This window comes from Arachnia sp. (assembly GCF_057238465.1).
In genome coordinates, this window is sequence record NZ_DBHHFZ010000005.1 from 56,738 (window position 1) to 114,408 (window position 57,671).

46 protein-coding genes, 1 tRNA gene, 1 pseudogene and 1 riboswitch (2 of these 49 running past the window's edge) are annotated in these 57,671 nt (G+C 67.8%); of the genes and pseudogenes, 30 read left to right on the forward strand and 18 right to left on the reverse strand.

Features of this window, described 5'->3' with window-relative positions; all coding sequences use genetic code 11:
- Positions 1-2,896 carry the 5' portion of a UvrD-helicase domain-containing protein gene (locus ACO6D6_RS07150; RefSeq protein ID WP_484784475.1) on the reverse strand. The gene continues 260 nt to the left of window position 1, outside the view, so the window shows 2,896 of its 3,156 coding nt (coding positions 1-2,896); its start codon is at positions 2,894-2,896; the stop codon falls past the left edge of the window.
- Positions 2,893-5,784, reverse strand: a complete 2,892-nt coding sequence (locus ACO6D6_RS07155) for an exodeoxyribonuclease V subunit gamma (protein ID WP_484784476.1) — start codon at positions 5,782-5,784, stop codon at positions 2,893-2,895. Before ACO6D6_RS07155 ends, ACO6D6_RS07150 begins: the two co-directional genes overlap by 4 nt.
- Positions 5,785-5,898: 114 nt before the next feature.
- On the opposite strand from ACO6D6_RS07155, the gene ACO6D6_RS07160 reads away from it, so the two are divergent.
- Positions 5,899-7,953, forward strand: coding sequence for an ATP-dependent DNA helicase UvrD2 (locus tag ACO6D6_RS07160; RefSeq protein ID WP_484784477.1), 2,055 nt, complete (start codon positions 5,899-5,901; stop codon positions 7,951-7,953).
- A 95-nt stretch (positions 7,954-8,048) separates the two neighbouring features.
- On the opposite strand, the gene ACO6D6_RS07165 is transcribed toward ACO6D6_RS07160, so the two are convergent.
- Positions 8,049-9,356: a zinc-dependent metalloprotease gene (locus tag ACO6D6_RS07165; protein ID WP_484784479.1), complete on the reverse strand. Its 1,308-nt coding sequence runs from the start codon at positions 9,354-9,356 to the stop codon at positions 8,049-8,051.
- Positions 9,357-9,512: 156 nt separating this feature from the next.
- On the opposite strand from ACO6D6_RS07165, the gene ACO6D6_RS07170 reads away from it, so the two are divergent.
- The 3 genes from ACO6D6_RS07170 to ACO6D6_RS07180 are packed head-to-tail and all read left to right on the forward strand — an operon-like array spanning position 9,513 to position 13,931.
- Positions 9,513-10,541 carry a YlbL family protein gene (locus ACO6D6_RS07170; RefSeq protein WP_484784481.1) on the forward strand — a complete coding sequence of 343 codons (1,029 nt, stop codon included), beginning with the start codon at positions 9,513-9,515 and terminating at the stop codon, positions 10,539-10,541.
- A complete protein-coding gene (locus ACO6D6_RS07175) occupies positions 10,534-11,058 on the forward strand; it encodes a PPA1309 family protein (RefSeq protein WP_484784483.1) in 525 nt (174 codons plus the stop codon). Before ACO6D6_RS07170 ends, ACO6D6_RS07175 begins: the two co-directional genes overlap by 8 nt.
- Positions 11,055-13,931 carry a UPF0182 family membrane protein gene (locus tag ACO6D6_RS07180; protein ID WP_484784484.1) on the forward strand — a complete coding sequence of 959 codons (2,877 nt, stop codon included), beginning with the start codon at positions 11,055-11,057 and terminating at the stop codon, positions 13,929-13,931. Before ACO6D6_RS07175 ends, ACO6D6_RS07180 begins: the two co-directional genes overlap by 4 nt.
- On the opposite strand, the gene ACO6D6_RS07185 is transcribed toward ACO6D6_RS07180, so the two are convergent.
- The 6 genes from ACO6D6_RS07185 to ACO6D6_RS07210 all read right to left on the reverse strand — a co-directional run bounded on the left by ACO6D6_RS07185 (position 13,921) and on the right by ACO6D6_RS07210 (position 21,369).
- Entirely contained in the window at positions 13,921-15,234 is a 1,314-nt protein-coding gene (locus tag ACO6D6_RS07185) for a M16 family metallopeptidase (protein ID WP_484784486.1), read from the reverse strand. The genes ACO6D6_RS07180 and ACO6D6_RS07185 overlap by 11 nt on opposite strands.
- Entirely contained in the window at positions 15,231-16,499 is a 1,269-nt protein-coding gene (locus ACO6D6_RS07190; protein WP_484784488.1) for a M16 family metallopeptidase, read from the reverse strand. Before ACO6D6_RS07190 ends, ACO6D6_RS07185 begins: the two co-directional genes overlap by 4 nt.
- 3 nt (positions 16,500-16,502) lie before the next feature.
- On the reverse strand, positions 16,503-16,886 hold the full coding sequence (locus ACO6D6_RS07195) for a DUF3040 domain-containing protein (protein ID WP_484784490.1): 384 nt from the start codon (positions 16,884-16,886) through the stop codon (positions 16,503-16,505).
- 79 nt (positions 16,887-16,965) lie between these two features.
- Positions 16,966-19,149: a transglutaminase TgpA family protein gene (locus ACO6D6_RS07200; protein ID WP_484784491.1), complete on the reverse strand. Its 2,184-nt coding sequence runs from the start codon at positions 19,147-19,149 to the stop codon at positions 16,966-16,968.
- Positions 19,146-20,396 (reverse strand): DUF58 domain-containing protein, encoded by a 1,251-nt coding sequence (locus ACO6D6_RS07205; protein WP_484784493.1) that lies wholly within the window; start codon positions 20,394-20,396, stop codon positions 19,146-19,148. The genes ACO6D6_RS07200 and ACO6D6_RS07205 overlap by 4 nt, the downstream gene beginning before the upstream one ends.
- A gap of 1 nt (position 20,397) precedes the next feature.
- Complete coding sequence (locus tag ACO6D6_RS07210) at positions 20,398-21,369, reverse strand: AAA family ATPase (RefSeq protein ID WP_484784494.1); 972 nt, start codon at positions 21,367-21,369, stop codon at positions 20,398-20,400.
- 183 nt (positions 21,370-21,552) lie between these two features.
- On the opposite strand from ACO6D6_RS07210, the gene mraZ reads away from it, so the two are divergent.
- The 20 genes and pseudogenes from mraZ to pyk all read left to right on the forward strand — a co-directional run bounded on the left by mraZ (position 21,553) and on the right by pyk (position 42,192).
- Positions 21,553-21,987 carry a division/cell wall cluster transcriptional repressor MraZ gene (mraZ, locus tag ACO6D6_RS07215; protein WP_484784495.1) on the forward strand — a complete coding sequence of 145 codons (435 nt, stop codon included), beginning with the start codon at positions 21,553-21,555 and terminating at the stop codon, positions 21,985-21,987.
- A gap of 149 nt (positions 21,988-22,136) precedes the next feature.
- A complete protein-coding gene (rsmH, locus tag ACO6D6_RS07220) occupies positions 22,137-23,087 on the forward strand; it encodes a 16S rRNA (cytosine(1402)-N(4))-methyltransferase RsmH (protein WP_484784647.1) in 951 nt (316 codons plus the stop codon).
- On the forward strand, positions 23,088-23,675 hold the full coding sequence (gene ftsL / locus ACO6D6_RS07225) for a cell division protein FtsL (protein WP_484784496.1): 588 nt from the start codon (positions 23,088-23,090) through the stop codon (positions 23,673-23,675).
- Positions 23,676-23,785: 110 nt separating this feature from the next.
- Entirely contained in the window at positions 23,786-25,564 is a 1,779-nt protein-coding gene (locus tag ACO6D6_RS07230; protein ID WP_484784497.1) for a peptidoglycan D,D-transpeptidase FtsI family protein, read from the forward strand.
- Positions 25,561-27,078 (forward strand): UDP-N-acetylmuramoyl-L-alanyl-D-glutamate--2,6-diaminopimelate ligase, encoded by a 1,518-nt coding sequence (locus tag ACO6D6_RS07235; RefSeq protein WP_484784499.1) that lies wholly within the window; start codon positions 25,561-25,563, stop codon positions 27,076-27,078. Before ACO6D6_RS07230 ends, ACO6D6_RS07235 begins: the two co-directional genes overlap by 4 nt.
- The gene (locus ACO6D6_RS07240) at positions 27,075-28,508 is read left to right on the forward strand and encodes a UDP-N-acetylmuramoyl-tripeptide--D-alanyl-D-alanine ligase (RefSeq protein ID WP_484784500.1); all 1,434 of its coding nucleotides are present in this window, start codon (positions 27,075-27,077) and stop codon (positions 28,506-28,508) included. Before ACO6D6_RS07235 ends, ACO6D6_RS07240 begins: the two co-directional genes overlap by 4 nt.
- Positions 28,505-29,575 (forward strand): phospho-N-acetylmuramoyl-pentapeptide-transferase, encoded by a 1,071-nt coding sequence (gene mraY / locus ACO6D6_RS07245; protein ID WP_484784501.1) that lies wholly within the window; start codon positions 28,505-28,507, stop codon positions 29,573-29,575. Before ACO6D6_RS07240 ends, mraY begins: the two co-directional genes overlap by 4 nt.
- Complete coding sequence (murD, locus tag ACO6D6_RS07250; RefSeq protein ID WP_484784503.1) at positions 29,557-31,026, forward strand: UDP-N-acetylmuramoyl-L-alanine--D-glutamate ligase; 1,470 nt, start codon at positions 29,557-29,559, stop codon at positions 31,024-31,026. The genes mraY and murD overlap by 19 nt, the downstream gene beginning before the upstream one ends.
- A gap of 8 nt (positions 31,027-31,034) precedes the next feature.
- Complete coding sequence (ftsW, locus tag ACO6D6_RS07255; protein WP_484784504.1) at positions 31,035-32,264, forward strand: putative lipid II flippase FtsW; 1,230 nt, start codon at positions 31,035-31,037, stop codon at positions 32,262-32,264.
- Positions 32,261-33,358, forward strand: a complete 1,098-nt coding sequence (gene murG / locus ACO6D6_RS07260) for an undecaprenyldiphospho-muramoylpentapeptide beta-N-acetylglucosaminyltransferase (protein WP_484784506.1) — start codon at positions 32,261-32,263, stop codon at positions 33,356-33,358. The genes ftsW and murG overlap by 4 nt, the downstream gene beginning before the upstream one ends.
- Positions 33,355-34,806: a UDP-N-acetylmuramate--L-alanine ligase gene (gene murC, locus ACO6D6_RS07265; RefSeq protein ID WP_484784507.1), complete on the forward strand. Its 1,452-nt coding sequence runs from the start codon at positions 33,355-33,357 to the stop codon at positions 34,804-34,806. Before murG ends, murC begins: the two co-directional genes overlap by 4 nt.
- Positions 34,803-35,522: a cell division protein FtsQ/DivIB gene (locus ACO6D6_RS07270; RefSeq protein WP_484784508.1), complete on the forward strand. Its 720-nt coding sequence runs from the start codon at positions 34,803-34,805 to the stop codon at positions 35,520-35,522. Before murC ends, ACO6D6_RS07270 begins: the two co-directional genes overlap by 4 nt.
- Positions 35,523-35,643: 121 nt before the next feature.
- Positions 35,644-36,592: pseudogene (gene ftsZ / locus ACO6D6_RS07275) on the forward strand (cell division protein FtsZ); the annotation flags it as partial.
- A gap of 355 nt (positions 36,593-36,947) precedes the next feature.
- Positions 36,948-37,469 carry a cell division protein SepF gene (locus tag ACO6D6_RS07280; RefSeq protein WP_484784649.1) on the forward strand — a complete coding sequence of 174 codons (522 nt, stop codon included), beginning with the start codon at positions 36,948-36,950 and terminating at the stop codon, positions 37,467-37,469.
- A 3-nt stretch (positions 37,470-37,472) separates the two neighbouring features.
- On the forward strand, positions 37,473-37,757 hold the full coding sequence (locus ACO6D6_RS07285; RefSeq protein WP_484784510.1) for a YggT family protein: 285 nt from the start codon (positions 37,473-37,475) through the stop codon (positions 37,755-37,757).
- 120 nt (positions 37,758-37,877) lie between these two features.
- Entirely contained in the window at positions 37,878-38,828 is a 951-nt protein-coding gene (locus ACO6D6_RS07290; protein WP_484784511.1) for a DivIVA domain-containing protein, read from the forward strand.
- Positions 38,829-38,908: 80 nt separating this feature from the next.
- On the forward strand, positions 38,909-39,328 hold the full coding sequence (locus ACO6D6_RS07295) for a TraR/DksA family transcriptional regulator (RefSeq protein ID WP_484784513.1): 420 nt from the start codon (positions 38,909-38,911) through the stop codon (positions 39,326-39,328).
- Complete coding sequence (locus tag ACO6D6_RS07300) at positions 39,292-39,816, forward strand: signal peptidase II (protein WP_484784514.1); 525 nt, start codon at positions 39,292-39,294, stop codon at positions 39,814-39,816. Before ACO6D6_RS07295 ends, ACO6D6_RS07300 begins: the two co-directional genes overlap by 37 nt.
- Positions 39,817-39,818: 2 nt before the next feature.
- Positions 39,819-40,739, forward strand: a complete 921-nt coding sequence (locus ACO6D6_RS07305) for an RluA family pseudouridine synthase (protein WP_484784516.1) — start codon at positions 39,819-39,821, stop codon at positions 40,737-40,739.
- A gap of 22 nt (positions 40,740-40,761) precedes the next feature.
- Complete coding sequence (pyk, locus tag ACO6D6_RS07310; RefSeq protein WP_484784518.1) at positions 40,762-42,192, forward strand: pyruvate kinase; 1,431 nt, start codon at positions 40,762-40,764, stop codon at positions 42,190-42,192.
- Positions 42,193-42,387: 195 nt separating this feature from the next.
- Here the strand turns inward: pyk and ACO6D6_RS07315 are convergent.
- Positions 42,388-42,474, reverse strand: a tRNA-Leu gene (locus ACO6D6_RS07315).
- Positions 42,475-42,599: 125 nt separating this feature from the next.
- Between ACO6D6_RS07315 and ACO6D6_RS07320 the strand changes: the two genes are divergently transcribed.
- Positions 42,600-43,187 (forward strand): ANTAR domain-containing response regulator, encoded by a 588-nt coding sequence (locus ACO6D6_RS07320; RefSeq protein WP_484784520.1) that lies wholly within the window; start codon positions 42,600-42,602, stop codon positions 43,185-43,187.
- On the opposite strand, the gene ACO6D6_RS07325 is transcribed toward ACO6D6_RS07320, so the two are convergent.
- Positions 43,188-43,583, reverse strand: a complete 396-nt coding sequence (locus ACO6D6_RS07325; protein ID WP_484784521.1) for a PaaI family thioesterase — start codon at positions 43,581-43,583, stop codon at positions 43,188-43,190.
- 32 nt (positions 43,584-43,615) lie between these two features.
- Here ACO6D6_RS07325 and polA point away from each other — a divergent pair, with 32 nt between their 5' ends.
- Positions 43,616-46,285: a DNA polymerase I gene (gene polA, locus ACO6D6_RS07330; protein ID WP_484784523.1), complete on the forward strand. Its 2,670-nt coding sequence runs from the start codon at positions 43,616-43,618 to the stop codon at positions 46,283-46,285.
- Between the two features lie 19 nt (positions 46,286-46,304).
- On the opposite strand, the gene ACO6D6_RS07335 is transcribed toward polA, so the two are convergent.
- Positions 46,305-47,015, reverse strand: a complete 711-nt coding sequence (locus ACO6D6_RS07335) for a class F sortase (protein ID WP_484784524.1) — start codon at positions 47,013-47,015, stop codon at positions 46,305-46,307.
- Between the two features lie 240 nt (positions 47,016-47,255).
- Here ACO6D6_RS07335 and rpsA point away from each other — a divergent pair, with 240 nt between their 5' ends.
- Together rpsA and ACO6D6_RS07345 are read left to right on the forward strand one after the other, a co-directional pair.
- Positions 47,256-48,701: a 30S ribosomal protein S1 gene (gene rpsA / locus ACO6D6_RS07340; RefSeq protein ID WP_484784525.1), complete on the forward strand. Its 1,446-nt coding sequence runs from the start codon at positions 47,256-47,258 to the stop codon at positions 48,699-48,701.
- Between the two features lie 356 nt (positions 48,702-49,057).
- Positions 49,058-49,321, forward strand: coding sequence for a hypothetical protein (locus tag ACO6D6_RS07345; protein WP_484784526.1), 264 nt, complete (start codon positions 49,058-49,060; stop codon positions 49,319-49,321).
- Between the two features lie 67 nt (positions 49,322-49,388).
- On the opposite strand, the gene gcvP is transcribed toward ACO6D6_RS07345, so the two are convergent.
- The 3 genes from gcvP to gcvT are packed head-to-tail and all read right to left on the reverse strand — an operon-like array spanning position 49,389 to position 53,704.
- Positions 49,389-52,217 carry an aminomethyl-transferring glycine dehydrogenase gene (gene gcvP, locus ACO6D6_RS07350; protein WP_484784528.1) on the reverse strand — a complete coding sequence of 943 codons (2,829 nt, stop codon included), beginning with the start codon at positions 52,215-52,217 and terminating at the stop codon, positions 49,389-49,391.
- Positions 52,217-52,576, reverse strand: a complete 360-nt coding sequence (gene gcvH / locus ACO6D6_RS07355; RefSeq protein WP_484784530.1) for a glycine cleavage system protein GcvH — start codon at positions 52,574-52,576, stop codon at positions 52,217-52,219. The genes gcvP and gcvH overlap by 1 nt, the downstream gene beginning before the upstream one ends.
- Positions 52,577-52,588: 12 nt before the next feature.
- Positions 52,589-53,704, reverse strand: coding sequence for a glycine cleavage system aminomethyltransferase GcvT (gcvT, locus tag ACO6D6_RS07360; RefSeq protein WP_484784531.1), 1,116 nt, complete (start codon positions 53,702-53,704; stop codon positions 52,589-52,591).
- 127 nt (positions 53,705-53,831) lie between these two features.
- A riboswitch (glycine riboswitch) is annotated at positions 53,832-53,917 on the reverse strand.
- A gap of 80 nt (positions 53,918-53,997) precedes the next feature.
- On the opposite strand from gcvT, the gene ACO6D6_RS07365 reads away from it, so the two are divergent.
- Entirely contained in the window at positions 53,998-54,288 is a 291-nt protein-coding gene (locus ACO6D6_RS07365; protein ID WP_484784533.1) for a putative quinol monooxygenase, read from the forward strand.
- A 14-nt stretch (positions 54,289-54,302) separates the two neighbouring features.
- Positions 54,303-54,887 carry a dephospho-CoA kinase gene (gene coaE / locus ACO6D6_RS07370; protein ID WP_484784535.1) on the forward strand — a complete coding sequence of 195 codons (585 nt, stop codon included), beginning with the start codon at positions 54,303-54,305 and terminating at the stop codon, positions 54,885-54,887.
- Positions 54,888-54,974: 87 nt separating this feature from the next.
- Here the strand turns inward: coaE and uvrB are convergent, their stop codons facing one another.
- From uvrB to ACO6D6_RS07385, 3 genes are all read right to left on the reverse strand, one after another.
- Positions 54,975-57,020: an excinuclease ABC subunit UvrB gene (gene uvrB, locus ACO6D6_RS07375; RefSeq protein ID WP_484784537.1), complete on the reverse strand. Its 2,046-nt coding sequence runs from the start codon at positions 57,018-57,020 to the stop codon at positions 54,975-54,977.
- A 23-nt stretch (positions 57,021-57,043) separates the two neighbouring features.
- Entirely contained in the window at positions 57,044-57,193 is a 150-nt protein-coding gene (locus ACO6D6_RS07380; RefSeq protein ID WP_484784539.1) for a hypothetical protein, read from the reverse strand.
- 251 nt (positions 57,194-57,444) lie between these two features.
- Positions 57,445-57,671: the end of an LppU/SCO3897 family protein gene (locus ACO6D6_RS07385; RefSeq protein ID WP_484784540.1), read on the reverse strand. Its footprint extends 535 nt past the window's final position; the window shows 227 of its 762 coding nt (coding positions 536-762); its start codon lies off the right edge, out of view; its stop codon occupies positions 57,445-57,447.

Here is a 57,671-nt window from a genome sequence, read left to right on the forward strand (position 1 = left end):
CGGATGGGCCGTAGTGTTCGACGGACAGTTCCTGCTCCGGTGGGACCGGGAGCCGGTTCGTCTTGTAGTCCACCACCACGAACCTCCCGGAGGGTAATTTCAACACCACGTCGATCGAACCGGTCAGGAAACCCCTCAGCGGAGCGCTGGCGGTGTCGGTGGCGAGCAGCCGGGCCGGATAGGGGGCGAGCGGGTCGGAGGCGGGCAGGTGCCCGGACATCGCCTCCGCCAGGTCCGCGACCAGACTGGCCGGGCCGCGATCCCCCAGGGGCAGGTCGAAGTTCAGTTCCGCCAGCCGCTCGGCGACGGGCAGGTCCGCCAGGGCGCCGTCCCACAACCCCCCCAGCGGGGTTGTGACCACCAGCTGGAGGGCGTCGGCCAGCCGCTGCGCCTGGTCCCGGTCCAGCCCGAAGGCGGGGGCCTCGGCGGCCACCGCCTGCTGCACGTGCCCCGGATCGCTCCAATCCGCCTGTTCCAGGACCTCGTGGACGAGAGTTCCGAAACGCGCCCCGGCGGGCAGGTCGTTCATGGGGGAGGGGGTGGTGGGGCCGTCGGTTTCCCCGGGGAGCAGGTCGAGCTCCTCCGGTTCGTCCGGTGCGTTCTCGTGGAGGTTCGCGGTCAGCCCGGAATAGGAGGTGCGACGCCAGTCCTGGTCGATGTCGCGGGTGAAACGGGCAACCCGGAGCTCCCCGGAACCCGGTTCGGGGGCGGGGACCGGGAGCCCGGACCCCCAGGGGGGTGAGGTGACCGGGGACAGGTGCACCAGCCCCGGGTCGAAACCGAAAGCGGGGGGCAGCCCGGGATATTCGGGGCGAAGCCGCGGGACCGAGCGGTCGCGGCACAGCAGCGCCGTCAAGGGCCCCGAGGATGCCCGGCGGTCCATCACGTGCCAGGCGATCGCCAGGTGCTTGGCGCGGGTGAGGCCCACGTAGAGCAGGCGGAGTTCCTCGTCGCGCGCCTGCCGCCTGGCGACGGCGGCAAGTTCGTCACGGCTGCCGGGGCGGGCACCGACGTGCAGCACCCGCCGGCCGTCCGCGTCCAGGTAGGGGAAGGCGCCGCGCAGGTTCACCTCGGTGACACTCACCTGCGGCAGCAGCACGATCGGGAACTCCAGGCCCTTCGCCGAGTGCATAGTGCACACCCGCACCGCCGCCTCGTCGGAGGCCAGGCGGGTGGCCGGTTCGTCCCCGGGGGTGGTGGCCCGGGAAACCAGCCAGGCGTGGAGCCCGTCGAGGTCGGTGGCGTCCGAGCCGAGCAGCAGTTCACCGACCCGGGTCAGGTCGGCCAGGTGGCGTTCCCCGTCCCCGAGCCGGGCCAAGTGGGGGCCGAGACCCGCCAGCAGCTCACCGACCAGCGAGGCCACCCCGCCGGCCGCGAAACACCGCGCCAGTTCGTGGACCCGCTGCGACGCGGGGGTTTCGTCGCGCCCGGCCAGCAGATCGGTGGCGGGCAGGCCGAGCAGCTCACCCAAGGCGGCCTGGAGGATGCGGGCGCGGGTCGGCTGGGCGACGGCGGCGAGCACCGCCAGCCAGTCGGCCACGGCCGGGGAGTCGAGGGCGGAACCGGGACCGTGCCAGGTGGCGGGCAGGCCCGCAGCGCGCAGCTCGGAGACCAGGGCCAGGCCCCGGCCGCGGGTTCGGGTGAGGATCGCGATGTCGTGGGGTCCGACGGGCCGCTCCCCTTCGCCGCTGCGGAATCGCGCCCCGGCCAGCAGCGCCCTCACGTGCGCCACCACGTCTTGTGTCACGGCGCGTTCCGGGTTTTCGGTGGCCCCGGGGCCGTGTCCGCGCAGCCAGATGCGGGCCTCGGGGGCGGCGTCGAGAACCAGGACCTCCTCATCCGGGGAGCGGGCGGGGCGCACAGGGGTGACCCGGATGTCCGAATCACCCAGGTAGAGATCCCCGAACAGGTTCGTCACCCCGGCGACCACCCCGGGTTCGCTGCGGTGGTTGGTCTCCAGGGTGGCGCGGTGCCGGACCACCCGTGTGGCCTCCAGGTAGGAGCCGAGATCCGCGCTGCGGAAACCGTAGATCGACTGTTTGGGATCGCCGATCAGCGTGATCATCGCGTCTGCGTCCACGAAGGTGCGCCGCAGGATGGCCCACTGGTCCGGGTCGGTGTCCTGGAACTCATCGACCAGCACGACGGGGAAGCGACGCCGGAGCTCCGCGCACACCTGCTCGGCAACCGGGGAGCTGGTGACCAGGGACCGCAACCTGCCCGGCAGGTCGTCGAAACTGACCAGCCCCAGGGCGCGCCGCCGTGCCGTGAAACGGGCCCGCACCCGCTCCTGGAAGTCCAGCAGCTCTTGGTTGGCCGAGGCGAAGGGCAGCCGCGACGGGGCCGCGGTGGCGGCGACGAGAAGCGCACGGCGCGCGTCCAGCGGCGGGGCCGGATGGTGGAGGTAGCTGGCCAGGTACTCGTCGGTGGCGCACTCACGCACCAGGGTGGAGACGTCGGCGGTCACCTCGTCGGCGCCGTCCCAGTCACCCAGCACACCCAGGCTCTCCAGCTGTCCCTGGCAGAACGAGTGGATGGTGGTGATCGTCGCGGTCCCGAAGTGGTCCAGGGCCGCCTGGAGCCGTTCCCGGTGACGTGGGGCGTGGCGACCCGTCCCGAGCAGCCGCGAGACCGGATCCGCGGGTTCGGGCCCGCCCGCCAGCAGATCCCCCAGGTCTTTCGCCACGGATGCGATCCGGGAGTGGACGCGGCCCCGCAGTTCCGTGGCGGCCGCGTTGCTGAAGGTGATCAGCAACAGCTCCCCGATTCCCACCCCCGTCTCGGCGATGTGGCGTGCCGCGAGTCCCGCGATGGTCCAGGTCTTGCCCGTCCCGGCGCTGGCCTCCAGCAGCATCGGGCCATCGGGCAGGGGATCGGTGATATCGAACGGAATCATCGCGAGGCCTCCAGGAGGGGGGAGTGCAGGGCCAGCGCCCAGCCCCCGAAAGCGCCGAAACGTTCGGGACCCGCCGGGTCGCCTTCCAGGGGAGGATCGGTGAACAGCTCCGAGGCGGGGCCGGTGTAGAAATGCTCCCAGTGCGCCGGACGCCAGGCCCAGGGGGAGCTCCAGTTGGTGGTGGGCAGGTCCCAGTCGGCGGCGTTGAATCTTCGTTCCCGGGCCGACTCCGCCAGCGCCCGGGCCGGTTCCGCCGGAACCGGGACGAGCCTGGAACGACTCAGGCGGGCCCCGCGCACCAGAACCTCCAGGTGTGCGGCGGCCTCCTGCGGTGGGGTGAGCGTCACCGACCCCGGGAAGAGTTCGCCGTAATGGCGTCGCAGGTGATGGATGCGGGCCCGCGCGCTGAACCCGGAGGCCGCCAGGGCCAGCAGCTGCACCCACGGCTCGAACAGGGGACGGGGCAGGTCGCTGGGGGAGAGCACCACCAGTTCGTCGCCGCGCAGCCGCACCGTGCCCGTCAGCCGCAGACCGGAGCATTCCAGGTCGACGGGGATGTCGCGGACCGGGCGGTCCCAGTCCGGGCGGGCCTGCTGCCAGAGCCGCCGGACCAGTTCCACGTCCGCTTCGAGAACCGCACCTCCCAAGGGGCCGGTGGGCAGCAGCTCCCTGCGCGCCTCGGCGAGGACCGCCTCGTCGGGGGATTGCCCGCCGCGGGCCGCCGCCAGCAGCCGGGAACGAATCCCCCAGGCGTCCAACCCGGCCGCGCTGAGCGGCAGGTCGTTGCTGATCTCCGGGGCGAAGTTCCCCCGGATCCCCGCCCGTTCACGCAGGAAAGCGGCCGCGGGGTCGCGCAGGAAACGGGTCACCTCGTCCAGGGACATGGGGCCGGTGTCGTCACCGACGGGCAGTTGGAGGGCGGCCCTGCGACGCACCGCGCTGGCCGGCGCGGCCCCGGCGGGTTCGATTCGCAGGCTGCGGGCCATCTCCAGGGCGGCGGTGTCGAAACTCGGGTCGGGGCCCGTGAAGTTCTTCTCCGAATGCGCCGTCAGGGGCGGTTCCCGCATCTCGGGTGTGACGCCCAGCCGGCGCCACAGCCAGGTGAGGGTGGTCGGGTGTTCCCGGACGGCATCGGTGGTCTCGGAGCGGTGCTGGTGCACCACCACCAGGTGCCGGGCGGCCCGGGCATGATCCAGCAGGTCCTCCAGGCGTTCCTGCCCGGGATCCGGCAGGATGCCGGGGATTGCGTCGGGAATGGGATCGAGCATGCCGTCCTCGAAACCGAGCAGCGCGACCACGGGGAAGTCCACGCCCTTGAGCTCCCCCGGGCCGACGACGGCGAGATTGCCATTGCCGACCACCGTGCGCGATGCGGGCTCGGTGGCGAGCTGCTCCAGCAGCCGGGTGAAATCGGAGGCCGTCACCCTGACGGGGCTGGTGGCCCCCTCCTCCGCCAGCCGTTCCAGGCGGGAGGTCGCCTCCTGGAGCAGCGGATCGTCCGCGGGCGGCAGGCCGACGAGCTCGTCGAGCAGCCCCCGGGCCCGGGTGATCCACTCAGGAATGGTGGCGGGTTCGGCGGCGGCCGCGTAACGCCGCAGCCGGGTGAAGATCTCCGTGAGCGACCCGATCAGTTCCAGCTCCGACGTGCCGACGGCATCCACGCCGGAGATGGGCAGGGCCGTGCTTCCGGGGGTCAGGGCGAGCCCTGCCAGCAGCCGGTCGAGGCCCCGGGCCCAGGTGTTCTGAGCGATCCCGGGAAGCCCCTGCTCCGCGCGGTGCCGGGCGTCGAGGCCCCAACGGATCCCGGCGGCGTCGACCAGCCGGGCCAGTTCGTCGCGTTCCGGCAACCGCCAACGGTACGAGATCGGTGCCAGGTCCAGCAGATCCAGCAGGGAACTGGCGGTGACGCGGGAATCCCGCAGCCCGGTGGCCTCGGCCAGGGTACGCAGCACGGGATTGGGGGCGCGGACCTCGGGTGGGGCCTGGAGTCGCAGGCGCCGGCCCGGGTGGGAGCTGCCCTCGAGCGGCGCGAATGCCAGGCAGAGGGCGGGCCACCAGGCCGCGGGGTCGGGAACAACCACCAGGATGTCCCGCGGTTCCAGGCCGGGATCCTCCTGCAGGATGCGGCACAGTTCATCGCGCAGCACCTCGGCCTGTCGCAGCGGGTCGTGGGAGCCCAGCCAGGTGATTCTCTGCGGCCTCGCCGTGCCGTCCAGTTCCAGGAAGGGGACCTCCCGGCGCCGACCGATGGCCTCCAGCAGCAGCTTCGTCGCCGCCGGCAGGTCCGGGCAGTGCAGCACGGCCGTGGCAGGTCCGGGTGTCTCCGCCAGGGCGGCGCTCAGCCGTGTCAGCTCCTCGACCGGATCCCATTCGAGGATCTCGGTGACGCGCACCGTGAGCTCCGGTTGCCAGCTCAGATGCCCGGGTAGTTCCTCGGCGGCCTCCTCCGGGTCCGCCAGCCAGCGGGCGAGCAGCTCCGGGTGATGCTCCGAGTAGCGACGCAGCAGGACGGCAAGGCGCTGCGAGGTGCCGCGCAGCCTGCCCGGGCCCGCCCCGAGATGCTCCGCCACCACGGGATGCGATCCCTGGAAATCCGGGTCCTGGAGGACCTCCCGGATCGCCAGTTCCAGTGCCAGACCCCGCCACGGGGAGGGTTCCCCGTCGCTCAGTTCCGCCTGCAGCTGCGCCGCCCAGCGGTCGGCCGGTATCAGATCCACCCCCGCGAGGATGCCGATCCGGGCGGCCAGCGCCTGTCCCGCCAGGCGCGCGGTGGCGGCCGACGAAGTGACGATCCGAACGCGTTCCAGCACCCCGGGACGCAATTCATCCAGCCACGCCGCCAGGGCGTCGATCAGATCCTCCCAACGCCCCGCCACTCTCCTGTCCAAAGCGATGATCCTCTCCTTCCCTGCGATCGATCACATTAGTGCGCGCCACCGACAAAACCGCGGGGCGGGGCACCGGTCGGGGTTTTGTCGGCTTGGCCTGTTTGAATGGTCCTCGTGACTGACCCGATCCTCGACGCCCTTGACCCCGAACAGCGGCAGGTGGCGACGCTGCTGGACCGGCCGCTGGTGGTGTTGGCGGGGGCGGGGACGGGCAAGACGCGGGCGATCACTCACCGGGTTGCCCACGCCGTCCGGGAGGGGCGTTACGCCCCGGCCGCGACCCTCGCGGTCACCTTCACAACGCGGGCGGCGGGCGAACTGAAGTCGCGGCTGGCCGGGCTCGGAGTGCGCAGGGTATCGGCCCGGACCATCCATGCCGCCGCGCTCAGCCAGTGCCGTTACTTCTGGCCGACGGCCTACGGCTCCGAATTCCCCGCGTTGCTGGACAACCCATTCCCACTCGTGGGGCGGGCCGCGAACCGGGTGCTCGGCAACGCCGACACGAACCTGGTCCGGGACCTGATCGGCGAGATCGGCTGGGCCAAGTCCAGCAACGTTCCCCCAAGCCGCTACTCCCGGCTCGCCCGCGGCCGCGAGGTCGCGGGGGTGGAACCCGAACGCGTGGCCCAGGTGATGGAAGCCTACGAAAAACACAAGACCAGCGCAGGGGTGGTGGATTTCAACGACATCCTCCTGTGCGCGGCCGCGCTGCTGGTGGAGCATCCCGCCGTCGCCGAGCAGATCCGGGGCGCCTACCGGCACTTCGTGGTGGACGAGTACCAGGACGTCTCCGCGATCCAGCACCGCCTGGTGTCACTGTGGGTGGACGGCCGCCCCGACATCTGCGTGGTCGGTGATCCCCAGCAGGCCATCCACGGTTTCGCCGGCGCCAGGGCCGACTGCCTGACCGGTTTCGCCTCCGAACATCCCGGGGCCCGGCAGGTGAGGCTGGTCCGCAACTATCGTTCCAGCCCGTCAATCGTCCAGCTCGCGAACCGTATCGTGCGCCGCCGTCCCGGGGCGGGGGACCTGCGCCCCACACGCCCCGAGGGGCCGCCCCCCGAGTTCCACGACGACGGCACGGAGGAGGACGAGGCCCGGGCCGTGGTCGCCTGGCTGCGGGAACGACACACCGAGGGCATCCCGTGGGGCGAGTGCGCGGTGCTCCACCGCATCAATGCTCAGTCACCCATCCTCGAATCCGCCCTGGACGCCGCCCGCATCCCCTACCAGGTCAAGGGCACCGACCGGTTCTGGGAGCGCCCCGAGGTTCGGGACGCGGTGAACCGGCTGGGCCGCGCTGCGCAGCAGAATTCCGGGAGCCGCCCGGGGGAGCTGCTGGACGAGGTGCTGTCCGAGCTGCGATGGAGCCCGGAGGCCCCGTCGGGGATGGGTGCGCAGCGGGAACGCTGGGAGTCCATCAATTCCCTGGTGCAGATGATCCGTGACGTCCAGGAGACCACCCCGGAGTGGACGGCCCCCGAGTTCACCGCCTGGCTGAACGACCACGCCAGCCTCGAGACCCCGCCCGCCACCAGCGCCGTCACGCTGGCGACCATGCACGCCGCCAAGGGGCTCGAATGGGATGCGGTGGCCGTGGTCGGGGTGCGCGAGGGCATGGTGCCCTTCGCGCTGAGCCAGGAGGAACCAGCGCTGTCGGAGGAGCGGAGACTCCTGCACGTCGCGGTCACCCGGGCCCGCCAGCGGCTGCGGGTTTCGTGGCCCGGCAGGCCTTCCCGTGGCCGTGGCGCGCGTTCCCGTTTCCTGACGGGTCTCGTGCCCGAGCAACAGGTTCCCGCCACCCGCTCCGGCAGGGCCGGGCGGGGCAGCGTGCGTTCCCGGACATGTTTCGTCTGCCGGGAGCAGTTGACCGCCGCCTCCGAACGCAAACTGGGGCGTCACATCGGCTGCGAGGCGCCTTTCGACGAGGAACTCCTGGCCGCCCTGAAGACCTGGCGGTTGGAGACCGCCAACGCCGCATCCCAACCGGCCTTCGTGATCTTCACCGACACCACCCTGCAGGCCATCGCCGAGGCCGAACCGGCTGATCGCGCCCAGCTGCTGCGGATCAGCGGCATAGGTGCGGTGAAGGCTGACCGGTTCGGTTCTGACGTGCTGCGGATCGTCGCGGAACACAGCGAGCGGGGTGCCGCACCGGAAGGGGAATGAAAAAGCCCCGCCCGGGGGTTCGCCTTCCCCTGCGAACTTTCCCGGGCGGGTGCTGTGATGCAAGTCAATCGCGTGGAGGGTGCTTTAGTCAAGTGCTACTCACCAAGCAGTTTGCGAAGCTCCACGTCGAAGTCCCCGTCGTCCTCGTCCCGGTGGGCCGGGTGCACGTAGGAGAGGGGATCCTCCAGGTGCCGGGCGGTCGGCAACATGTCGGGATGCCGCCACACATCGTCGCGTTCGGTGGGCCCGTGGCGGTGCTCCATGGCCGCCCACAGGTTCTCCGCGTCGCGCACCAGACGGGGACGCCGCTCCAGGCCGAGCAGGTCCCGGAACACCTCGCGGGTGGGGCCCGCGGAGGCGCGGCGCCGACGCACCACCTCGTCGAGCTGCGCGGAGTTGGTCATCCAGTTCGAGGCGGCCCGGTTCGTGACGTGATCAACCCAGCCCTCGATCAGGGCCAGCAGCACCTCGAGGCGACCCAGGATCTCCAGCTGCAGTTCGGTGCTGGCGGGTTTGAAGAACGAACCCCGCACCTTCTCGCCGACGGCGACGATGTCCTCCAGCGAAACCTCCTCACCGCCGATGTCCAGCTGCGAGGACAACGCCTCGAAGTCGATCCGGATCTCGCGGGCGTAGTGGGCCAGGAGCGCCTCCAGCTGCGGGGACAGCCACCCGACTCCGTGGAACAGCCGTTGTCTCGCGGCCTCGCGCAGCAGCAGGTAGAGCATGACGTCGCTGTCCGGCAGGTCGAGATCGCGGGTGAACTCGGCGACGTTCGCGGGCAGCACCGTCACCGCCGACCCCTGGGCGAGGGAGATCCCGACCTCCGATCCGGTCAGCGTGGAGCCGGCCACCGAGGCCAGCACCTTGCCCAACCGGTCGCGGTAGATCAGCGATGCCGAGGTCCGCATCAGGGGGGCGAGCATCGAGGAGAGGTCGGCGAACTGCGGATCCTCGGGGGCTGCGGTGCCGCGCTGCAGCGCATCGGCGAGCCCGTCGATGATCGGTTCGACCAGGCGCCGCCACCCCGCGGAGGTGGATTCGATCCAGTCCCCGCGGCGCTGCGTGACCGGGGGTGTCCCGGACGAGGCGAATCGTGTCACCGGGTCCAGCCAGGACTGGGCCAGCCGCTCCGCGTCGACGATGGCGAGCCGTTCCCCGGGCGAGAGGGACGGGTCGGGGCCAAGCTCCGAGGCGAGACGACGTGCCGCGGTGATCGTGGTTCGCCAGGCGGCTTCCGGGTCCTGGTCGGCCGGGGTGATGCCGAACCTGATCCCACCGGATGCATGCAGCCGCTGCATCTGTTTCATCAACTCGTCGAGATCCAGGTCCTCGGCGCTGAGGCCGAGCTGCTCCATCATGCGTCTGAGCTGTTCGAAATCGAACCCTCCAGGAGTTGACATTGGGCATCAAGCCTTTCACACGGGAGAACCGGTTTTCGGAAACCATTCAACCCTACGGGATCAAGGAAATCCGGGTTGACGACCCGGTGAACTCCTCTTGGTAGGCTTGTCGCCACCCGCGTGGCAGGCAAGGAGGGGCGAGAGTTGTCTCGAAACATGGTGGCCGTCGTTTCCTCGGCGTTGTTCGTGGTGCTCGCTGCCGGTCTCATCCTGATTCCGGTGCCGTTCGTGACCTGGCATCCCGGGCAGACCGTCGACGTGATGGGAAGCACCGATGAGGGGCCGCTCATCGAGATCTCCGGCATTCCCACGAGCAACAGCGGCGGCAAACTGCTGATGACCACGGTCTCCACCACGCGGGTCGATTCCGGCATCAGCCTTCCCGAGGCGCTGCTGGCGCACATCGCCGTCGACTCGGACGCCCTGCCGCGTGATGTCGTGTACCCGGCCGGCAAAACGAACGCCGAGGTGCAGAACGAGGCGGTCGCCATGATGGACTCCTCCCGCGTCAACGCCACCGTCGCCGCCCTCAGGGCCGCGGGACAGACGGTCACCGAGATGCCGATGGTGTCCTCGGTCAGCCTGTCGGGACCCGCGAACGGACAGCTGCGTCCCGGCGACCTCATCGAGGCCGTGGACGGCAGTGAGGTGACCACCAACGAAGAGGTGAAAACCGCCATCCAGACCAGAGCCGTCGGGGACCCCATCGTTTTCAGGGTGATACGCGGCGGCAGCAGCGAGAACGTCACGGTGACGACGGTCACGGAACGGGACGGGGCCCCCTACCTCGGGATCTCGCTCTCGATCGGTTACCGCTACGCGCCCTCGGTCTCCTACCGGATCGACTCCGGCATCGTCGGTCCCTCCGCGGGCCTGGTGTTCGCCCTTGCCATCTACGACCGCATCACCGACGGGGTGCTGCGCGAGGGACGGGTGGTGGCGGGCACCGGTCAGGTGGATGCCGCGGGGAAGGTGTACGGCATTGGTGGGATCCGGGAGAAGATCAAGGGCGCGGAGGCCGCCGGGGCGAAGCTGTTCCTCATGCCGGCCAGCAACTGCGCCGACCTGGGGGACCTGCACACCAACCTCAGGCTGGTGCCCGTGGGTACTCTCAAGGACGCGATCGCTGCGTTGCAGCTGGTCAACGAAGGACAATCCACACAGGAGGTGCCCAGCTGTGGCTGAGGTGGATCCGAGCCGCCTGATCGCGGCCCTGGCCGACATCGAACGTCACGTCTCGGAACTCGGGTGGGATCAGCCCGCGCGGCTCTTCGCGTTGGTTGAGACCGCCACGCTGCTTGAGCTGGAACCGCAGCTGCGGGAACGGGTCACCTGCACCGCGGCGGACGCATTGACCGCCGTTGAGCAGGAGGACTTCCAGCTCGGGGGCGACATCGCCGCGCGGCTGGCGCGCCTGACCTGGCCGGCGACCGTGACCGGATGCGCGATCGCGATGGAGCGCACCTTCCTGCCGTCCCGCTTCGAGTCCCAGATACCCGCCGACCCCGACGAGGCCGTCGAGTTCGTGAACAACCACGAGGCCCGCATCGACGTCCGGGTGGTGGTCGGTGCGCTGCGCGACGGGTCGCGGCACGGCCTGGCCCGTGTGCTCAGCAACCCGGAAGACCTGCTCGGAGCCGAGGAACTGGTCCCCGGCCTGGCCGATGCCCTGCTGGCCACGTTTAAGGAGGAGAACGCATGAGCGCGGAAGCCGAAGCCGGCACGGAGAAGCGCCAGAGCCCACTGCTGATCTCTGTTCTGATCTTCGGGGTTTTCGCCCTGCTGGTGGTGCTGGCATCCCGGTTCTACACGGACTACCTGTGGTTCAGCAGCGTGTCCGCCTCGACGGTGTTCACCACCCAGCTGGCCGCCCGGGTGGGGCTGTTCCTGGGATTCGGGTTGCTGATGGGTGGCGGGCTGTTCGGTTCCCTGGCGCTGGCCTACCGGCTGCGTCCCCCGGTTCGGCGCGCGAACCTGGATTCCGAGTTGCTGATCCAGCTTCGCGACAACCTGGACCGGCGTTCCCGGCCCCTCATGTTGCTGCCCGCCATCGGGGCCGGAGTGCTGGGCGGCGGGGTCGCTGCCAGCCAGTCCCAGGTCTTCCTGGCATGGACCCGCGCCACCGATTTCGGCACCGCCGATGCCGTCTTCGGGCTGGACGCGTCCTTCTACGTGTTCCAGCTGCCCTGGTGGCGGTTCGTGCTGAGCTACGTGAGTTTCATGGTGGCGGTCTGCCTCGTCGGGTCGCTGCTGGTTCATTTCCTGACCGGGGCCATGAACTCCACGGCCTTCCGGAAGTCGGGGAATCTCAAGGCCGCGGGCAGGGCGGCCCAGCGGCAGGTCTCCATTCTGCTCGGGGTGGTGCTGCTGCTCTACGGGGTGGCCTCCTTCCTGGACCGTTACGGCTACCTGACCACCCAGAACAGCCTGTTCACGGGGGTCAACTACACGGATGCGACCTCCCGGATCCCGGCCAGCCTGATCGTCGCCGCGATCGCGGGGATCTGTGCCCTGCTGTGTTTCTACAACGCGTGGCGGGTGCGGTGGAGCGTGCCCGGTATCGCAGTGGGGCTGCTGGTGATCTCCGCGATGATCCTCACCGCCGTCTATCCGTGGGGGGTCCGCAGTTTCGTGGTCAAACCCAACGAACCCGACCTGGAACGGCCGTGGATAGCCAACAACATCGAGGCGACGCGCGGGGCCTTCGGTATCAACGCGGTGCAGATCACCGACTACGAGGCCGTGGACAGCGTGAGCGCCGGCCAGTTGCGTGCCGACGCGGCCGCGTTGCCCGCGATCCGGCTGATGGACCCGGCCATCATCGCCCCGACCTTCGAACAGCTCCAACAGGTGCGCGGCTACTACCGCTTCCCCCAAACCCTCGACGTCGACCGTTACAACGTGGACGGCAAGGAGACGGACTCCGTCGTGGCCGCCCGCGAACTCGACCTGAACGCCGTCGAGGCGGGCAACACCTGGAACAACATGCGCACGGTCTACACCCACGGCTACGGCCTGGTGGCGGCCTACGGCAACCGGCGCGAGTCGAACGGGGAACCCACATACTTCTCGGGAGGCATCCCGACCGAGGGCCTGATCAAGCAGGAACAACCCCGCATCTACTTCGGCGAGGAATCCAAGCACTGGGTCATCGCCGGGGCCCCCGAGGGAGCGGAACCGGTTGAGCTCGACACCCCCGGTGGCGGGCAGGAACACACCGAGACCAAGTACACCTATCAGGGAAGCGGTGGCGTTCCCGTCGGCAACTTCCTGAACAAGGTCGCGTTCGCCGTGCGTTTCGGGGACATCAACCTGCTGCTCTCCGAACGGGTCAACTCCAACTCGCGGTTGCTGTTCAACCGGGTTCCCGTGGACCGGGTCAAGGAGGTGGCGCCGTTCCTGACGGTCGACTCCGACTCCTACCCGACGGTGGTGAACGGGCGAATCGTCTGGATCATCGACGCCTACACCACCACCGCCGACTACCCGAACTCGACCCGGGTCGACTGGACCCAGGCCACCAAGGACACCCGCACCAGCGGTGATCGCACGTCCTCCGGCACGCAGGTCAACTACGTCCGCAACTCGGTCAAGGCCACGGTGGACGCCTACGACGGCACCGTCACCCTCTACGGCTGGGACGAGTCGGATCCCATCCTCCAGACCTGGTCGAAGGTCTATCCGGGGCTCATCACCCCGAAGTCCGAGATCAACCCCGAACTGATGGCCCACCTGCGTTACCCGCAGGACCTGTTCAAGGTGCAGCGCCAGATGCTGGGGCTCTACCACACCACCAACCCGTACACCTTCTTCCAGCAGTCGGACATCTGGGAGGTGCCAACCGATCCCGTCAAGGGCGGCGAGAGCGGAACCAAGGAACCCCCCTACTTCCTGACCATCAAGTGGCCGGGTGAGGAGCAGGCGCACTACTCCAACACGACGGTCTTCGTCCCACGGGGACGGGAGAACCTCTCGGTCTACATGGCCGTCAACGCGGATGCGACCAGCCCGAACTACGGGCAGCTGCGGGCGCTGAAGTTGTCCGACGCCAAGCAGATCCCGGGGCCGGGCCAGACCTTCAACGCGATCTCGACCAACGAGGCCGTGGCGGAGCGACTGCTCCCGTTCAACCGGCAGGGCAACACGAGCGCCATCTACGGGAACCTGCTCACCATCCCGGTGGGCGGCGGCCTGATGTACGTCCAGCCGATCTACACCCAGACCAGCACCACCAGCGGCGGCTACCCGGCGCTGCGTTTCGTCGTGGCGCGTTTCGGCGAGCACGTCGGGATCGGCGACACCCTGAAGGCCGCCCTGGATCAGGTGTTCCAGGGCGATGCCGGGGCCGAGACGGGGGAGAAACCCGTGGAGACCCCACCACCAAGTGGGGAACAGACCCCGCCGGCCTCCGAGGCGGACAGCAAGGAGCAGGCGAAAGCGCTGCTGAAGGAGAGCACGGACCTGTTCGTGGCGGCCGATCAGGCCCTGAAATCAGGTGACCTGGCCACCTACCAGCAGAAGACCAACGAGGCCAAGGCCAAGACGGAAAAGGCCCTCGAACTGCTCAACCGGTGATCTCGACAGCGATTCCGGCGGCCCTCAGACCGGGTTCCAACAACCGGGCGGGGCCGCCGATCGCGACGGTGATGCCCTCGGGGTGGATGTTCTCCCGCCAGGCCGCGTTGACCTGCTCGGCCGTCGCGCCCGACAGCGCCGCGCGGTGCCGGTTCACGAAATCCGGATCGAAACCCGCGGCGATCAGCGCCGCGGTCTGGACCGTGATGTCGGCGGCCGTTTCGTACTGGAGCGGGGAGGCCTGCACCAGGTAGCGGGCGGCGGCCAGGACCTCGTCATCGGTGAAGGGGATCTTCAACGTGAGCGCGTCCAGGAGCCGGGCGACGGCTTCGGCGGCCGAGTTGCTGTTCAGGGCCGTCTCCACGACGAGGGAACCGCCGGTGCGGCGTGCCGACACCCCTCCCGAAACGCCGTAGGTGTAGCCGAGGCGTTCGCGGAGCTCGAGGTTGAGCCGGCTGGCGAAGGCCCCGCACATGATGTGCCCGCCCAGTTTCAACGCCGCCCATTCCGGGGCGTCACGCCCGGGGGTCGGGACGAACGCCTGCACCACGGTCTGGGCGGCCTGCGGGAGATCGACCAGCACGATCCTGGGTCTGCCGGGGACTCCCTGGGGGGCCGGAGCCGGGGCGCGGACGCCACGCCAGGCCTCCAGAGGGGCCGTGAGTTCGTCGGTGTCCGACCCTTTCAGGTCGCCGGCGAGAATCAGGGTCGCGCCCTGGGGCACCCAGGTGCGTTCGTGCCAGTTCCGGGCCGCATCCCGGTCGATCGCCCCCAGGGTTTCGGGGGAACCTGCGACGGGGCGTCCCTCCCGCTGATCCGGGCCGAACAACGAGGTCCGCAGGGCCTCGCGGGTGACGGCGGTGGGGGAGGCCATTCTCGTTTTCCAGGCGGCCACCTGGGTTTCGACGTGATGGGCCAGGTCGGGTTCGTCGAAGGCCGGTTCCCTGACCACGGAGGCGAACAGCTCCAGCACCTTCGGCAGGCGACGGGCCGGGGCGCTCACGCCCAGCCGGGTGTATCCCCAGGTGGAGTGTCCGAGAAGCGCGGCCCCCTGAAGCTCCAGTCTCTCCACGATGTCGGGCAGGGTTACGGTGGCCTCGTCGCAGGCGTGCAGGACCACGGTGGCCACCCCCTCCAGTTCCCGTGGTTCGGCTTCCAGCGGGGTGGGCAACACCAGTTCAACGGAGGCCAGGGCCTGATCCGGCAGGTCGATGAAGGCCAGCCCCAGCCCCGAGTCGAGGGAGGAACGGGCAGGGTTCGGGAAACGCCAGGGGCGGGGTTCTGCGATGGCGGGACGGATCACGATGCAGCCTTCGGGAGGTAGTGCAATTGGCTGGGTGCCGGTCGACTGGAAAGCACCCGGAACACCTCGCCGGGGGTCACGGCCGCGAGGTCCGCCAACCGGTGGTTGATCAGCGCCGGGTCACCCAGGGTCGTCCATGTGTCGGCGGCGGCCTCCGCACGGTCCTCGACGGCGGCGAGCGCCAGGAGCCAGCCGCGTTCGTACTGGGCCTTCGCCCGGTCCAGTTCCTTTTCGGAGGGGGCATCCAGGTCGGCGAGTTCCTCCAGCATCGCATCGGCGAGTTCCCGGGTGTCCACCCCGTCGGCGGGTCTCGCGCTCAGGGAGGCGATGGAGGGCGAACGGAGATGCCCCAGCAGCGCGCCGTGCACCTCGTGGGCGAGGCCGCGTTCCCTCACGAGCCGGCGGTGGAGGCGAGAGGCGTGCCCGTCGGAGAGCACGGACAACCCCAGTTCAAGGGGCAGCAGGTCGGGGTCGTCGGCGGCCGGGGCCTGCCAGGAGCAGTGCAGCAGGGGATGGGGGACGTCGCTGGTCAGGGTGATGACCCCACCCGGCAGGGGGGATTCGGTGATGGTTTCCCGGGGCGGTGGGGAAAGGTCCTCGAGATCACCGAAATACCGTTCGACCAGGTCGATGGTCTCGTCCGGGTCGAGCGCGCCACAGATCACCAGTTTCGCCCGCGAGGGGCGGTACCACCTCGAGTGGAAAGCCGTCACGTCGGCCAGGCTCGCGGCCGCCAGGTCCTCCATGGAACCTATGGGCAGGTGCCCGTAGGGATGCCCGGGACCGAAGTGCTGCCCCACCAGCCCGGCCAGCAGATCCCCGTACGGCCGGTTGTCGTAGCGCTGGCGTTTCTCCTGGGTCACCACGTCACGCTGGGCGTCCAGGTTCTCCTGGGTCACCGCGAGGCTGCGAAGACGGTCCGCCTCCAGCCACAGCACCATCTCCAACGCCCCCGACGGCACGCACTCGTGGTAGACCGTGCGGTCGGTGGAGGTGAAGGCGTTGACGTTTCCCCCTGCCGCCTCGATCACGGACATGTGCTCTCCCGGCGCCACCCGGGCCGAGCCCTGGAACATCAGGTGTTCGAACAGGTGGGCGAAGCCGGTGCGTCCCGGCATCTCATCAACGGAACCCACCTGGAAACTGAGGTTGACCGCCACGGCCGGGGCACTCGGGTCGGGTAGCAGGGCGAGTTCTAGACCGTTTCCCAGCCGATATCTGATGACGGTGAATCCCGAAGATGTGGGGAATCGGGTGTCGGCCACGATTCAGAGATCGCCGCCCTGTTGGCGCTTGCGCCAGCGTTCCTCCAATTTGTTCATGAAATCCGTTCCGGAGGAGGGATGGTTGGACTTGCTGGAGGAACGCGTCGGTTCCTCCTGGCCCTCGACCCTTGACCAGGCGCTGATTCCGGTGATCGCCGCGACGAGCATCATCACGAAACCGATTATGGAGATCAAGGGCTGGAACTGGACCCCGAGCACCAGGGCGGCCAGCCCGGCCACGAAAACCACGCCCGCCAAGGCTGCGCGACGACGCTGAACACGGAACTGGGGTGTTCCCCTCAAGGCATCCGCGAACTTCGGGTCATCGGCGAGCAGCGAGGCCTCAAGCTGGTCCAGGCGTTTCTGCTCCTGCTCAGACAAAGCCATCGTGGTCTCCCGTCCTAGTTCCTCGGGGGCAGCTCGCCCAATTCCATTGTAGGTGCCCCGCCTCTTGGGTGGGAAAAAGCTATCGCGATTTCCTCCTGCGTTTCCCGCCGCCTGCGCGTCTCGGCCGCCACAAGGAAGCGGGGAGCAGGAAGGCCAGCAGACGCCTGGGTGCGGGGGTGTCGCCGCGGAGTTCTCGGACCAGGAGCTTCACCCGCCCGGGAAGCTGATCCACCGGTGGGATTTCGCGAGCGAACTGGCTGCGTTGCGCGGCCTCGGCCACCTCGAACAGGTGTGCCGCAGTGGTGGCGGGGAGGCCGTGCTCCATGGCCTTGACGACCTCGACGGGGGAACCCGGCGGGAACTCCCGGCCCAGATCCCTGTGAACGGCCGCCAGCTCACGCCACGCCGCGGCGGCGGCGGTGGCCGGAGGTTGTCCGCCGCGCAGACGCCACCCCCTGATCAACAACCGCGCCACGGCGGGTGAGACCAGCAGCAGGAGCACGGGCAACCCCCAGAGCAGCCAGCCCCAGCTCTCGGAGCTTCCCGCGCTGGTGCCCTGGGTCCCCTCGCCGGGGGAGGGAGCCGGGGACGGCGCGAGGGACGGCGTCGGCTCGGTGGGTTGGGGTTCGGGGGACTCGACCGCGGTGCTCGGAGGGGTGCCGGGATCGGAGCTCGGTGGGTTTGGCGGAGGATTCTCGCCCGTGCCGGAGGAGCCGATGGACTTGGTTGGTTCGAAGGGCACCCACCCCAGGCCCTCGAAGTAGAGCTCGGGCCAGGCGTGCATGTTGTCCGTGGTCACCTTGTAGCCATCCCCGTCGGGGACACCACCCGTGAACCCGACCGCGATGCGCGATGGAATGCCCTCGATCCGGGCCAGCACCGCCATGGAGGTGGCGAAGTGGATGCAGTAGCCGGAGTGGTCGTTCAGCAGGAAGGCGCTGATGGCATCCACCCCCGTCGAGGTGGGGGCCTGGAGGGTGTAGGTGAACCGGTCGGAGGTCAGGTACTCCTCGATGGCCTTCGCCTTGGCGCCGTCGGTAGCCGCGTTACCGGTGATCCTGGCCGCCAGGTTTCGAATCTCCTCGGAGATGCCCTCCGGCACCTTGAGGGTTTCCCCGCCCGCCGGATCCGATCCCGCGCGGGCGGTCGGCAGGGACGAACCCCCGTCCGGGATCACCGAGGTGACGCGGTAGTCGAGATTCGTGGTCTGGTCGGCACCCTGGTCGCCCGTGGCGACCACCGAGAGGGTGTTCTGGTCGAACCCCCAGTTCCCGGAGGCGTCGAAACCGTCGATGGCGAACGGGGCCGGCAGGTACTGGGAGGGGAAACGCATCGAGATGTTGACGTCCACCTTGTTCCCGGGGGCGTCATAGGCCTCGCCGATGCCCGAGCTGCGCAGCCGCATGGATTCCAGCTGCGCCCCCTCCGTGGTCAGGTGGGTCAGGGCGGTGGTGCGCAGGTAGTGGGGTTTCCGGTCGCTGGCGCGATAGGTGAGCACGTCCACGGGGCTCGGGCGCTGCAGGTTGCGGCTCAGTTCGATGGTCGGGTCGCTGAGCTGGATGGGTTTTTCGGCGCCGTTGTTCAACCAGGGCTGTTTGCGGCCCATGGGCAGGACGGAGGTGACCCCCAGGGCCAGGGCCGTGGCCACCGTGGCGGCGATCAGGCCGACGACCCAGCGCGCCAGCTGGAATCCCGCTCCGCCGCCGGTGAGTCCCGGCCCACCGGCAGTGAGCAGGATCGCCACGTAGCCGCCCGCGACCAGCAGGAACCCGGTGACGCCCATTTCCACCGGGTGTACCAGCGCCGTGAGGCCGTACGGCAGTGCCAGGGGGGCGATCACCCAGGCCGGTTGTTCCAGGGGCTCTGCCAGCACGTAGGAGACCAGCCACAGCACGAAGGCCAGGAACAGGAGCAACCAACCCAGCGCGGGATGGTCGGGCATCGGTGGTTGCGAATCCCGCAAAACCTGGAAACCACTGGCGAACAGGCCCGGTATCCCGGTCAGGGGTGTGCTTCCCGGTGCGGCGCCCATCCCCAGCCAGATCAGCAGCCCCGTCCCGGACAGGGCCGCCAGCACCGCCGACCAGGAGCGCCCGATTCGCAGCAACGCGGCCGTCGCGGCGACCAGGCCGGGGGTCCCGGTCACCAGGAACAGGGCAGGGGAGAGCACGGGGGAGGTGAACAGGGGGCCCAGGGAGAACATGGACAGGGCCACCGCCACCGACATCACCAGGGGCAGGGCCACGGAGGAGCGGCTGCTCATCGGGCCTCCCGCTGGGTGACGAGCCTGTCCCAGCCCTGGGGAACGGTGGTCCCGGGACCGAAGGTCGCCACGTTCCACCCGGAGGCGGTCAGCAGCCGGCAGGCCTCCTCGTGGGCGACAACCACATCCACGGGGAGACGGAAGGCGCGGGCATCGGGGACCAGCGCGTCGATGTCCGCCACCCGGGTGGTGGCGGCCACCAGCGCGGCGGCGTCGCGGGAGTGGAGCAAACCGAGCCCGGCCACCACGGTTCGTGTGGTGCCGAGGGCGTCCGGGTCGGCGAGGCAGTCCTCCAGGAAGGCGCGTCCGGATGGTTCGACGTCGGTCACGGTGGCCAGCAACCGCGAGGTCGCCCCCGTGGATTCTCCTTTTATGGGGCTGAAGATCACCCCGTCGGCACCCAGGAGGCTGACCCGGAGGCGGTCGCGAAGCAGCTCGGTGGCCAGGGAAGCGCCCAGTGACAGCACCCATTCGAGGGTGGATGCCGGGCCGTGGCCGATGTGCGCCGCCGCCCGGGTGTCGACGATGATCGTCATGGCCGGATCCCAGGGTTGTTCCTCCAGCCGGACCATCAGTTCCCCGCGTTTCGCGCTCATCCTCCAGTGCACGCGGCGCATTCCGTCACCGTGACGGTGCTCGCGCACCAGGACGTCGTCGGTGCCGGCGTTCCCGATGCGCTGGGGGGTGGCGTCCCCGCTCGCCCCCGATGCCCGGCCGCCCTTGGGAAGGGCCAGGGGCCACAGCCTCGGGGTCACACGCAGCGACGTGGTGTCCCCGGTCGCCTGCCAGCTGCGCCAGGCCACCCCGAAGGCGTCGAGGTTGCGAACCCTGAGGGGGCCGATCTGGAAATGACCGCGTTGCCGGGTGACCACGTCATAGCCCGCGGCCTGGCGCCAGCGGCCAAGGCCGCGGATCAGTTCGAACGTCGCGTCCTGGCCCAGTGCCTCCGGGAGTCGGTCGCGGAAACCGAGCGCGGAGAAGGAGGCCGTCCTGCTGCTCGTGACCGACAGCCGCACCCGGGCGGCCTCCCCGACGGGCAGGGAATCGGGCACGACGAGACGTTCGCAGGCCAGGCGGGGTGGCAGGGCCAGCACTACCGCCAGCCCCACCACGGGCAGGCAGGCCACGAAGACCCCCACCCAGGCCAGGTCGGGTTCCCCGATCAGGGCTGCTCCCGTCGCGATGAAACCGCCGAACACCAACATCGCCAGGCCGCGTCCCGTGAGGCCGAAACGGAACCCCCGCATATCAGCTCCGGTGCGGCGGCTGGGTGGTGGCGACCACGTGTTCGATGACGGCTTCGTTCGACTGGCGGGCGACCTGCGCGTCCACGGTCAGCAGCACCCGGTGGGCCAGCACGGGGACGGCCAGGGTGGCGACATCCTCCGGGATCACGTAGTCGCGTCCCTGAAGGGCGGCCTCGACCCGGGCGGCCCGCATCAGGTGGACGCAGGCGCGGGGGCTGGCGCCGAGCCGAAGCTCCGGATTGTTTCGGGTGGAACCCACCAACCGCACGATGTAGTCGTTGATCACGGGGGCGACGTAGATTCCCCGCATGGCCGAGATGGCCCTTTCCACGTGGGCGACATCGGTCACGGGCCGCACGGTGGCGAGCTGGTCACCACCGGCCTGGGCGGTGAGCATGGCCATCTCCGCCTGATGCCCGGGATAACCCATCTCGATTCTCGCCATGAAACGGTCACGCTGGGCCTCGGGGAGGGGATAGGTGCCCTCCATCTCGATCGGGTTCTGGGTGGCCACCACCATGAAGGGCCGCTTGAGCCTGTAGGTCTGCCCGTCCGCGGAGACCTGCCCCTCGGCCATGGCCTCCAGCAGGGCGGACTGGGTTTTCGGCGAGGCCCGGTTGATCTCGTCCCCCAGCACGATGTTGGCGAAGATGCCGCCGGGTTTGAACTCGAACTCGCGGGTCTGCTGGTTGAAAACCGACACGCCGGTGACGTCGCTCGGAAGCAGATCGGGCGTGAACTGGATGCGGCTGACCGCCCCCGAGATGGAACGCCCGAGGGCCTTGGCGAGGACGGTCTTGCCGACCCCGGGAACGTCCTCGAGAAGAAGATGCCCCTGCGCGAGCAGCACCAGGACCGCCATGTGTATCTGGTGTGGTTTGCCCTCTATGACGCTGCCGATCGACTGTTTCACCTGGTTGGCCAGCGCACTCACCTCGGCCAACGCCAAGGGAGTTGCAGCGGTCTGGGTCATGGGGCTCCTCGGGACTCGCGACGCTTTCCTGACGTGGAAGAAGCCTAGGGCATCGTTCAAACACTCCCAATGGATTGGCTGACACACCCGGTGGAGAGGACACGCCTCGAGTGGGGGAAAGTGGGGTAGTGTGGTGGCAAGTGGAGCGAAGTGGGGGCTTTGTGGAGGAGAGGGGGTTTCCAGTTGTTCCTTGGCACGTACACGCCGAAATTGGACGAGAAGGGGCGTTTGATCCTTCCCGCGAAGTTTCGGGAGGCCCTCGATGGGGGGCTCGTCGTGACGCGCACACAGGAACGGGCGCTCGCCGTCTACCCCAAGGACACCTTCGAGGCGCTGATGGCGCCCGTGAGTGCCGCACCCTCCACGCTGAAGCAGGTTCGTGACTATCAGCGCATGCTGACCGCAGGTGCCAGCTTCGAGGTTCCGGACCGGCAGGGGCGGATCACGATCCCCCAGATCCTCCGCTCCTATGCGGGTCTGGAACGCGACGTCGTGGTGATCGGCGCCATGAACCGGGCCGAGATCTGGGACGCCGAACACTGGGCCGAGTACCAGGCGGAGCAGGAATCCGGTTTCGCCGAACTCGACGCGGAACTGCTGTCCCAGCTGGGGCAGTGAACTTCCCCGAGGCGGTGGTCCATCACCGGGGCTGACCCTGGCCTTCCTTCCCCGAGGCCAGGTGCGACCCCGGTGAAGGAACCTCCGTCCCGGGGAGGAGGAAAACCTGGAGGATCCGACGAGGCAGCTGGAGGGAGGCGACCTTGAAGATGCGTGAAGACGTTCACGAACCGGTCATGCTCGGCCGTGTCGTCGAGTTGCTGTCCCCGGCCCTGGCCGCACCCGGCGCCATCTACGTCGACTGCACCCTCGGGCTCGGCGGTCACGCCCGGGCGATCCTGGAGGCCGCGCCCTCGGCGAGGCTCATCGGCATCGACCGCGACCCGGATGCCCTGGCCGTGGCCCGGGAACGGCTCGGTCCCCTCGCGGAACGGGCCACCCTCGTCAAGGCCATCCACGACGAACTACCCGAGGTGCTCGCCGACCTCGGCGTCGACGGGGTCCATGCGGTGCTCGCCGACCTCGGACTCAGCTCCCTGCAGATCGACCGCGAGGAACGGGGATTCGCCTACCGGGTGGATGCCCCCCTGGACATGCGCATGAGCAGGGGAGAGGGACGAAGTGCCGCGGACCTGCTCAACTCCGCACCCCCGGCGCAGCTCGTGTGGATCCTGCGTCACTACGGCGAGGAGAGGTTCGCGGAGCGGATCGTCGCCGCGGTCGTGGAGGAACGGGAGACCCGGCCCTTCACGTCTTCGGGTCGGCTCGTGGAGGTCATCTCGAATGCCATCCCGGTCGCTGCCAGGCGCTCCCCGGGGCATCCCGCCAAGCGCACCTTCCAGGCCATCCGGATCGCGGTCAACGATGAGATGGCCACCTTGGAGAGGTTCCTGCCCGCCGCCACCGACGCCCTCACCCTTGGGGGGCGGTTGGTGGTGTTGTCCTACCACTCCCTGGAGGACAGACCGGTCAAGCGACACCTCGCTGCGCTGGCCGCCGACAAGGCACCGCGGGACATGCCCGTCGTCCCAGAACACCTGCAACCCCATTTCAAGCTCCTGACCCGGGGGGCCGAGCGGCCCTCGGAACAGGAGGTCCGATCAAACCCGCGTGCGGCATCCGCAAGGCTACGCGCCGCAGCCCGAATCAAGGAGGCATAGTTGAGTGCTCTTGCCGCCGAAGTTGAGCAGACAACCAGGGAGCCCTCGCGTCCCCGGTTGCGGCTCGTCCCTCCGGTCAAGGCCCGTGTTTCCACTTTCGGGTTCCTTTTGATACTCGCGATCCTGGTGGTGCTGGGCATGGTCTTCGTCATGGTCGTCACCACCCAGGTCGGCGCCCAGTCCCGCGACCTGGCGAACCTCCGCAAGGAGGCCACCCAGTTGTCCTATGTGGCGGCCGCCCGTCGCACGGAACTGCAGGGGATCTCCAGCAGCGGGTCGTTGGCGCTGCGGGCCTCGGAACTGGGAATGGTGCCCAACCCGTTCCCGGCCTTCGTCGACCTCTCCACGGGTGCCATCACGGGAGAACCCCGACCCGTCAAGGGCGACGAGGCCCCCTACCTGACCGGGCGGTCCGGGGCCCAGCAGTCCCGGGCACCGGCCTCCCCCGAGCCGACGGATCCTCCGGCGAGCCCGGCTCCGACCGAGGAGACAACCCCGGCCAACCCGGAGCCTACCGAGGAGACGACCCCGGCCAACCCGGCTCCGACCGAGGGGGTAGCCCCTCAGGTGGGGGAGGGTGAACGGTGAACCGCCGCCCGCCCAGCCGTCGCCCGGCCGGCCGCAGCCGTCGCCCGGCCGGCCGTAGGCGTGGCCGCGGGGGGCGCCGCACCTGGAAGTTGCCGCTCGGGCGTTCCAGCATGCGCATTCGTGCGTTCATGATGGCCATGTTGCTGTTGGTGATGGTGTGCGTCGGGCGCGCCGTTCAACTGCAGGCCCTCGAGGCCCAGAGTTTCGCCGCCCAGGCCGCGGAGAAGATGCAGAACACCAGGGAGCTGCTGCCCGAACGTGGTGGCATCACCGACCGCAACGGGGTTGTGCTCGCATCCACCCAACCGGCCATGCACATCACGGCCGATCCGGACATGGTGCAGAGCAACGGGGCGGACAAGCGTTATCCGATGAGCGCGAAGAAACAGGAAGAGGCCGACGCGGCGCCGAAGGCCGTGGCGAAGATCCTCGCCACCCATCTCGGGGGCAGTGAGTCCAAGTACCTGGAGATCCTTTCGGTCAAGGGCGCCAAGTACGCGGAAATCGCCAGGCACGTCCCGGCGGCAACCTGGACCGAGATCGAGAAGGACATGAGCAAGGGCATCGACGGGGACGGCAAACGTCGTTGGTACGGCCTCTTCGCCGAGAACGACCCCTTGCGCACCTATCCGAACCGGACGCTCGCGAGCAATGTCGTCGGTTTCGTCAACGGGGAGGGCAAAGGGGTGGCCGGACTCGAGGGGATGCTCGATGCGCAGCTGGCCGGGACCTCCGGCCAGGAGGTCTACGAGCGCTCCACCTACGGGCGCATCCCGTTGGGCATCAGCGTCCTCACCCCACCCGTGAACGGTGCCAGCTACTCGCTGACCCTCGACGCCGACCTGCAGTGGTTCGCGGAGCAGGCGCTGGCCGACGGCATCGCGAAGGCCGGCGCGAAAACCGGTTCGGTTCTCGTGATGAACCCGAACAATGGCGAGATCCTGGCCCTGGCCACGGCTCCCTCCTTCGACTCGGCCAATCCCGGCGCCGCCGATACCGGGAACCTCGGCAACCGCGCCGTGACCGAGGCCTACGAACCGGGTTCCACCCAGAAGGTGTTGACCATGGCCGCCCTGGCCGACTCGGGGCTGGTGACCCCGGACACGAAGGTCGACGTGCCCGCCAGCATCACCTCCGGGGGCGGAACCGTCAAGGACTCCTTCGAACACGGGAGGATCAAGCTGACCGCCCGCGGCGTGGTGGCTCAGTCCTCGAACATCGGAACCATCAAACTCGCCCGCCAGATGGACAAGGCGAAACTGCACGAATACCTGAGCTCGTTCGGGCTCGGGGCGGTCCCGGAATCGGGATTGCCCGCGGAGACAACGGGATCCCTTCCGGGAGCGGACATGGCCGACTACACACGCGACCAGATCTCCTTCGGGCAGGGACTGTCCGTTTCGGTCGTGCAGATGGGGGCGGCGCTCTCCGCGGCCGTGAACGGCGGCACCTACAACCAGCCGCGGATCATCCGATCCGCCACGAACGCGGACGGGACCCCGATCTCGCTGGCAACCCCGACATCGCGCCGCGTGATCTCCGAGGAGGCGTCTGGCATGGTTGTCAACATGATGGAGGCTGTCATCACCAGCGCCGCTTCGGAACGCGCGATCCCCGGGTACCGCACCGCTGGCAAATCCGGCACCGCTCAGCGCTACGACTCCAGCTGCAAGTGCTACAACGGCTACACGTCGTCCTTCGTCGGGATCGCGCCCGCGGAGAACCCCCAGCTGCTGGTCTACGTCGTGCTCGACCAGCCGACGAACGGCAATCTCGGTAGCCAACTGGCCCTGCCCGTGGTCAACAACGTGCTCCAGGCGGCCCTGCCCAGGTACAACGTGGCTCCTTCGAGCACCCCCGCACCGAAGGAGCCACTGGAGTGGGAGTGAAAACGCTCAGACCCGAGTCCGTTCCCGCCATCGGCCTGCGGGACGCCGTGGCGGGTCTCGGTGTCCTGGGTGAGGCCGGCACGATCTGCGTGACCGGGGTCTGTCTCGACTCGCGCCTAGTCCGCCCGGGCGACCTCTACGTCGCCCTGCCGGGGTTTCATTCCCACGGGGCGGGGTTCACCGCCCAGGCCGTGGACCGGGGAGCCGTCGCCGTCCTGACCGATCCGGAAGGGGCCCGGAGCGTCGGAGAGACGGGGGTGCCCGTGCTGGTCAGTGACCGGTTGCGTCCCGTGATGGCCGAGGTGAGCGCCCGCGTCTACGGTGAGCCCGCGAGTGGACTCGAATTGTTCGGGGTCACCGGCACCAATGGCAAGACCACCACGGTTGCGCTGCTGGAGGCCACGCTGACCGCCACCGGGCGGCGCGTCGGAACCATCGGGACGCTCGGTTTCCGGCTGGAGGGCAGGGAGCTGCCATCCGGCCGTTCCACGGTGACCACCCCGGACTCGCCGGACCTCCAGGCGCTGCTGGCGCTGATGCGGGAGCGGGGCGCTCAGGCCGTGGCCATCGAGGTGTCCAGCCACGCCATGGCCATGTCCCGGGCGGATGCGCTGAACTTCGAGGTGACGGCCTTCCTCAACCTGGGGCGGGACCACCTCGACTTCCACAGCAGCATGGAGGACTACTTCGAGGCCAAGGCGTCGTTGTTCACCCCCGAACACACCCGGGCGGCCGTGGTCTGGATCGACGACGAGCCCGGCCGCCGGATCGCCGACAGGGCCCGGAAGGCCGGTCTTCCGGTGGCCACGGTCGGTACCGGCGAGGATGCGGACTACCGTCTCGGAGGCTACGAGCCGGTTGCTCCGCTTGGGGGACGTGCGCGGCTGCGCACCGCGTCGGGTGAAGTGGTGGTGGAACTGGCGCTGCCCGGCTGGCACAACATGGTGGACGCGGCCATCGCCGTGGCGATGCTCGAACGTGTGGGGATCCCGGCCGAGACCACGCTGCCGGGCCTGGCCCGGGCACAGGTGCCCGGGCGGATGCAGGTGCTGCCGTTGCCCGAGGAGGCCCCGACCGTGATCGTGGACTTCGCCCACACCCCGCAGGCCGTGGCGGCCACCCTGGATGCCCTCCAGGGGTTCGGGGAGGTGATAACCGTCGTGGGTTGCGGCGGGGACCGGGACCCCGACAAACGTCCCCTGATGGGACGCGCCGCCGCTGAGCGCAGCGACGTTTTGATCATCACGGATGACAACCCGCGCACCGAGGACCCGGCGAGGATCCGGGCCGCCATGCTCGCCGGAATCGGGGAATCACGGGCCCGGGTCGTCGAGGCCGACGGGAGGGGTGAGGCAATCGAACTGGCGCTCGCGACTGCTGGGCGCGGTAGTGTTGTGGCGATTCTCGGGAAGGGACACGAACAGGGCCAGCAGATTGGTGACCGGATCGTGGCCTTCGACGATGCCCTGGTCGCTCTCGAGGCCTGGCGACGGATGGAAGGAAGTGGTCGATGAGGGCGAGGCGGCTCAGCGAGCTGGTGGAGCTGATGCAGCCAGCGGCCGTCGAGGTGGTGGGCGATGACACCGTGATCGGTCCCGACGTGGTGCTCGACAATCGCGCGGCCACCCCCGGCAGTCTTTTCGTCGCCATTCCCGGTTCCCGGGTCGATGGTCACTCCTTCGCTCCGCAGGCCGTGGCCGCCGGGGCCGCCGCGGTGCTCGGCAATTTTGTCACCGAGGCCGAGGTTCCCCACATCCTGGTCGAGGACACCGTTCAGGGGCTCTCGTGGCTGGCGCGGGGACTGGTCCGGGCGGAACGCGCCCGGGGAATGGTGAGCATCGGTGTCACCGGGTCCTCCGGGAAGACCTCCACCAAGGATCTCCTGGCGCAGGTGCTCGAGACCGGGGGGGCCACCGTCGCCCCGGTGGGAAGCCAGAACAACGAGATCGGTGTGCCGTTGACGGCATGCCGGATCGACGAGTCCACGCGTTTCCTCGTCAGCGAGATGGGTTCCCGGGGGGCCGGGCACATCGAATGGCTCACATCGCTGGTTGGCCTCGATGTCGGGGTGGTGCTGAACGTCGGGCGCGCCCACGTCGGTGAGTTCGGTGGGATCGAGCAGATCGCCCGCGCAAAGTCGGAGATCATCGCGGGACTGGAACCCGGGGGCTGGGCGGTGCTGAACGCCGACGACCCCGCCTGCCGGGCGATGCGGGAAGCAACCGTGGCTCGGGTGGCGTGGTTCGGGGAGGGCGACCTGCCCGAGGGAGACCTGCTGGTCACGGCCCGGGATGTCGTGTGCGACGAATCCGCGCGGGCCACCTTCACGTTGGTGGCCACCCGGGAATCGGAAACCGTCTCGGCCCCGGTCACGCTCCGCGTGATCGGGCGACACCAGGTTCCCAACGCCCTGGCCGCGGCCGCCGCGGGACTGGCGGTCGGCATGAGCGTCGCGGAGGTGGCCGGGGCCCTGTCGGCCGCCGGAACCCGTTCGGATTGGCGGATGGAACTGGTGCGCTGCAGCCGGGACCGGATCGTCCTGAACGACGCCTACAACGCCAATCCCGATTCGATGGCCGCCGCCCTGCGCACCGCGGCCGACCTGATCGCCGGACAGCGCAGACATCACCCCGGGGCCCGTGTCGTGGCGGTGCTGGGGGACATGCTCGAGCTCGGCCCCGAATCGGGGGAGTTGCACGCCGAGGCCGGGGCGCTCGCCGCGGACCTCGGGATCGACGAGGTGATCTCGGTCGGGGAACACGCCGGGATCGTGGCGGAAGCGGCACGTGAACGGGGAATCGAAGCCCGGGTGGCCACCCGCGAGGAGGCCTCGCAGGTGGAGCTCGCGCCGGGAGATCTTCTCCTGGTCAAGGGTTCGCGCAGCGTGGGCCTGGAGTTGGTGGCCGACGCCGTGACCAAACGGATCGGAGGCGTCACCAAGTGAGAACGATCCTGATGGCAGGTGGCCTGTCCCTCCTGCTGACCCTGCTGGTCACCCCACAGTTCATCAAGTTCCTGACCCGGCGTCAGTACGGTCAGTTCATCCGTGACGACGGTCCCAAGGAGCATCTGACCAAACGCGGCACCCCGACCATGGGTGGCGTGGTCATCGTCGCCTCCGTGGTGCTGTCCTATTTCCTGGCTCACCTGATCCTGTGGGCGCCGGTGACGATATCCGGGGTTTTGTTGATCGGGGTCATGACTGCGCTCGGGTTTCTTGGTTTTCTGGATGACTGGGCGAAGATCTCGAAGGAGCGCTCCCTGGGGCTCACCCCGAGAGGGAAACTGATCGGGCAGTTCGCGATCGGCGGGATTTTCGCCGTGCTGGCGCTCAACTTTCCCGACGAACGCGGCCTTCGTCCCGCTTCCGAGTTCGTCTCCTTCCTGCGGGACCTGCCCTGGTTGCACCTTCCGTTCTTTGTGGCCGTGATCTGGATCGTCTTCCTGCTGATGGCCTGGCCGAACGCCACCAATCTCACCGACGGCCTCGATGGTCTGCTCGCGGGAAGCGCGACGCTGGTGTTCGCGACCTTTTCGCTGGTCAACATCTGGCAGTTCAACCAGTGGTGCGGCAGGGTCTCCAGCGTCGGTCCCCTCTGCTACGAGGTGCGTGATCCGTACGATCTCGCAGTGGTTTCGACGGCGCTCGCCGGTTCCTGTTTCGGTTTCCTGTGGTGGAACGCCAAACCCGCCAAGATTTTCATGGGTGACACCGGCTCCATGGCCATTGGCGCTGCTCTTGCCGGGTTGTCAATCATGACCCGCACGGAGCTGCTGCTGGTGATCATGGGCTTCCTGTTCGTCATGGAGGCCGGTTCCGTGGCGCTTCAGGTGGGGTATTTCAAGGCGACAAAGGGTAAACGTATCTTCAAGATGTCACCCATCCACCACCACTTCGAACTTCTCGGGTGGCAGGAGGTCACGGTGGTGATCCGGTTCTGGATCATCTGTGGTCTGTGCGTCGCCATTGGGGTTGGCATCTTCTACGGGGAATGGGTGGTTGGTCAGTGAGGGAATTCCTGTTGACGGCGAATCGGCTGAGCGACTGGAGCCGGGTTCACGCCGTCGTAGCGGGTCTCGGTGTCTCGGGTTACTCGGCGGCCGACGGGTTGCTCTCGCTCGGGGCCAGGGTCACGGTCCTGGACGAGTCGGACGCCCACGCCGACCGGGCGGCCATCCTGGAGACCCTCGACGCCACGGTGCGGCTCGGAAAGGGAGCGACCGCCGAGCTGCCCGGGGACACGGATCTGGTGGTCACCTCCCCCGGATGGCGTCCCGACGCCCCGCTGCTCACCCGGGCGCTGGAACGCGGCATCCCGGTGTGGGGGGACATCGAACTCGCCTGGCGGATGCAGCAGCCCGACCGCGCCATCCCGTGGCTCGGGGTCACCGGAACCAACGGGAAGACCACCACCACCCAGATGGCCGAGTCCATGCTCCGGGCCGCCGGGATGCGTGCGGCCGCGGTCGGGAACATCGGCCGTCCCATCGTGGAGGCCATCCTCGACGACGAACCCTACGACGCACTGGTGGTCGAACTGTCCAGTTTCCAGTTGCACTGGGTGCACACCACCGCCCTCCACTCCGCGGCGGTGCTGAACCTGCACGAGGACCACCTCGAGTTCTACAACGGACCAGGTGGGTACGAACGCTACGTGGCGGACAAGGCCAGGATCTTCGAGCGGGTCACGAACGCCTGCGTTTACAACGTGGCCGAACCGGAGACCGAACGTCTCGTGGAGGAGGCCGAGGTCACGGAGGGGGCCCGCGCCATCGGGTTCACCACCGGCATCCCCGCGACCTCCATGATCGGTGTGGTGGACGGCCTGATCGTCGACCGCGCCTTCGTCGCCCAGCGACGCAGCTCCGCGCTGGAACTCGCGAAGGTCACGGACGTGCAACCCTACGCCCCGCACAACATCGCCAACGCCTGCGCGGCGGCCGCTCTGGTGCGCAGCCTCGGGGTGCCGGCGAAGGCCGTGGCCCAGGGGCTTCGTGACCTGCGGCTCGCGGGGCACCGCATGGCGGAGGTGGCCGAGATCAACGGTGTGCGCTGGATCGACGACTCGAAGGCCACGAACCCGCACGCGGCGGACTCGGCCATGCGTGCCTTCCCGTCGTTCGTGTGGGTGGCGGGTGGTCAGACCAAGGGAACCAGTTTCGACGAGCTGATCACCACGCACCGCGACCGCATCCGGGCCGCGATCCTCATCGGCGTCGACCGGCAGGTCATAGCGGACGCATTGTCCCGACACGCGCCCGATGTTCCCGTGATCGTCCTGGACAGCAGCGACCATGGTGTGATGGACGAGGTGGTCTCCCAAGCGGCGCATCTTGCCCGTGAGGGTGACGCGGTGCTCCTGAGCCCCGGAAGCGCCTCGCTCGACATGTTCACGGGCTACGACGACCGCGGCGAGCGTTTCGCCACTGCGGTCCGGAGCCTTCAGGCACCGAGCAGTTAGGCACGCCAATGGCCAAAGCGCCCTCCGCCGGACGGTCGTCCGGCAACGTGGTGCGGGCGCTGACCCGGTCCCCGATGGCGGATCACCACCTCATCGTCTTCGCGACGGTCATCCTCACGGCAATCGGCGAGATGATGGTGCTGTCGTCGTCGTCGGTGATCGCGCTTTTCCAGGGGGAGTCCCCCTACTACTACGTGATCCGCCAGCTCATCTTCCTGGTCATCGGGCTGCTCCTGATGATCCCCGTCAGCCGGATGAAACCCGAGACGCTGCGGAAGCTCGCGGCCCCCGTGTGGCTAGCCGCCTTGATCGGGTTGATCCTGGTCCAGACCCCCTTGGGTTACGAGACCAACGGCAACCGCAACTGGATCCGGATCGGGGGATTGTTGACCATCCAGCCCTCCGAGTTCGCGAAACTGGCCCTGGTGCTGTGGGCGGCCGCCCTGTTCCACAACAAACGCCGCAGGCTGAAGGAACCCGCCCAGCTGCTGCTGCCCTTCATCCCGGGGGCGTTGGCGATGCTGGCGCTGATCCTGGCCGGACGGGACCTCGGCACCGGGTTGATCTTCGGCGCCATGATCTTCTCCCTGCTGTTCTTCGTCGGGACCTCGCTGCGGATCCTGGTGCCGTCACTGCTGGCGGCGGTCGGCGTCGTGATGGTGCTGGTGATGGGTTCGGAGAACCGGATGGCGCGTTTCATGGCCTTCTTCGATCCACAGGCCAACCTGGATCTGGCCTCCCAGCCCCTTTCGGCGCTGTACGCGTTGGCCAGCGGCGGTTGGTGGGGGCTCGGTCTAGGGGCGGGCAAACAGAAATGGGGTGGCCTGAAGGACGGTGCCCACACGGATTTCGTGTTCGCGGTGCTGGGGGAGGAGCTCGGGTTGTTCGGGGTGCTGCTCGTGATCGGGTTGTTCGCCCTCCTGATGCGCAGTGGATTCCAGGTGGCCCTCAAGTCCGACAAGCTGTTCAACCGCATCGCCGCCTCCGGCGTGACCGCATGGTTCCTGCTCCAGGCGATCGTCAACATAATGGTGGTCATGAACCTGCTGCCCGTGCTCGGTGTCCCCTTGCCCTTCATCTCCTCAGGGGGGTCCGCCCTGATGTCCAATCTGCTCGCCGTGGCCGTGTTGCTGGCCTGCGCCCGGGACACCCCCGATGCCCGCGCCTATCTCGAGAACCGGCGCCGGGGGGCGGGGCCGCGCATGACCAGCGTGCTCGCGGCGGGAGGGAAATCGTGACCCGCATCGTGCTGGCCGGTGGCGGCACCGCCGGCCACACCTCCCCGCTGATCGCAACGGCCCAGGCCCTGGCCGAACTGGACCCGGAGGTGGAGATCACCTGCATCGGGACGCGCAAGGGGCTCGAGACCAGGGTGATACCGCAGGCCGGGCTCAGGCTGGAACTGATCCGGCCCGTCCCCATGCCGCGGAAACCGAACCTCGATCTCGTGAAGCTGCCCTGGAACCTGACCCAGTCCGTGCGCCAGGCGCGGGCCATCCTGCGCCGGGCGAGGGCCCAGGCGCTGATCGGTTTCGGTGGCTACGTCGCCATCCCCGCCTACCTGGCGGCCCGCACCATGCGGGTTCCCGTTCTCGTGCACGAGGCCAACCGGGTGGTCGGTATCGCGAACAAGGTGGCCGCCAGATTCGCGGCCTTCACCGGCTACACCTTCCCCGACACCCTGATCCGGGGGGGAAGACGGATCGGGATGCCGATGAACCGCAGCATCACGCGGCCCGGGATCACCAAGGTCGAGGCCAGGCAGCGTTTCGGCCTGGACCCCGACCGGCCGACGTTGCTCGTCAGCGGGGGCTCCCAGGGGGCGCGGGCCATCAACCAGGCGCTCTCCGCCGCGGTTCCCGCCATCCTGGATGCGGGAATCCAGGTGCTGCACGTGCTGGGCGCCAAGAACTTCACGGACGCGGATGTCGTGATCGAGTCCGGAAACGGGGCGCGCTACGTCCCGGTGGCCTACGTCGACGCCATGGTCGAGGCATACGTGGCCGCGGACCTGATGATCGGGCGGGCCGGGGCGGGCACCGTCATGGAGACCGCGGTTCTGGGGCTGCCCGTGATCTTCATTCCCCTGCCTTGGGGCAACGGCGAACAGGCCCGGAACGCCGCGGGACTGGTTGCGGACGGTGCGGGCATCCTGCTTCCCGAGGCGGAACTCAGCGCCGATAAACTGTCGGGCTTGGTGATCCCCACCATCACGGATACGGAGAAGCTGGCCCGCATGGCCGGGCTGGCCCGTCCCCACTCGCCCGCGGACGCCGCCGATGTCCTGGCGAGGGCCGCCGTCAACGTTGTTCGAGGAGAAGAGGTATCGTGAGCCTGCTCACCCCAGTCGAGGTCCAACCCGCCGTCGAGGTCGGTCCCGTTCATTTCATAGCCATCGGTGGTTCCGGGATGAACGGCATCGCTCGGCTCTACGCGAAGCTCGGCATCCCCACCAGCGGCTCCGACCGGTCGGATTCCGCCACCCTGGACTCCCTGCGGGATGCGGGGATCACCTGCTACGTCGGCCACGACGCATCCCAGCTCGGTGACGCTAGGACCGTGGTGATCTCCTCCGCGATCCGTGAGGACAACCCGGAGCTCGCGGAGGCCCGCCGCCGTGGCCTGCGGGTCTGGCACCGCTCGGCGGCCCTGGCCGCCCTCATGATGGGCAGGAGCGGGGTCTCGATAGCCGGCACCCATGGCAAGACCACCACCACGGCCATGACGGCCGTCATGCTGCAGCAGGCGGGGACCGACCCCAGCTATGTCATCGGCGGCAAGCTCGCTGCCACCAAGGTCAGCTCCGACATCGGCACTGGGGACGCCTTCGTCATCGAGGCGGACGAATCGGACGGCTCCTTCCTCCAGTACCCGACCCGGATCGCGATCATCACCAGCATCGAACCCGACCACATGGTCAACTGGGGCACCCCGGAGGCCTACGCCGAGGGCTACCACACCTTCGCGACCCTCCCCACCGTCGAGTGGGCGATCGTGAACGTGGATGATCCCGGTGCCCGCGCGCTGGCGGACAGGCTCCGTGCCGAGGGCCGGCAGGTGATCCGCTACGGATTCGCCGAGGACGCCGATGTGCGGGTCTCGGATGCCAGCCCGGTCAGGGAGGGAATCACCGGAACCCTCCGGTACGGGGACGAGACGGGGGTGCTCCGGCTCAAGGTGCCGGGCAACCACAACCTGTCCAACGCCTCGGCCGCCTACGCGGCGGGACGTATCCTCGGTCTCGGGCACGAGGAGGCGCTGGCGGCGCTCGGAGGGTTCACGGGAACGCTGCGCCGGTTCCAGCTCATCACCGACACCGCCGGGATCCGGGTCTACGACGACTACGCCCACCACCCGACGGAGATCCGGGCGGCCCTGACCGCAGCGCGGCACGCCACCGAGGTGGGAAACGAGGACACGGGACTGGACGGGCGCCTGATCGCCTGCTTCCAGCCGCACCTGTACTCCCGGACCGCGGACCTCCACGAGGAGCTCGGCGAGGTGCTGACCCTCGCAGACATCGCGGTCATAAACGATGTCTGTGGTGACCGCGAGGACCCGATCCCCGGGGTCACGGGGCAGCTCGTGGTGGACTCCGCCCGGCGGCACGGGGTCCGCGAGGTGGTCTACGTGGTTGACAAGTACGACCTTCCTGCGGCCCTGAACGAGATCTCCCGCCCGGGGGATCTCATCATCACCCTCGGCTGTGGCGACGTCACGATCGTGGGTCCGCTGCTTGCGCCGCTGCTGGCCGAGCGCCCGGAGGCGCAGAACCGTTGACGACCACGCCGGGCGAGTTCAAGAAGGCGTTGCAGGCCAGGCGCCGCAGGCAGCGCCGGACCCGTTGGATACTCCTGGGTTCCGGGTGCCTCGTGCTGCTGCTGGCCGGGATCGCCACCTGGCTGGTCTGGTTCTCCTCGGTGTTCGCCGCTACCGAGGTCAGGATCAACGGTTTGTCGCTGCTCACCGAGCAGCAGGTGACCGACGCCGCCGCCGTCGAGCTCGGCGGCCCGCTCGCCACCCAGGACGTGGACGCGATCCGCGGCCGGGTGGCGGCGCTGGCGCCGGTGGCCGAGGTGCGTGTGGAAAGGCATTTCCCGCACACCATCGAGATCACGATCACCGAACGCACCCTCGCCTACGTGTGGCTGGACGAGGGCGTGGCCCGTTGGGTCGATGCGAACGGTGTGGTGTTCCACGAGGGGGGAGAAACGGCGCAGGGGATCGTCACGGCGAACATCGCGGCCCCCGATCAGCGCCTCTTGAAGGATGTGGCCACGGTGGTCTCCGCCGTGGTCCCGGTGCTGGGGGATCGGATCACACTGCTTCAGGCTTCGGCCGTGGATCGAATCGAGATCCAGTTGTCCGACGGGGACACCGTCGTGTGGGGCAGTGCTGAACAATCCCAGGTGAAGGCCCAGGTGCTTTCGGTGCTGCTGAGTCAGGACGCCACCGTCTACGACGTGTCGGCTCCGCACGCCCCGACGACACGCTGACGGCTCCCGAAACCCTCAACCTCTGGTTGAGGTGATTTCTGGAAGTTGCGGCATGGTCGTTGGATAGTGCGCCCGTCTGCCCCTAGCCTTCTTTTCGACTACGAGGACAGGAATGGCGGTCATGGCAAGCGCATCTCAAAACTACCTGGCGGTTATAAAGGTCGTTGGTGTCGGCGGCGGCGGAGTGAATGCCGTCAACCGGATGATCGAGGCCGGGTTGCGCGGCGTCGAGTTCATCGCCATCAACACCGACGCCCAGGCATTGCTCATGAGCGACGCCGACGTAAAGCTCGACGTCGGCCGTGAGCTGACCCGTGGTCTGGGAGCCGGGGCGGATCCTGCCAAGGGACGCCAGGCCGCCGAGGATCACGCCGAGGACATCGAAGAGGCCCTGAAGGGCGCCGACATGGTCTTCGTCACGGCCGGTGAGGGGGGCGGCACCGGCACTGGGGCCGCGCCCATAGTCGCCAAGATCGCCCGTTCCCTCGGCGCCCTCACCATCGGTGTGGTGACGCGTCCGTTCTCCTTCGAGGGCCGCCGCCGCGCCACCCAGGCGGACTCCGGTATCGAGGCGCTGCGGGAGGAGGTGGACACCCTGATCGTCATCCCCAACGACAAACTGCTGCAGATGACCGACCACCAGGTGGCCATTCTCGACGCCTTCAAGCAGGCGGACCAGGTGCTTATGCAGGGTGTTTCCGGCATCACGGACCTGATCACCACCCCCGGCCTGATCAACCTCGACTTCGCGGACGTCAAATCGATCATGAGCCAGGCGGGTTCCGCCCTGATGGGCATCGGATCCGCCCGGGGTGAGGACCGGGCCCGCGCCGCGGCGGAAATGGCGATCTCCTCCCCGCTGCTGGAGGCCAGCATCGACGGCGCCCACGGGGTGCTGCTGTCGATCGCGGGTGGCTCGGACCTCGGGTTGTTCGAGGTCTCGGCCGCGGCCCAGCTCATCGAGGAGGCCGCACACGACGAGGCGAACATCATCTTCGGCACGGTCATCGACGACGCGCTGGGCGACGAGGTCCGGATCACCGTGATCGCGGCCGGCTTCGACGGTGGGCATCCGCCCCGCCCGCCGCGCATCGAGGCCACCCGCGGCAACCAGCAGCAGCCGCCCCAGCCCCGCGGAGGTTTCGGAGGCGTGCCCAACGCCAGCCCGCTCGTGGGGGGCACACCCCTCACCGGCGGTGGTGGTTCCCGCACGGCCCCTCCGCACGTCACGCCCATGCCGCCGGCCCGTCCGGAACCGCGACCGCTGCGGGCGGACGATGATGACGACCTGGATGTGCCCGACTTCATGAAGTGACGGCGTGTCGGCGGTCATTGCACCCGGTTCCGGGCACCCTGTCTGTAGTCTCAAACGACGAAAGTGTTTTAGGGAGGCGTGCCGTGGGTGTACGGAAGCTGGCTGAATGGATGGGTCTCGTCGAGGACGGGCGCTACAGCGACCCCAAGGACGAGCTGTCCGAGGAGTACTCGGTGGATGAGTACGTGGAGCCGGAGCCCGAGCCCAAGCCCGTGGCCAAGCTCCACCGCCGTCCCCACGCCGTCAGGTCCGATGCCTCCGCACCGGCACCGGCCCCCGCGCCGGTTCCTGACCAGGCCTCCGGGGCGGCATCCGTATCCACCCCCACCTCGGAGCCGCGTCAGGTGACAGATCTCAGCCGAATCATCTATGTGAGGCCCCGCAGCTACAACGAGGCCCGTTCCATCGGGGAGAACTACCGCGATGGGATTCCCGTCATCATGAACCTCTCGGACATGGAACGCGGGGAGGACAAGCGGCTCGTCGACTTCGCCGCCGGCCTGATCTTCGGGCTGCGCGGCAACATCGAACGCATCTCCAGCCAGGTCTTCCTGCTGTGCCCGCACAACCTTGTCGTCGGGCCCGAGGACAAACAGAAACTGGCCACCGGCGGCTTCTTCAACCAGAGCTGACCTGTGGTTGCGCTGACGCTGTTCTGGTTCCTCCAGGTCTACATGCTGGTCCTCCTGGTGAGGGTCCTGCTTTCCTGGGTGCCGTTGATGAACCAGGGCTGGACCCCGCGAGGGGCGGTGCTGGTGATGGTGGAGTCCGTCTACTTCATCACCGACCCGCCCCTGAAGCTGCTTCGTTCGTTCATCAAACCGGTGCGGATGGGGATGGTTTCACTGGATCTGGCCGTGCTGGTGCTGTTCCTGGTGATCTACCTGCTCAGGAGCCTCGTGCTCCGGATCCCGTTCTGACCGGGCGTGTCGTGCCCGTTCAGATCGTTGGATCTGATGAACTATTAGAGTAACCTTAACGTTGTGTCCGGAGTTTCTCAGGATCGGGCACAAAGATTCTTCAACCGTGTGGGAGTAAAGATGAGCCTGACCCTGGAAGAGGTTCGCCGAGTCCGGTTCCGGATGGCACGCCGTGGTGCCACCGGGTACGAGGTCGGTGATGTCGACACTTTCATTGACAAGGTGGAGGAGTCGTTCGCGCAGTTCGAGAACGAGCGTGACCTGCTTCGCCGGGAGGTGGAGGCCGCCCGCACAACCGGGGATTCAGTGCCCGCCGGCAATGACGAGGCTCTCGCCGCCAAGGACCACGAGATCAACTCGCTGCGGGGCGAACTCGAGCGGCTGCGCAACCAGATGGCCCAGCAGTCCAAGCAGCAGGTTCCCGTGGCGGCCCCCGGGCAGCTGGATGACAACCGCGTCGCTCAGCTCACCCAGGACAACGAACGGCTCCGCAGCGAACTCGACCGCACCCGCCGCGAACTCGACGAGGCCCGCAGCTCCCGTGTCAGTCACATGGCAGGCAACGTGGAGACCCTGCAGGTCGCCACCCGCGAAGAGGCGACCCCCGCCGTCGTGCGGCTGGTGTCGCTGGCCACCGAGCAGGCGGAGAGGCTCGTGGACGAGGCCAACAACGAGGCCCAGCGCAAGATCAACGAGGCGAAGCAGCAGGCCTACGAGATCACCACGGACGCCCGCACCCGCGCCGAGCGCATCGAGTCCGAGGCCCGCGTCAACGCGGACCAGATCAACCGCGATGCCCAGAGCCGTGCGGATCGCGTCAACGGTGAGGTGGATCGCCGCCGCACCGAGCTGTTCGCCGAACTGGAACGGGAACAGGGCATCCTCACCCAGAAGGTCGCCGCTCTGCGTGGCTTCGAGTCCAGCTACCGCGAGAACATGCGCGGCTACCTGTCGCGGCACCTCGAATCCCTTGAACAGAACCTGCCCGAGCCCCTGGACGTCCCGGAGCTTGCCGAGCGTTCCAGGACCCCCCGCCTGGACGCGCTCGCCGCTCAGGACCGCCTGGCCTGAGCGAAGGCAAAAGACTGGTTGATGGTCCGGTGAGGGTGTAGTCTCGCCGGACCGTCACACAAACCCCCGAGGACGAGACAATGCCATCCACCAACCCCTCAGAGCCCGTGATCCTTCCCGTCCGTGACGGCGAGGAGCCATGGACCCCGGAGGAGATCCGGGAACAACGCGAGGTTCTCGTCGAGGAACTGGAAAGACTCGACAAGAAGGTGGCCGCCACCGACAGCGAGTTGAGCGATCTCCTCCTGCAGGGCAATGATGGAGCCGGACGGGATCCCGCCGATGTCGGCTCGTCCAATTTCGAACGCGACCAGGAGCTGTCCCTGGCGCAGAACGCCCGGGAGATGGCCGATCAGGCTCGGCTCGCCCTGCACCTGTTCGACGAGGGCCAGTACGGGCTCTGCGAGGCCTGCGGGAACCCGATCGGGAAGGGCAGGCTTCAGGTTTTCCCGCGGGCGACGATGTGCGTCGCCTGCAAACAGCGCGAGGAACGCCGCTGAACCGCGGGCTCCCAACCCTGCTCGCCTTTGGCGTCGCCCTGCTGGGGTTGGGAGCGGACCAGGCCTCCAAGGGGGCCGTGCTGGGCGGCCTCACACCCGGGCGGCCGGTCGAGGTGATCGGTTCCCTGTTGCGGTTCAACCTGACGTTCAACCCGGGGGCGGCTTTCAGCCTGGGCGCGTCGATGACCCTGGCGCTCAGCATCTTCGCGATCGTGGCGCTGCTGGTCTGCGTCTTCATCGCGCTGCGCAGGGTGCGCACCCTACCCCAGGGGCTCGCCGTGGGGTTGTTGATGGCGGGTATCTCGGGAAACCTCCACGACAGGCTCCTCCGGGCCCCCGGCCCGCTGCTGGGGCATGTCGTCGACTTCATCCAGCTGCCCCACTTCGCCATCTTCAACGTGGCCGACATCTGCATCACCAGCGCGGCCGTCCTGGTGGTGCTGCTGAGCCTTCGTGGTTCCTCCGGCGAGGAGAAACGGACGGAGTAGGCATGAGCGTTTTCCTGGTGCCGGACGCCCTGGCGGGTCAGCGGGTCGATGTCGTCGCCTCCCGGGTGACGGGGCACAGCCGTTCCCGGGTGGCGGAGCTGATCGCGGCCGGGGGAATGCTGCTGGATGGTGAGACCGTGAAGCGGGCCTCCCAGATCGTCACCGCGGGGGCGATGCTGGAGCTGGTCACCGATCCCCGTCCCACCCGGGTGGTGGCCAGACCCCGGCTGGTCGGTGGCCTGGAGATCATCCACGAGGACCGGGACATAGTGGTGGTGGACAAACCGGCGGGGGTCGCGGCCCATCCGAGCCTGGGCTGGGAGGGGCCCTCCGTCACCGAACACCTGGCCGCGGCGGGGATCGCCATAGCGACCTCGGGGGCCCCCGAACGGCAGGGAGTGGTCTCGCGACTCGACGTCGGGACCTCCGGGCTGATGGTGCTGGCCCGTTCCGAACGGGCCTATTCCGTTCTGAAACAGGCTTTCCGGGACAAGGCCGTCGACAAGACCTACCAGGCGCTCGTGCAGGGGCATCCCGACCCGTTCTCGGGAACCATCGACGCCCCGATCGGTAGGCATCCGGGGCATGAGTGGAAAATGGCGATCGTGGAGGGCGGCCGGGAATCGGTCACGCATTACGAGACCCTTGAGGCGCATCGCGCGGCCACTCTCGTCGAGGTCAGGTTGGAGACCGGGCGCACCCACCAGATCCGGGTCCATTTCGCCGCTATCGGGCACCCCTGCTGTGGGGATCCGCTCTACGGTTCGGATCCCGCCCTGGCCGAGCGGCTCGGGCTGGACAGGCAATGGCTGCACGCCACCCACCTGGCCTTCGAGCATCCGCTGGAGGGCAACCGCGTCGAGTTCGAATCAAGGCCGCCGCAGGACCTTGAACACGCCCTGCGCGAGGTGAGGTCGGATTGAAGCCGTGAGGTAGGGTTACGGCGTGCGTAGAGCAAAGATCGTTTGTACTCTGGGTCCGTCTGCAAACACGACAGACCGTCTCGTTCAACTCATAAACGCCGGAATGAACGTCGCCCGTCTCAACATGAGCCACGGGGATTACGTCGAGCACGAAAACCGGCTCAATGCCGTACGTGAAGCCGCCCGGATCACCGGTCGTACCGTGGGTGTCCTGGCCGACCTCCAAGGACCGAAGATCCGTCTGGGCAGGTTCGCCGACGACCAGAAGCACTACCTGGAGCGGGGGGACCGTTTCACCATCACCATCGAGGACATCCTCGGCACCAAGGAGCGCTGCTCCACCACCTTCAAGGGCCTTCCGGGGGACGTGAAACCGGGTGACCAGGTCCTGATCGACGACGGCAAGGTGGGGCTGCGGGCCCTGGAGGTCTCGCCCACCGAGGTGCTCTGCGAAGTGGTCGTCGCGGGGACCGTGTCCAACAACAAGGGAATCAACCTGCCCGGGGTCGCCGTGTCGGTTCCCGCCATGAGCGAGAAGGACGAACGGGACCTGCGCTGGGTGCTGTCGAAGGACATCGACATGATCGCGCTGTCCTTCGTCCGCAGCGGCGACGACATCAAACGGGTCCACGAGATCATGGACGAGGAGGGCCGCCGCATCCCCGTCATCGCGAAACTGGAGAAGCCGCAGGCGATCGCGAACCTCCAGGAGATCGTCGACGCCTTCGACGCCTTCATGGTTGCTCGCGGTGACCTGGGGGTTGAGCTTCCGCTCGAGGACGTGCCCCTGGTTCAGAAGCAGATCATCCGCGCGGCGCGCAAGTGGGCGAAACCCGTCATCGTCGCCACCCAGATGCTGGAGTCCATGATCTCCGCCCCGCGACCCACCCGCGCCGAGGCCTCCGACGTGGCGAACGCGATTCTCGACGGCGCGGACGGCGTGATGCTCTCCGGCGAGACCTCCGTCGGCGACTACCCGGTGGAGGCCGTCCAGACCATGGCCCGGATCGTCGAGGCCACGGAACACGACGGCCACGCAGAGATCCACGCCATCAACTGGGATCCCCACACCACCGGAGGCGTTCTCGCGCACGCGGCGGTGGAGGTCACCCGGCGGGTCGGTGCTCGCTACCTGGTCGCCTTCACCAAATCCGGCGACACCGCCCGGCGCCTGTCGCGCCTGCGCGCCTCCATCCCGCTGCTGGTGTTCACCCCGGAGGTGGCCACCCGGCAGGCCATGACCCTCACCTGGGGTGTCGAGGCCCACATCACCCCGGACTTCACGGTTCAGGAGCAGATGGTGGAAACCGTCGACGCGTTCCTCCGGGAGCGGGGCATGATCGAGGTCGGTGAACGCATCGTCATTTTGTCCGGATCACCCATGGGTGTTCCCGGGAAGACGAACAACCTGCGCGTCCACAAGGTCAAGGCCAAGGGCGAGAACGACGCCTAGGCCCGGACGAGAAGGTGCTGGAAGGGGCGGCGTTTCCACCGTCGTGTTCCTGCTGAGGGATCAGCGGTCACGATGGTGGGGCGCCGGATCGCCCGGTCCGGTGCGCCGCGGCCGGGTGTGACTTCCGCAACGAAATCCGGTCCAGAAATGCGAGGATGTGGGAACCGGTTCGCCGGCTCCCACATCCTCGCGCCGTGGTACCCGGCAGGGGACTCGAACCCCTACGGCCTTTTGGGCCAACTGATTTTGAGTCAGTCGCGTCTACCATTCCGCCACCCGGGCAACGAGGACCATTGTGCCACAAATGCCCGTTTCTTCGCCTGAACCCCTAGTGGCACGCTAGAATGCCTGCTGAATCCATGTCTGGAGACCTATCGGTCCACTCGAAGGGGAATGGAGCTGTAAGCATGGGCCAGAAGCGGCCGAAGAAAGTGCTCATTGCCGAGGACGAGGCACTCATCCGCCTCGACTTGGTGGAGTTGCTGACCGAAGAAGGTTTTGAAGTTGTTGGACAGGCCGCGGATGGCGAGGAGGCCGTCAAGCTTGCCCGGGAGCTGGAGCCCGACCTGATAATCATGGACGTGAAAATGCCCGGCATGGACGGCATCACCGCGGCCGAGATCATCGGTGAGGAACGCATCGCCCCCATCCTCATGCTCACCGCCTTCAGCCAGAGCGAACTGGTTGAGCGGGCGCGTGACGCCGGTGTGATGGGGTATCTCGTCAAACCCTTCGGGGCCAGCGAGGTGGTGCCTGCCATCGAGGTGGCCATCGGGCGTTTCGCCGAGATGCGGGCCATCGAGGAGGAACTGGCGAACCTGGAGGACCGGTTCGAGTCCCGGAAGATCATCGACCAGGCCAAGGGAATGCTGCAGGAGGGGCTGGGGCTGACCGAACCCGAGGCGTTCCGGTGGATCCAGAAGACCGCCATGGACCTGCGCAAGTCGATGCGCGAGGTCGCCGAGGGCGTCATCTCCCACAAACGGAAGAAGTGATCACTTCCGCGGGGCCACGAGCCGGGACGTCAAGCGGCCGACGGCGGTGAGCCGCCCGTTGTCGTCGCGCACCTCAACCGTGTGAACGGTGGTTCCGTTTCCCAGATGAACGGGAACCGCCCTGCCCGTGACCCTGCCCGAGGTGACTGGGCGCAGATGGGTGAGGTTGAGGTCGACACCCACAGCGACCCGTTCCGGCTGGGCGTGCAACCAGGCCGCCAGGGAGGCCAGGCCCTCCACCAGGGCCGCGGTCGCTCCCCCGTGGAGCAGCCCGGCGGGTTGTGTGTTGCCCGCCACGGGCATGGAACCGACCACTTCTGCCGCACTGGCCGAGGTGATCTCGATGCCCAGTTTTTCGTGCAGCGAAGAAGGGGGTACCGCGGTGGCGTCGATCATGATCGCCAGTCTCGCACAGTAGATTTGGGGTCGTGAATCGCCTGCTCCTCATCGACGGACACTCCATGGCCTACCGGGCCTTCTTCGCCCTGCCCGCCGAGAACTTCCAGACCTCGACGGGACAGCACACGAACGCCGTGCACGGTTTCGTCTCCATGCTCATCGGGTTGCTGACCGCCGAGAAACCGAGCCATGTGGCAGTCGCCTTCGATGTGGGACGGGAATCCTTCCGCAACGAGACCTACCCGGAGTACAAGGCCACCCGGAGCGCCTCGCCGCAGGAGTTCAGGGGACAGGTGGAGCTGATCAAGGAGGTCCTCGACGGGCTGCGGATATCGCACGTCGAACTGCCCGGCTACGAGGCCGACGACATCATCGCCACCATGGCCACCCGGGCGGAGGCCGCGGGCTACGAGGTGCTGATCTCGACGGGCGACCGAGACGCCCTGCAGCTGGTGACCGACCGCACCACGGTGCTGTACCCGCGCAAGGGGGTGAGCGACCTGGTGCGGATGACACCCGCCGCGGTGGAGGAGAAATACCTCGTGCCGCCGCAGCGCTACCCGGAGTTGGCGGCGCTGGTGGGGGAGACCAGCGACAACCTGCCCGGGGTTCCCGGGGTCGGACCCAAGACCGCGGCCAAGTGGATCAACACCTACGACGGCCTGGCGAACATCATCGAACGCGCCGAGCAGGTTCCGGGCAAGGCAGGCCAGTCGCTGCGGGACCATCTCGACGAGGTGCGGCGCAACCGGCGCCTGAACCGGCTGCTGCGGGACCTGGAACTGCCCCTGGGGTTCGAGCAGACCGAACGCCGGGACTGGGACCGGGAGGCCATCACCCAGTTGTTCGCCGCCCTCGAGTTCCGTTCCCTCAGGGAAAGGCTTTCCCAGCTGTACGGGAACAACGGGGACGAACGGAACGAGACCCCGGAAGCGTTCACCGTCACCGGAAGGGCCCTGGAACCCGGTGAGGTGGCGGCCTGGCTGGAGGAGAACGCCGCGGGGGAGGTGGCGCTCTCGTTCGTCGGTGTCTGGGGCTCGGGGACGGGGGATCTTCGGGGCATCGGACTGGCGGCCGCCGAGGGACCGGAGGCGTTCATCGATCCGGGAAAACTGACCCCCGCCGACGACGAAGCGGTGGCGAGTTGGCTGGCGGACGCGGAACGCCCCAAGGTGGTCCACGACGCGAAGGGCCCGTTGCTGGCGATCTGGGCCAGGGGCTGGGAGCTGGGTGGGGTGGTCCTGGACGTGGCCCTGGCGGCCTATCTGCTGCGGCCCGACGTCAGGGGGCAGGAACTGGCCTCCCTGGTGCAGCGGCACCTGCACCGCGAGCTGGTGGCGGAGGTGGCCGCCGAGACCCAGGAATCCCTGTTCGAGGTGGACGAGGGCGCCACGGCTGCAGCGGCCATGCTGAGCGCCAGGGCGATCGCGGAACTGGCCCGGGTGCTGCGTCCCGAACTCAAGGCCCAGCCCGCGGCGAAGCTCCTGGAAGAGGTGGAACTGCCGCTGCAACGGACCCTGGCGAACTGCGAACGCGTCGGCATCGCCGTGAACCGGGACGTCCTGGACGGGCTGCGGGCCGAGTTCGACTCCGCCGTCGTGGCCGCCCAGCAGGCGGCCTGGGACGTGCTGGGACACGAGGTGAACCTGGGCTCCCCGAAACAGCTGCAGGCGGTGCTGTTCGAGGAACTCGACATGCCGAAGACCCGGCGCACGAAATCCGGGTACACCACCGACGCGGAGGCCCTCGAAGGTCTCTTCGAACGCACCGGACACCCGTTCCTGGAACATCTCCTGGCACACCGGGACCGCATCCGGCTGCGCCAGACCGTCGATGGACTGCTGGCCGCCATCCAACCGGACGGTCGCATCCACACCACCTACGTGCAGACCATCGCCGCGACGGGAAGGCTGTCCTCCACCGACCCGAACCTGCAGAACATTCCCATCCGCACCGAACTGGGACGGCGAATCCGCAGTGCCTTCGTGGCCGGCGACGGATTCGAGGCGCTGATGAGCGCCGACTACTCGCAGATCGAGATGCGACTCATGGCCCACGTCTCGGCAGACGAGGGACTGATCGCCGCATTCAGGTCCGGGAGGGACTTCCACGCGGAGATGGCGGCCATCGTCTTCGGGGTCGAACCGGAAGAAGTCACGGGGCAGATGCGGGCCCGGGTCAAGGCCATGAACTACGGGCTCGCCTACGGTCTCGGTGCCTACGGGCTGAGCACCAGGCTCGGGATCTCCGTGGCCGAGGCGAAGGAACTGATGGAGGTCTACAACTCGCGGGTCGGCGGGGTGCAGCAGTACCTGGCCGAGGTGGTGGCCGAGGCCCGGAAGTTGGGCTACACCTCGACCCTGCTGGGGAGGCGACGCTACCTGCCGGACCTGAACTCCAGCAACCGGCAGCGGCGTGAGATGGCGGAGAGGGCGGCGTTGAACTCCCCGATCCAGGGCTCCGCAGCCGACATCATCAAGCTGGCGATGCTCGAGGTCGAACGCGGGTTGATCGCGGAGGGGCTGCGCAGCCGCATGCTGCTCCAGGTGCACGACGAACTCGTTCTGGAGATCTTTCCGGGCGAAAGAGAAGCAGTGGAAGAACTGGTGCGCAAGGAAATGGGCACCGCCATGGATCTGGCGGTGCCCCTGGAGGTTTCGGTCGGGGTCGGCGACTCGTGGTTCACAGCGGCTCATTGAGCCGCCGACCCTTCTGGGATCAGGCCGCGTCGGTCACCGGCTTGAACTTGATGAAGATCCGGGAATCCCAATCGTTGGTGCTCTTGTTGTGGTCCCAGCAGATGACGATGGCGAGCCCGGGGTCTCCCTCGTGGCGTTCGAGGACATCCGACTCCGGGTTGTACTCGGAGACGGCGAGCTTCTGGGACTCGGTGTACTGGTAGCAGGCGACACGCCCGTCCTCCGCGTAGAGCTTCAGCACGGCGCCCTCCTTGAGCAGGCCACCGTTGTCGCTGTAGAGCATGTTCCCCACGGCGTCACCGGTCTGGTAGGTGTGGATGGTCAACACCACCTGGCCGGCGTTTGAGGCGACCTTCGGGCCTTCGTTCCACCACAGGGCGGTGCGGGGTTCGTCCTTCGGCGGGGCTGCAATGGCCCCGTCCTCCTCGCGGCCCCCGGAGATCACCTTGTCATCGACGTTTATGCTCTCGATCGAGTAGCGGACCGGGACGAAACCAGCCGCGTCGGGTGTGACGCAGGCCCCGGGGTTGGCTGGGGGAGAGGATGCTTCGGGGGAAGTCACCGCCGTACCGTTGGCGGTTTCGCTGGACGACGCCGTGGCGCCGGCCTGGGAATTGTCATTCTTGGGTTGGAGGACCCATACGAGGGTCAGGGCTACGGCCAGTAGGACGGCGACTGCGGCTATGCCGATCTGCACCTTCCGGTTCTTGAGAGCTTCGACGAGATTCACGGGGAACAGGTTAATCCCTGCCCCATCCACGACCAACAGATCCGTCGCATTTTGTTTCCTCCGTACTATCCGGGCCGGTGCTCTTGACCGGTCCCCGGGGCGACGATAGGGTTAAACCGCACTGTGGCCTGCCCGCCCTCGGACCGAGTGGGGTTGGCGTGTCCGTCCTCCCGAGTCCCATCCCGACCCGGGATGAAGGACAGGGCGCAGGGCGAAACCTTATTGCGAAAGCCCTACTACATGTCCTCCTCCTCCACTGAGGCCTCGACCGTAGCGGTCGACGATTTCGGTTCCCCGGAAGCCTTCATGGCGGCCGTTGACGCCACCATCAAGTACTTCAACGACGGCGACATCGTCTCCGGAACCGTCGTCAAGGTCGACCGGGACGAAGTCCTCCTCGACATCGGTTACAAGACCGAAGGTGTCATCCCATCCAAGGAACTCTCCATCAAACATGACGTCGATCCCTTCGACGTGGTCCGGGTCGGCGACGAGATCGAAGCCCTGGTTCAGCAGAAGGAGGACAAGGAGGGGCGCCTGATCCTGTCCAAGAAACGCGCCCAGTACGAGCGCGCCTGGGGCACGATCGAGAAGATCAAGGAAGAGGACGGCGTCGTCTCCGGTTCCGTCATTGAGGTTGTCAAGGGCGGCCTGATCGTCGACATCGGCCTGCGCGGGTTCCTGCCCGCCTCGCTGGTCGAGATGCGCCGCGTCCGCGACCTCCAGCCCTACGTCGGCATGGAGCTCGAGGCCAAGATCATCGAGCTGGACAAGAACCGCAACAACGTGGTGCTGTCGCGCCGCGCCTGGCTGGAACAGACCCAGTCCGAGGTTCGCCAGACCTTCCTCAACCAGCTGCAGAAGGGCCAGATCCGCAAGGGCGTGGTCTCCTCCATCGTCAACTTCGGCGCGTTCGTGGATCTCGGTGGGGTCGACGGCCTGGTGCACGTCTCCGAGCTGAGCTGGAAGCACATCGACCACCCGAACGAGGTCGTGGAGGTCGGCACCCCGGTCACCGTCGAGGTGCTCGAGGTGGACATGGACCGCGAGCGCGTGTCCCTGTCGTTGAAGGCCACCCAGGAGGATCCGTGGCAGACCTTCGCGCGTCTGCACCAGATCGGCCAGATCGTGCCCGGCAAGGTCACCAAACTGGTTCCGTTCGGTGCGTTCGTCCGCGTCGGCGACGGCATCGAGGGTCTGGTGCACGTCTCCGAACTGGCTGAGCGTCACGTCGAGATCCCGGAGCAGGTCGTCTCCGTCGGCGACGAGGTGATGGTCAAGGTCATCGACATCGATCTGGAGCGCCGCCGCGTCTCGCTGTCGCTGAAGCAGGCCAACGAGGGTGTCGACGTGGCCGCCGACGAGTTCGACGCCTCCCTCTACGGCATGGCCGACAGCTACGACGAGCAGGGCAACTACATCTACCCCGAGGGCTTCGATCCGGAGACCAACGAGTGGAAGCCCGGCTACGAGGAGCAGCAGGCCGCCTGGGAGCAGCAGTACGCCGAGGCCCAGGCCCGCTGGGAGGCCCACAAACGCCAGGTGGCCGAGGCCGCCGAGGCCGAGCGTCAGGCCGCGACCGAGGCGGGCACCGGCTACGCCTCCACCGCCGAGCCGAGCGAGGGCTCGCTGGCTTCCGACGAGGCCCTGCAGGCCCTGCGCGACAAGCTGACCGGCGGCAACTGACCCGCCGGAAAACCACGATCCGGGTACACATCCCACCGGGATGTGTACCCGGATCGTTTTGGCAACGACATCGCGGGCAGGCGTCGTGCGGACCGACTGAAACCGATCCGCCGGCCCGGGAACAGCGTTCCGGAAGCGTCATCCGCAAATGGTCGCGGGCTCAACCTTTGACCAAAGTCGGTCTCGTGGTCTTGAAGTGGGAGAACGCGTTGTGCACCATGAGAGATGTACAGGGCCGGTGCACTGGTTCTCAAGAAAAGGAGATGAGCATGGGGGTCCGGTATCCTTCACATCTGGTAGCAGCGATGAGGCTGGCTGCCGCTTCGCCGGTTCCCAACCCGAACAGGTGATCTGACATGTCAACCACGTCGAAGAAATGGGTGTGGCCGCGGACCTTTGGCCGGCGTTTCACCTTCGCCATGCCCGTCCACCAGCCGGTCGGGTTCGTCGCTTCTCTGCTGGTCGGATGGTTCAAGCAGCTGCCTCTTGCGGTGACGATGCTGCACGTGTGGCTGTGGGTGTTCGTGATCTGCACCGTCATCTCATTGGGACAGGCCGCTCTGGCCCGACCGGGTGCCTCGTTCTGGAAACCACTGATCCCGGTGGAGGAAACCGACTGACAACCTCACGAGAAAGAGGGGCTGCCCCCGAAAGGAGCAGCCCCTCTTCTTCTCGCAGTCCCGTGTTTCAGTCCGGCGTGCCCTCCCAGGGTGGGCAGCTGCACACCAGGTGCCGGTCACCGTAGGCGTTGTCCACCCTTCCGACGGGCGGCCAGTACTTGTCCACCCGGAATGCACCGGCCGGGAAACAACCCTGCTCGCGCGAGTAGGGGCGGTCCCAGTCAGCGACGAGATCCTCCACGGTGTGGGGGGCGCGACGCAGCGGCGACTCCTCGGCGGCAATCCTCCCCGAGGCGACGTCGTCGGCCTCGCGGGCGATGTCCAGCATCGCAGTGACGAACCGGTCCAGCTCGGCCAGGGTCTCCGACTCCGTGGGTTCCACCATCAACGTGCCCGCCACCGGGAAGGACATGGTGGGGGCGTGGAAACCGTGATCGATCAGCCGTTTGGCGAAATCATCGACGGTGACGCCGTGACGCGCGAAGATGCGCGTGTCCACGATGCACTCGTGAGCCACCCGGCCGTTCCCGCCGCGGTACAGGATCGGGTACGCCTCCGAGAGCCTGCTCGCCAGGTAGTTGGCGCTCAGGATCGCCACGCGCGTGGCCTGGGTCAGCCCGCTGCCACCCATGAGCCGGATGTAGGCCCACGAGATCGGCAGGATCGAGGCAGAACCGAGAGCCGCGGCCGAGACCGCCCCCTCCTCACCCGTGGCCGGATCACCCGGCAGGTGCGGTTTCAGGTGCTCCTTGACCCCGATGGGTCCCATGCCCGGACCGCCGCCGCCGTGCGGGATGGCGAAGGTCTTGTGCAGGTTCACGTGGCTGACATCGCCACCCAGGTCCCCCGGGCGCACGAGACCGACCAGGGCGTTCATGTTCGCGCCGTCGATGTAGACCTGCCCGCCGTGGGCGTGCGTGATCTCGCAGACCTTTCGCACGGTGTCCTCGAACACGCCGTGTGTGGACGGGTAGGTGATCATCACGGCCGCCAACCGGTCCCCGGCCTCCTCCGCCCTGGCGACGAAGTCGTCGAGGTCGATGTCGCCGTTCTCGGCGGACTTCACCGCCACGACCTTCATGCCGGCCATGGTTGCCGATGCGGGATTCGTGCCGTGGGCCGAGGTCGGGATCAGGCAGATGTCGCGCTCGTCACCGTTGGCGCGGTGATAGGCGGCGATCGTCCGCAGTCCCGCGTACTCGCCCTGGGCGCCGCTGTTCGGTTGCATCGAGAACGCGTCGTAGCCCGTGATCTCGCACAGCAGCCTGCCCAGATCCGCCGCCAGCTCCCGGTACCCTTCCGACTGCGAGGCGGGCGCGAACGGATGCAGACCTGCGAACTCCGGCCAGGTGATCGGCATCATCTCGACCGCGGCGTTCAGTTTCATGGTGCAGGAACCCAGCGGGATCATCGCCCGGTCCAGCGCCAGGTCCCGGTCGGCGAGGCGACGCATGTAGCGCATCATCTCCGACTCGGCCCGGTTCATGTGGAAGACCGGGTGGGTCAGGTACTCGGAGGTGCGCAGCAGGGCATCCGGGATCGCCGGGCGCCGGCTGAGCTCAGTGGCCGGTTCGATACCGAAGGCATCCAGCACCGATGCGAGGGTTTCCAGGGTGGTGGTCTCGTCCACCGAGATGCCCACTCTGTCGCGGCCGACGCGGCGCAGGTTGATGCCCCGCTGCTCGGCTGCTGCGATGATGCCCGCCTGGCCGACCCCCACATGGACGGTGATCGTGTCGAAGAACTCGTCCGGTTCGACCACGGCGCCTCCGGCCCGCAGCTGCTCCGCGAGGGTGACCGCCATCAGGTGGACCCGCTGGCCGATGGCCTTGAGGCCGGACGGGCCGTGGAAGACGGCGTAGAAGGACGCCATCACCGCCAGCAGCGCCTGGGCCGTGCACACGTTCGACGTGGCCTTCTCACGCCTGATGTGCTGTTCCCGGGTCTGGAGGGCCAAGCGGTAGGCGCGATTGCCCGCGCTGTCCTTGGACACCCCGACCAGGCGTCCGGGCATGGTGCGTTTCAGCTTGTCCCGGCAGGCCATGAACGCGGCGTGCGGGCCGCCGAAGCCCATCGGGACCCCGAAACGCTGGGCCGAACCGATCGCGATGTCGAATCCCATCGCGCCCGGCTCCTTCAGCAGGGTCAGGGCCAGCAGGTCGGCGGCCACGATCGCCAGGGCTCCCGCCTCGTGCAGGAGCTCGCACCGCGCGGTGTGGTCCCGCAGCTGCCCGTGGGTGCCGGGGTAGGCGAAAATGGCCCCGAACAGACCGTCAACATCCAGGTCCTCGACCTCGCCGATCACCAGTTCGATGCCCAGCGGCCGGGCCCGGGTGGCCAGGACGCTGAGGACCTGCGGGTGCAGGTCGGCCGCGGCGAAGAAACGTGTTTTCTTGCGCTTGCCCGCCGCGAACGCCATGTTCATCGCCTCCGCGGCGGCGGTGGCCTCGTCGAGCAGGGAGGCGTTGGCGATCTCCAGACCGGTCAGGTCGCTGATCATGGTCTGGAAGTTCAGCAGCGCCTCCAGCCTTCCCTGCGAGATCTCCGGCTGGTACGGGGTGTACGAGGTGTACCAGGCCGGGTTCTCCAGGATGTTGCGCTGGATCGCCGGGGGAGTGATCGTGCCGTAGTAGCCCTGGCCGATCATCGAGGTCCGGACCTGGTTCCTGGCGGCGATCCTGCGCAGCTCACCCAGCACGGCGCCCTCCGTCAGTGGCTCCCAGGCAAGCGGTTCGGCCTGGCGGAGACCGGCGGGCACGGTCTGGTCGATCAACTCGTCGAGGCTACCGACCCCGATCGCCGAGAGCATGGTCTCCATCTCGGCCGGGCTCGGGCCGATGTGGCGGCGATTGGCGAAGTCGTCCGGGTCGTAGCTGGTGGGATTCCAGGTACTCATCAGCCGATCAGAGCCTTGTACTCGTCCTCGTCGAGGTACTCCTCGAGCGCGGCGGGATCGTCGGGCCGGATCTTGAAGAACCAGGAACCAGTGGGATCCTCGTTGACGGTCTCGGGGGAGTCAACCACGGTCTGGTTGATCTCGGTGATCACCCCGTCGAAGGGGGCGGTGATCCCGGAGGTGGCCTTGGTGGATTCGATCACGACGATCTCCTCGCCCTTGGTGACCTCGGCCCCGACCTCGGGAAGTTCGACGTAGACGACGTCACCCAGCTCGCTGGTGGCGTGGTCGGTGAGGCCGACGGCGACCCCGTCGTCACTGCTGTCGAGCCAATCGTGGTCCTTGGTGTACTTGATCATGTTGCTCTCTCCTCAGCGTTTGTAGGACGGTGTGATGAACGGTAGTGCGGTTACCGTCATTGGGAGACGCCTGCCGCGTACCTCGGCGTGGACGGTGGCTCCGGGCAGGACGTCCGTGGGCAGCATCGCCATGGCGATGGGGCCGCCCACGGTGGGACCGAAACCACCGGAGGTGACCTCGGCGACCGGTTCGGTGTCCTCGACCGACAGGAAAAGTTTCGCCCCCTCGCGCACGGGGGCACGGCCTTCTGCGCGCAGGCCGATCCGTTTGCGGGAGGGACCTTCGGCGAGTTGTTTCAGGATCACCCCGGCCCCGGGGAAACCACCCTCACGGGAACCACCCGGGCGCCGCACCTTCGGGATCGCCCAGCCCAGGTCCGCCTCGACCGGGGTGATCCGCGGGCTGAGGTCGTGCCCGTACAGGGGCATTCCCGCCTCGAGACGCAGCGAGTCGCGGGCACCGAGCCCCGCTGGGAGCACCCAGTCGAACCCCAGGAGGGCGCGGGCCAGGCGTTCTGCTTCGGTGCTGGGAACGGAGATCTCGAAGCCGTCCTCGCCGGTGTATCCGGAACGCGAGACCCAGACCGCCACACCGTCCCAGTCAAGGATCCGGGAATCCATGAACTTCAACCCGGCCGCCTCCGGCACCAGCCCGGCCAGGGCCTCCTCGGCCCGGGGACCCTGCAGGGCCAGCAGCGAACGATCCGTGAGGTGTTCGACCGTGACCCCTTCCAGGGTGCGCAGCAACCCGAGGTCGTGATCGGAACGGGCCGCGTTGACCACCAGGAAGTAGCGGTCGCCGTGGTGGGCGAACATGAGGTCGTCCAGGACCCCGCCGTGCTCGTCGGTGAACAGCCCGTAACGCTGGCGTCCCTCCTTCAACCCGGCGACACTGGCCGGGATCAGCGTTTCGAGGGCCGCGGCGGCGTCAGCCAGGTTCCCGGATTCGGGGCGGATCAGGACCTGACCCATGTGACTGACGTCGAACAGCGAGGCGGATTGCCGTGTGTGCTGGTGCTCCGCAATGATCCCGGCGAACTGCACGGGCAACTCCCACCCGGCGAAATCCACCAGACGACCACCCAGTTCCTTGTGCAGCCCGTGCAATGCGGTGGTTGATAGTGACATGAGGACCCTTTCTGCTGACGCGCGACGTTGCTGGATGGCAAGGCCCACCCGGAGCCCCCTCTGTCACCGCTGCCTGAGATCGTTTAATCCTTCGGCGGACCCCGGCGGGGCCTCTCTCCAGAGTGTTGAAGTCGTCGCGGTCCTGGGGCCTGAGAGTTTCCGGGGCGGTTGCTCCTTCGGCACCGACTGGGTCGGTTCTCCCGCTACAGGGCCAGCATACAGAGAACTGGCCGCGTTGTGGGGGTAGCCTTGACGAAACACTGACTCGGGACTTCAACGTGGAAGGAGACGGCATGGCGGTGAACCTGATCGCCCGGTTCGAGTGCCGGGACGGGGCGCGGGATGTGGTGGCCGGCCTGATCGGGACCTACGCGGAGCACGTGAACGCTTCACCCGGAACGGTGCGTTTCGAGGTGTACACGGAACGCGACAACCCGAACCAGTTCGTGATCATTGAGTGCTACCGGGACGAGGAGGCCTTCAAGGCCCACCTCGCCGATCCCGAGAATGCGGCATTCAACGACAAACTCGGGCCGCTGATCTCGGGGGACGCCTCCGAACTGACCTTCCTCGAGATTCCGTAATAACCTGTGTTTCTGTGCGGATCGGACTGACGGGCGGGATTGCGTCGGGCAAGTCGACGGTGGCCCGGAAACTGGAACAGCTGGGTGCCGTCACGATCGACGCCGACGTTCTGGCCCGGGACGTGGTGGCGTTGGGGACCGAGGGGTTGAAGGCGGTTGTTGCTCGTTTCGGGGACTCCGTGCTCGCCGCCGACGGAAGCCTGGATCGTCGCGCGTTGGCCCGGATAATCTTCGCCGACCCGCAGGCGCGCGCCGACCTGAATGCCATCATCCATCCCCTCGTGCGGGAACGAGCCATCGAGCTGGAGGCCGCGGCCCCCGCGGGGTCGGTTGTGGTGCACGTCATACCCCTGCTGGTGGAGACCGGACAGCAGGACAAATTCGACGCGGTCGTGGTGGTGGACACCACGGTCGAGGAGCAGCTGCGCAGGTTGACGCGACGTGACGGTCTTACGAGAGCCGAGGCCGAGCAGCGGGTGGCCGCCCAGGCCAGCCGTGAGGAACGGCTGGGGGCGGCAACGCACGTCATCGACAGCTCCGGTCCGGTCCGGGAGACCATGAGGCAGGTCGGTGAGCTGTGGCGGAGCCTCTCGGCGTGAGACGCGGGACTTCCGGCCGATCCCGGGAAGGTGCGTTGCGGGCGGCGTGAAGACCCGTTGGGCGGGCACCTTCGTCAAGGGGCGGGGCTATTTGTTGGCCTCGATCATCTGCCGGAGCTCCTTTTTCAGATCGGCGATCTCGTCGCGGTGCCGGGCGGCCAGCTCGAACTGGAGATCGGCGGCCGCCTGATGCATCTGGGCGGTGAGGTCGTCGATCAGTTTCGCCAACTCCTGCTCGGGCAGTTCCCCGGCCTTCAGGCCCCGTTCCCGGTTGCCTTTCAGGAGGGATTCGGTGTCGGCGTCCTCCCGGTTCAGCATGTCCGTGATGTCGGCGATCTTCTTCCGCAACGGCTGCGGATTGATGCCGTGCTCGGTGTTGTAGGCGAGTTGGCGGGCACGCCGGCGATTGGTCTCGTCGATGGCGGCCCCCATCGACGGGGTGATCGTGTCGGCGTACATGTGCACCTGTCCGGCGACGTTACGGGCGGCGCGGCCGATGGTCTGGATCAGGGAACGTTCTGAACGGAGGAAACCCTCCTTGTCGGCGTCGAGGATGGCCACCAGGGAAACCTCCGGCAGGTCCAGGCCCTCCCGCAGCAGATTGATGCCCACCAGCACGTCATAGCTGCCGAGCCGCAGCTCACGCAGCAACTCGACCCGTTTGAGGGTGTCGATGTCGGAGTGCAGATAACGGGTACGGATGCCGGCGGCCATCAGGTAGTCGGTCAGGTCTTCTGCCATCTTCTTGGTCAGGGTGGTCACCAACACCCGTTCGTTGCGTTCGGCCCGGGTCCGGATTTCCCCGACGAGGTCGTCGATCTGGCCCTTGGTCGGTTTGAGGACGATCTCCGGATCCACCAGACCGGTGGGCCGGATGATCTGCTCGACGAAACCGTCGCTGCGCTCAAGCTCGTAGGGACCGGGGGTGGCGGAGAGGTAGACGGTCTGCCCGATGCGCTGGCAGAACTCGTCGAACTTCAAGGGCCGGTTGTCCAAGGCGCTCGGCAGCCGGAAACCGTGCTCCACGAGGGTGCGTTTCCGGGATGCGTCGCCCTCGTACATGCCCCCGATCTGCGGGATCGTGACGTGGGACTCGTCGACCACCAGGAGGAAGTCCTCGGGGAAGTAGTCCAGCAGACAGGCGGGCGCGGATCCCGCGGCCCGGCCGTCGATGTGACGGGAGTAGTTCTCGATCCCCGAGCAGGTGCCGATCTGGCGCATCATCTCGATGTCGTAGCTGGTGCGCATCCGCAGCCGCTGCGCCTCCAGGAGCTTGTTCTGGGATTCCAGGTCCTGCAACCGGATCGCGAGTTCCGCCTCGATTCCGGCGATGGCTCGTTCCATCCGTTCCGCTCCGGCGGAGTAGTGGGTGGCGGGGAAGACGTAGATCTCGTTCTCCTCGCGCAGCACCTCACCGGTCAGCGGGACGAGGGTGGAGATGCGTTCGATCTCGTCGCCGAAGAACTCGATACGCACCGCGTTCTCCTCATACATGGGGAAGATCTCCAGCACGTCCCCGCGCACCCGGAAAGTGCCACGCTCCGAGGAGAGGTCGTTGCGGTTGTACTGGATGTCGACGAGATGTCGCAGCAGCGTGGAGCGTTCGTACTCCTCACCGACCCGCAGGGTCAGGCGCTGCTCGAGGTATTCCTGAGGGGTGCCCAGGCCGTAGATCGCGGACACCGTGGCCACCACCACGCAGTCGCGGCGGGTCAGCAGCGAACTCGTCGCGGAGTGCCGGAGGCGCTCCACCTCCTCGTTCAGGGAGGAGTCCTTCTCAATGTAGGTGTCCGTCTGGGGAACGTAGGCCTCGGGTTGGTAGTAGTCGTAGTAGGAGACGAAGTACTCGACGGCGTTGTCGGGGAAGAACTGACGCAGCTCGTTCGCGAACTGCGCAGCGAGGGTCTTGTTGGGCTGCATCACCAGGACTGGGCGTTGCAGCCGCTCCGCCAGCCAGGCCACCGTGGCGGTCTTGCCCGTCCCCGTGGCGCCCAGGAGCACCACATCCTTCTCACCGGAACGGATGCGGCGCTCCAACTCCGAGATCGCGGTTGGCTGATCCCCCGAGGGGGAGAAATCGGCCTGCACCCGGAAAGGCGCCACCTGGCGGCGAAGCTCGTCAATCGGTCTCATGGAAACCGATTATGCGCGATGGGTCACTTGGGGGTCGCGAAGCAGTAGGTGCGGGGAGGGGTGGTGTAGGTGAGGTCTTCCTCACCGGTTCCGCAGGACGCGTTCGCCTGGTCGACGCGTTTGGTGACCTTGATGTTCGTCGAGTCGCAGTTTTGCTCCACTGCGAAGGGCACGGTGGCAGACGCTTCTCGCCATGCCGCCCACGCAGACAATGCTCCTCGGTGGGGTTCCACGCGGTCGAATCGCGGAAGATGTATCGGAAAAGGTTCCCCGGGTCTGGTCGCGTCCGGTTCTGTTCCCTGACGGATTGCGGGGACAGAGCAGATGCCGGGTCGGCCAATGGCCAACCCGGCATCCGCATCTCAGTTCGTGGTCTCGTGCCAATCGGTCACCGGAGAACCGGTTTCCGGTAGTGCGGCACGGCTCACTTGGGTTCCCCGAAGCAGTAGGTACGGGGAGGAGTGGTGTAGGTGAGCTCTTCTTCATCTGCCTCGCAGGAAGCGTTCGCCTGGTCGACGCGTTTGGTGACCTTCGCCTTCGCCGAGCCACACTCCGCCACCTCGAAGGGGGCGGTGGGGCTGGAGGATTCGTTGTAGCAGACATCCTGGTGCAGGTTCGGGATCAGGCAGACGGCTTTCACCGTGCGGTTGC

Coding starts and splice junctions, on each gene's coding strand:
- ACO6D6_RS07165 (WP_484784479.1), bottom strand. CDS start 9,356: ATGTCAACTCCTGGAGGGTTCGATTTCGAACAGCTCAGACGCATGATG.
- ACO6D6_RS07170 (WP_484784481.1), top strand. CDS start 9,513: ATGGTGGCCGTCGTTTCCTCGGCGTTGTTCGTGGTGCTCGCTGCCGGT.
- ACO6D6_RS07180 (WP_484784484.1), top strand. CDS start 11,055: ATGAGCGCGGAAGCCGAAGCCGGCACGGAGAAGCGCCAGAGCCCACTG.
- ACO6D6_RS07195 (WP_484784490.1), bottom strand. CDS start 16,886: ATGGCTTTGTCTGAGCAGGAGCAGAAACGCCTGGACCAGCTTGAGGCC.
- ACO6D6_RS07200 (WP_484784491.1), bottom strand. CDS start 19,149: ATGAGCAGCCGCTCCTCCGTGGCCCTGCCCCTGGTGATGTCGGTGGCG.
- ACO6D6_RS07205 (WP_484784493.1), bottom strand. CDS start 20,396: ATGCGGGGGTTCCGTTTCGGCCTCACGGGACGCGGCCTGGCGATGTTG.
- ACO6D6_RS07210 (WP_484784494.1), bottom strand. CDS start 21,369: ATGACCCAGACCGCTGCAACTCCCTTGGCGTTGGCCGAGGTGAGTGCG.
- rsmH (WP_484784647.1), top strand. CDS start 22,137: ATGCGTGAAGACGTTCACGAACCGGTCATGCTCGGCCGTGTCGTCGAG.
- ACO6D6_RS07230 (WP_484784497.1), top strand. CDS start 23,786: ATGCGCATTCGTGCGTTCATGATGGCCATGTTGCTGTTGGTGATGGTG.
- ACO6D6_RS07240 (WP_484784500.1), top strand. CDS start 27,075: ATGAGGGCGAGGCGGCTCAGCGAGCTGGTGGAGCTGATGCAGCCAGCG.
- murD (WP_484784503.1), top strand. CDS start 29,557: ATGGGTGGTTGGTCAGTGAGGGAATTCCTGTTGACGGCGAATCGGCTG.
- ftsW (WP_484784504.1), top strand. CDS start 31,035: ATGGCCAAAGCGCCCTCCGCCGGACGGTCGTCCGGCAACGTGGTGCGG.
- ACO6D6_RS07280 (WP_484784649.1), top strand. CDS start 36,948: ATGGGTCTCGTCGAGGACGGGCGCTACAGCGACCCCAAGGACGAGCTG.
- ACO6D6_RS07290 (WP_484784511.1), top strand. CDS start 37,878: ATGAGCCTGACCCTGGAAGAGGTTCGCCGAGTCCGGTTCCGGATGGCA.
- ACO6D6_RS07295 (WP_484784513.1), top strand. CDS start 38,909: ATGCCATCCACCAACCCCTCAGAGCCCGTGATCCTTCCCGTCCGTGAC.
- ACO6D6_RS07305 (WP_484784516.1), top strand. CDS start 39,819: ATGAGCGTTTTCCTGGTGCCGGACGCCCTGGCGGGTCAGCGGGTCGAT.
- ACO6D6_RS07320 (WP_484784520.1), top strand. CDS start 42,600: ATGGGCCAGAAGCGGCCGAAGAAAGTGCTCATTGCCGAGGACGAGGCA.
- ACO6D6_RS07325 (WP_484784521.1), bottom strand. CDS start 43,583: ATGATCGACGCCACCGCGGTACCCCCTTCTTCGCTGCACGAAAAACTG.
- rpsA (WP_484784525.1), top strand. CDS start 47,256: ATGTCCTCCTCCTCCACTGAGGCCTCGACCGTAGCGGTCGACGATTTC.
- ACO6D6_RS07345 (WP_484784526.1), top strand. CDS start 49,058: ATGTCAACCACGTCGAAGAAATGGGTGTGGCCGCGGACCTTTGGCCGG.
- gcvP (WP_484784528.1), bottom strand. CDS start 52,217: ATGAGTACCTGGAATCCCACCAGCTACGACCCGGACGACTTCGCCAAT.
- gcvH (WP_484784530.1), bottom strand. CDS start 52,576: ATGATCAAGTACACCAAGGACCACGATTGGCTCGACAGCAGTGACGAC.
- gcvT (WP_484784531.1), bottom strand. CDS start 53,704: ATGTCACTATCAACCACCGCATTGCACGGGCTGCACAAGGAACTGGGT.
- ACO6D6_RS07365 (WP_484784533.1), top strand. CDS start 53,998: ATGGCGGTGAACCTGATCGCCCGGTTCGAGTGCCGGGACGGGGCGCGG.
- uvrB (WP_484784537.1), bottom strand. CDS start 57,020: ATGAGACCGATTGACGAGCTTCGCCGCCAGGTGGCGCCTTTCCGGGTG.